Annotated in this window: 49 protein-coding genes (1 of these 49 running past the window's edge); 19 read left to right on the top strand and 30 right to left on the bottom strand. The window is 61.9% G+C overall.

Annotated features, from left to right (window positions below):
• On the bottom strand, nt 1–48 hold the 5' end (the start) of the coding sequence (locus B2J69_RS05750) for an aspartate aminotransferase family protein (protein ID WP_081137259.1). 1,173 nt of this gene lie to the left of the window's left edge; the window shows 48 of its 1,221 coding nt (coding positions 1–48); the start codon lies at nt 46–48; the stop codon falls past the left edge of the window.
• A gap of 918 nt (nt 49–966) precedes the next feature.
• Between B2J69_RS05750 and B2J69_RS05745 the strand changes: the two genes are divergently transcribed.
• Nucleotides 967–2,040: a porin gene (locus tag B2J69_RS05745; protein ID WP_081137257.1), complete on the top strand. Its 1,074-nt coding sequence runs from the start codon at nt 967–969 to the stop codon at nt 2,038–2,040.
• A gap of 78 nt (nt 2,041–2,118) precedes the next feature.
• Here B2J69_RS05745 and B2J69_RS05740 read toward each other — a convergent pair whose 3' ends face one another.
• From B2J69_RS05740 to B2J69_RS05700, 9 genes are all read right to left on the bottom strand, one after another.
• Nucleotides 2,119–3,027 carry a bestrophin family protein gene (locus B2J69_RS05740; protein ID WP_081137255.1) on the bottom strand — a complete coding sequence of 303 codons (909 nt, stop codon included), beginning with the start codon at nt 3,025–3,027 and terminating at the stop codon, nt 2,119–2,121.
• A 109-nt stretch (nt 3,028–3,136) separates the two neighbouring features.
• The gene (locus B2J69_RS05735) at nt 3,137–3,499 is read right to left on the bottom strand and encodes a hypothetical protein (protein ID WP_081137253.1); all 363 of its coding nucleotides are present in this window, start codon (nt 3,497–3,499) and stop codon (nt 3,137–3,139) included.
• A 76-nt stretch (nt 3,500–3,575) separates the two neighbouring features.
• Nucleotides 3,576–5,018: a YchO/YchP family invasin gene (locus tag B2J69_RS05730; RefSeq protein WP_081137251.1), complete on the bottom strand. Its 1,443-nt coding sequence runs from the start codon at nt 5,016–5,018 to the stop codon at nt 3,576–3,578.
• Between the two features lie 172 nt (nt 5,019–5,190).
• Entirely contained in the window at nt 5,191–5,988 is a 798-nt protein-coding gene (locus tag B2J69_RS05725; protein WP_081137249.1) for a glucose 1-dehydrogenase, read from the bottom strand.
• Between the two features lie 12 nt (nt 5,989–6,000).
• Nucleotides 6,001–7,068 carry an ABC transporter permease gene (locus tag B2J69_RS05720; RefSeq protein WP_081137247.1) on the bottom strand — a complete coding sequence of 356 codons (1,068 nt, stop codon included), beginning with the start codon at nt 7,066–7,068 and terminating at the stop codon, nt 6,001–6,003.
• A 47-nt stretch (nt 7,069–7,115) separates the two neighbouring features.
• Nucleotides 7,116–8,648, bottom strand: coding sequence for a sugar ABC transporter ATP-binding protein (locus tag B2J69_RS05715; RefSeq protein WP_081137245.1), 1,533 nt, complete (start codon nt 8,646–8,648; stop codon nt 7,116–7,118).
• Between the two features lie 9 nt (nt 8,649–8,657).
• A complete protein-coding gene (locus B2J69_RS05710; RefSeq protein ID WP_081137243.1) occupies nt 8,658–9,269 on the bottom strand; it encodes a DUF2291 family protein in 612 nt (203 codons plus the stop codon).
• Between the two features lie 45 nt (nt 9,270–9,314).
• Nucleotides 9,315–10,250 (bottom strand): D-ribose ABC transporter substrate-binding protein, encoded by a 936-nt coding sequence (locus tag B2J69_RS05705; RefSeq protein WP_081137241.1) that lies wholly within the window; start codon nt 10,248–10,250, stop codon nt 9,315–9,317.
• A 57-nt stretch (nt 10,251–10,307) separates the two neighbouring features.
• Nucleotides 10,308–11,105: a GolD/DthD family dehydrogenase gene (locus B2J69_RS05700; protein ID WP_081137239.1), complete on the bottom strand. Its 798-nt coding sequence runs from the start codon at nt 11,103–11,105 to the stop codon at nt 10,308–10,310.
• A 382-nt stretch (nt 11,106–11,487) separates the two neighbouring features.
• On the opposite strand from B2J69_RS05700, the gene B2J69_RS05695 reads away from it, so the two are divergent.
• Nucleotides 11,488–12,306 (top strand): DeoR/GlpR family DNA-binding transcription regulator, encoded by an 819-nt coding sequence (locus B2J69_RS05695; RefSeq protein WP_081137237.1) that lies wholly within the window; start codon nt 11,488–11,490, stop codon nt 12,304–12,306.
• Here B2J69_RS05695 and cobA read toward each other — a convergent pair.
• The 7 genes from cobA to B2J69_RS05660 all read right to left on the bottom strand — a co-directional run bounded on the left by cobA (nt 12,303) and on the right by B2J69_RS05660 (nt 24,197).
• Entirely contained in the window at nt 12,303–13,103 is an 801-nt protein-coding gene (gene cobA, locus B2J69_RS05690; protein WP_081137235.1) for a uroporphyrinogen-III C-methyltransferase, read from the bottom strand. The two genes, B2J69_RS05695 and cobA, sit on opposite strands and share 4 nt — an antisense overlap.
• Nucleotides 13,104–13,114: 11 nt before the next feature.
• Entirely contained in the window at nt 13,115–15,715 is a 2,601-nt protein-coding gene (locus tag B2J69_RS05685) for a nitrate reductase (RefSeq protein ID WP_081137233.1), read from the bottom strand.
• Nucleotides 15,712–19,776, bottom strand: a complete 4,065-nt coding sequence (gene nirB, locus B2J69_RS05680) for a nitrite reductase large subunit NirB (protein WP_081137231.1) — start codon at nt 19,774–19,776, stop codon at nt 15,712–15,714. The genes B2J69_RS05685 and nirB overlap by 4 nt, the downstream gene beginning before the upstream one ends.
• A 10-nt stretch (nt 19,777–19,786) precedes the next feature.
• A complete protein-coding gene (locus B2J69_RS05675; RefSeq protein WP_081137229.1) occupies nt 19,787–20,572 on the bottom strand; it encodes an ABC transporter ATP-binding protein in 786 nt (261 codons plus the stop codon).
• A 9-nt stretch (nt 20,573–20,581) separates the two neighbouring features.
• Nucleotides 20,582–21,448, bottom strand: coding sequence for a nitrate ABC transporter permease (gene ntrB / locus B2J69_RS05670; RefSeq protein ID WP_081137227.1), 867 nt, complete (start codon nt 21,446–21,448; stop codon nt 20,582–20,584).
• Nucleotides 21,449–21,459: 11 nt separating this feature from the next.
• Nucleotides 21,460–22,710 (bottom strand): CmpA/NrtA family ABC transporter substrate-binding protein, encoded by a 1,251-nt coding sequence (locus tag B2J69_RS05665; protein ID WP_081137225.1) that lies wholly within the window; start codon nt 22,708–22,710, stop codon nt 21,460–21,462.
• A 257-nt stretch (nt 22,711–22,967) separates the two neighbouring features.
• A complete protein-coding gene (locus B2J69_RS05660) occupies nt 22,968–24,197 on the bottom strand; it encodes a nitrate regulatory protein (protein WP_081137223.1) in 1,230 nt (409 codons plus the stop codon).
• A gap of 497 nt (nt 24,198–24,694) precedes the next feature.
• Here B2J69_RS05660 and B2J69_RS05655 point away from each other — a divergent pair, with 497 nt between their 5' ends.
• The 8 genes from B2J69_RS05655 (at nt 24,695) to B2J69_RS05620 (ending at nt 33,698) form a co-directional block, all read left to right on the top strand.
• Nucleotides 24,695–25,189, top strand: coding sequence for an SH3 domain-containing protein (locus B2J69_RS05655; RefSeq protein ID WP_174580891.1), 495 nt, complete (start codon nt 24,695–24,697; stop codon nt 25,187–25,189).
• 79 nt (nt 25,190–25,268) lie between these two features.
• Nucleotides 25,269–26,492: a type IVB secretion system protein IcmH/DotU gene (gene icmH, locus B2J69_RS05650; protein WP_269087936.1), complete on the top strand. Its 1,224-nt coding sequence runs from the start codon at nt 25,269–25,271 to the stop codon at nt 26,490–26,492.
• Nucleotides 26,492–28,603 carry a type VI secretion system membrane subunit TssM gene (gene tssM, locus B2J69_RS05645; RefSeq protein WP_081137219.1) on the top strand — a complete coding sequence of 704 codons (2,112 nt, stop codon included), beginning with the start codon at nt 26,492–26,494 and terminating at the stop codon, nt 28,601–28,603. The genes icmH and tssM overlap by 1 nt, the downstream gene beginning before the upstream one ends.
• A 13-nt stretch (nt 28,604–28,616) precedes the next feature.
• Nucleotides 28,617–29,315 (top strand): type VI secretion system-associated protein TagF, encoded by a 699-nt coding sequence (gene tagF / locus B2J69_RS05640; protein ID WP_081137217.1) that lies wholly within the window; start codon nt 28,617–28,619, stop codon nt 29,313–29,315.
• 36 nt (nt 29,316–29,351) lie between these two features.
• On the top strand, nt 29,352–30,479 hold the full coding sequence (gene tagH / locus B2J69_RS05635; RefSeq protein ID WP_081137215.1) for a type VI secretion system-associated FHA domain protein TagH: 1,128 nt from the start codon (nt 29,352–29,354) through the stop codon (nt 30,477–30,479).
• Nucleotides 30,476–31,252 (top strand): PP2C family protein-serine/threonine phosphatase, encoded by a 777-nt coding sequence (locus tag B2J69_RS05630; protein ID WP_081137213.1) that lies wholly within the window; start codon nt 30,476–30,478, stop codon nt 31,250–31,252. Before tagH ends, B2J69_RS05630 begins: the two co-directional genes overlap by 4 nt.
• A gap of 14 nt (nt 31,253–31,266) precedes the next feature.
• Nucleotides 31,267–32,220: a hypothetical protein gene (locus B2J69_RS05625; protein ID WP_081137211.1), complete on the top strand. Its 954-nt coding sequence runs from the start codon at nt 31,267–31,269 to the stop codon at nt 32,218–32,220.
• Between the two features lie 44 nt (nt 32,221–32,264).
• On the top strand, nt 32,265–33,698 hold the full coding sequence (locus tag B2J69_RS05620) for a serine/threonine protein kinase (protein ID WP_081137209.1): 1,434 nt from the start codon (nt 32,265–32,267) through the stop codon (nt 33,696–33,698).
• A 37-nt stretch (nt 33,699–33,735) separates the two neighbouring features.
• Here B2J69_RS05620 and B2J69_RS05615 read toward each other — a convergent pair whose 3' ends face one another.
• Together B2J69_RS05615 and chaB are read right to left on the bottom strand one after the other, a co-directional pair.
• Complete coding sequence (locus B2J69_RS05615; RefSeq protein WP_081137207.1) at nt 33,736–34,413, bottom strand: gamma-glutamylcyclotransferase; 678 nt, start codon at nt 34,411–34,413, stop codon at nt 33,736–33,738.
• Nucleotides 34,414–34,604: 191 nt separating this feature from the next.
• A complete protein-coding gene (gene chaB / locus B2J69_RS05610) occupies nt 34,605–34,835 on the bottom strand; it encodes a putative cation transport regulator ChaB (protein WP_081137205.1) in 231 nt (76 codons plus the stop codon).
• Nucleotides 34,836–35,205: 370 nt separating this feature from the next.
• Here chaB and chaA point away from each other — a divergent pair, with 370 nt between their 5' ends.
• Entirely contained in the window at nt 35,206–36,297 is a 1,092-nt protein-coding gene (gene chaA / locus B2J69_RS05605; RefSeq protein ID WP_081137203.1) for a sodium-potassium/proton antiporter ChaA, read from the top strand.
• A gap of 482 nt (nt 36,298–36,779) precedes the next feature.
• Here the strand turns inward: chaA and kdsA are convergent, their stop codons facing one another.
• Genes kdsA through hemA form a run of 6 tightly spaced genes read right to left on the bottom strand, consistent with a single transcriptional unit; the run spans nt 36,780 to nt 42,092 of the window.
• A complete protein-coding gene (gene kdsA / locus B2J69_RS05600; RefSeq protein ID WP_081137201.1) occupies nt 36,780–37,634 on the bottom strand; it encodes a 3-deoxy-8-phosphooctulonate synthase in 855 nt (284 codons plus the stop codon).
• A 26-nt stretch (nt 37,635–37,660) separates the two neighbouring features.
• The gene (gene sirB1, locus B2J69_RS05595) at nt 37,661–38,470 is read right to left on the bottom strand and encodes an invasion regulator SirB1 (protein ID WP_081137199.1); all 810 of its coding nucleotides are present in this window, start codon (nt 38,468–38,470) and stop codon (nt 37,661–37,663) included.
• The gene (locus B2J69_RS05590; protein ID WP_081137197.1) at nt 38,467–38,865 is read right to left on the bottom strand and encodes a SirB2 family protein; all 399 of its coding nucleotides are present in this window, start codon (nt 38,863–38,865) and stop codon (nt 38,467–38,469) included. Before B2J69_RS05590 ends, sirB1 begins: the two co-directional genes overlap by 4 nt.
• Before the next feature lie 12 nt (nt 38,866–38,877).
• On the bottom strand, nt 38,878–39,711 hold the full coding sequence (gene prmC, locus B2J69_RS05585; RefSeq protein WP_081137195.1) for a peptide chain release factor N(5)-glutamine methyltransferase: 834 nt from the start codon (nt 39,709–39,711) through the stop codon (nt 38,878–38,880).
• Nucleotides 39,711–40,793, bottom strand: coding sequence for a peptide chain release factor 1 (gene prfA, locus B2J69_RS05580; RefSeq protein WP_081137194.1), 1,083 nt, complete (start codon nt 40,791–40,793; stop codon nt 39,711–39,713). Before prfA ends, prmC begins: the two co-directional genes overlap by 1 nt.
• A 42-nt stretch (nt 40,794–40,835) precedes the next feature.
• A complete protein-coding gene (hemA, locus tag B2J69_RS05575; protein ID WP_081137193.1) occupies nt 40,836–42,092 on the bottom strand; it encodes a glutamyl-tRNA reductase in 1,257 nt (418 codons plus the stop codon).
• Between the two features lie 216 nt (nt 42,093–42,308).
• Here hemA and lolB point away from each other — a divergent pair, with 216 nt between their 5' ends.
• The 3 genes from lolB to prs all read left to right on the top strand — a co-directional run bounded on the left by lolB (nt 42,309) and on the right by prs (nt 44,871).
• On the top strand, nt 42,309–42,932 hold the full coding sequence (gene lolB / locus B2J69_RS05570) for a lipoprotein insertase outer membrane protein LolB (protein ID WP_081137192.1): 624 nt from the start codon (nt 42,309–42,311) through the stop codon (nt 42,930–42,932).
• A complete protein-coding gene (ispE, locus tag B2J69_RS05565; RefSeq protein ID WP_081137191.1) occupies nt 42,929–43,786 on the top strand; it encodes a 4-(cytidine 5'-diphospho)-2-C-methyl-D-erythritol kinase in 858 nt (285 codons plus the stop codon). Before lolB ends, ispE begins: the two co-directional genes overlap by 4 nt.
• Before the next feature lie 137 nt (nt 43,787–43,923).
• Complete coding sequence (prs, locus tag B2J69_RS05560) at nt 43,924–44,871, top strand: ribose-phosphate diphosphokinase (protein WP_006118899.1); 948 nt, start codon at nt 43,924–43,926, stop codon at nt 44,869–44,871.
• A 59-nt stretch (nt 44,872–44,930) separates the two neighbouring features.
• On the opposite strand, the gene ychH is transcribed toward prs, so the two are convergent.
• Complete coding sequence (gene ychH, locus B2J69_RS05555) at nt 44,931–45,200, bottom strand: stress-induced protein YchH (protein WP_081137189.1); 270 nt, start codon at nt 45,198–45,200, stop codon at nt 44,931–44,933.
• 263 nt (nt 45,201–45,463) lie between these two features.
• On the opposite strand from ychH, the gene pth reads away from it, so the two are divergent.
• A complete protein-coding gene (pth, locus tag B2J69_RS05550; RefSeq protein WP_081137188.1) occupies nt 45,464–46,051 on the top strand; it encodes an aminoacyl-tRNA hydrolase in 588 nt (195 codons plus the stop codon).
• Nucleotides 46,052–46,154: 103 nt separating this feature from the next.
• Nucleotides 46,155–47,246, top strand: coding sequence for a redox-regulated ATPase YchF (ychF, locus tag B2J69_RS05545; RefSeq protein ID WP_033747685.1), 1,092 nt, complete (start codon nt 46,155–46,157; stop codon nt 47,244–47,246).
• Nucleotides 47,247–47,345: 99 nt separating this feature from the next.
• Here the strand turns inward: ychF and B2J69_RS05540 are convergent, their stop codons facing one another.
• Both B2J69_RS05540 and B2J69_RS05535 read right to left on the bottom strand, forming a co-directional pair.
• A complete protein-coding gene (locus tag B2J69_RS05540; RefSeq protein WP_081137187.1) occupies nt 47,346–48,065 on the bottom strand; it encodes a fimbria/pilus periplasmic chaperone in 720 nt (239 codons plus the stop codon).
• Between the two features lie 453 nt (nt 48,066–48,518).
• Nucleotides 48,519–49,112: a fimbrial protein gene (locus B2J69_RS05535; protein WP_081137186.1), complete on the bottom strand. Its 594-nt coding sequence runs from the start codon at nt 49,110–49,112 to the stop codon at nt 48,519–48,521.
• Nucleotides 49,113–49,501: 389 nt separating this feature from the next.
• Between B2J69_RS05535 and B2J69_RS05530 the strand changes: the two genes are divergently transcribed.
• From B2J69_RS05530 to dcuR, 3 genes are all read left to right on the top strand, one after another.
• Nucleotides 49,502–51,280 (top strand): hypothetical protein, encoded by a 1,779-nt coding sequence (locus tag B2J69_RS05530; RefSeq protein ID WP_081137185.1) that lies wholly within the window; start codon nt 49,502–49,504, stop codon nt 51,278–51,280.
• A gap of 104 nt (nt 51,281–51,384) precedes the next feature.
• Nucleotides 51,385–52,998 carry a sensor histidine kinase gene (locus B2J69_RS05525; protein ID WP_081137184.1) on the top strand — a complete coding sequence of 538 codons (1,614 nt, stop codon included), beginning with the start codon at nt 51,385–51,387 and terminating at the stop codon, nt 52,996–52,998.
• Nucleotides 52,995–53,714 carry a two-component system response regulator DcuR gene (gene dcuR / locus B2J69_RS05520; protein WP_081137182.1) on the top strand — a complete coding sequence of 240 codons (720 nt, stop codon included), beginning with the start codon at nt 52,995–52,997 and terminating at the stop codon, nt 53,712–53,714. Before B2J69_RS05525 ends, dcuR begins: the two co-directional genes overlap by 4 nt.
• On the opposite strand, the gene B2J69_RS05515 is transcribed toward dcuR, so the two are convergent.
• Entirely contained in the window at nt 53,695–54,669 is a 975-nt protein-coding gene (locus B2J69_RS05515) for an FAD:protein FMN transferase (protein ID WP_081137180.1), read from the bottom strand. The genes dcuR and B2J69_RS05515 overlap by 20 nt on opposite strands.
• Before the next feature lie 57 nt (nt 54,670–54,726).
• Nucleotides 54,727–57,504, bottom strand: coding sequence for a flavocytochrome c (locus B2J69_RS05510; RefSeq protein WP_081137178.1), 2,778 nt, complete (start codon nt 57,502–57,504; stop codon nt 54,727–54,729).
• Nucleotides 57,505–57,671 lie beyond the last annotated feature (167 nt).

Genomic DNA, 57,671 nt, shown 5'->3' with positions numbered 1-57,671 from the left:
CGGCACCATCCATTGATCGAAATCGTGACGCGAAACCTGCAGTGACATAACTGTTTCTCCTGCCTTCCCGCCCGGCGCGCCGGTGAGTAAAGCGAATGTTTTAAATTTGTGAAATCGGGGTAAACGCAGCCCTACTCTAGATTGCAGCTAACGTGCCAGCCAAGCGAAGAAATGCATAAAAGCCTCGATGCAACGGAATATCAACAGGTTACGCAACGACGCTATTCACTTAAAATGAATAGATAGTGAATAATTTTGCTGGCGCCGCGCTTGCGCCGCACAATGCGCAGCGGATTTATGCACTCGCCGGAGTAAATGTTGCTTTTGTGATCGCTCCTGACTTTTATGGCCGCTTTCGGGCAATTTACGCACCCTGGCGGTGCGTGCTGCCCTGTTAACGCGCAGCGCAGGCAAAAAAATAAGGCGGCCCCGCGTCAGAAATAATGCGCACAACCTTTTTCATCACGCGCAAATAAAGCAACCGATAAAAGAAAAGGCTATTTTTTGAACAGAAACGGATAATAAATGATGAGCGCCAACACAATTATTGCTGACGTTATTATCAGGCCAGAAATAAACTACACCTGATCGGAAACAACTGTAAGCAGACTAATTATTAGAGCGTTATATTTATATTTTTCTTTGCACTTTTTTGGTTAAGCTTGATTTTCATCCGGGATTAGCTAGCGAATAACCTGCCGTTATGCGCAATAAGATAAAAGCCAGACCCACCCATAATAGTAGATAATTATCATAAAGTTAAAATAAAATAATCTGCCTGAACATTTCTGTCTGACCAGCTGGCGCAATCCCGTCTGATGCACAACCATTGCACCACAAAGAGGAAAACCTGCATAGAAATATTTAGTTACACTTATTGCACTAGGTCAATTTATCCTTTTGTGTCATTTTTCTTTCACCCCAGATAGCGGGGAATAATAACTTACAAAGACAGGGTAAATATAAATGATGAAGCGCGCTTTACTGGCGACGGTGGTGTCGTCCATGCTCGGAATATCTGCCGGTCAGGCAGCAGAAATTTATAATAAAGATGGCAACAAGCTCGATTTAGTCGGGAAAATTAACGTCTCGCACCTGTTTTCAGACGACAGCAACAATGACGGTGATACCTCCTCTTATGCCCGTCTGGGCTTTAAGGGCGAGACGAAAATCACCGACCAGCTCACCGGCTACGGCTTCTGGCAGTATCAGTACAGCCTGCGCAACTCTGAAGGCAGCGACGCCCAGACCGGCAACCGCACTCGCCTGGGCTACGCCGGCCTGAAGTTCGGCAAGGCGGGCTCGCTGGACTACGGCCGCAACTACGGTCTGGTCTACGATTCACTGGCCTACACCGATATGCTGCCCTTCTTCGGCGGCGACTCAGGCTACACCGACGGCTTCCTCGCGGGCCGCTCTACCGGCGTGCTGACCTGGCGCAATAAAGATTTCTTTGGGCTGCTGAAGGGTCTGAACCTGGCGGCGCAGTATGAAGGCAAAAACGATCGCGCCGCTAACACCGACGGCGTACGCCGCTCTAACGGCGACGGCTATGCGCTCTCTGCCAGCTACGATACTGATTTCGGCCTGAGCATCAGCGGCGCTTACGCCAGCCTGGATCGCACCGAGGCGCAGAACGCGGCGGCGCGCGGTGACGGCGACAAAGCGCAGAACTGGGCGACGGCGGTGAAATATGACGCCAACCAGATCTACCTGGCGGCGATGTATGGCGAAACCCTGAACGCCACGCCGATCAGCGGCGGCTTCGCCAACAAGGCGCAAAACTTTGAAGCGGTGGCGCAGTACCAGTTCCTGAACGGTATCCGTCCGTCGCTGGCCTATGTCTCATCGAAGGGCAAAGAGATTGAAAATATCGGCGACGCCGACATCTTCAAATATGTCTCTGCTGGCGTCACCTACTACTTCAACAAGAACATGTCCACCTATGTGGAGTACAAGATCAACCTGCTTGACGACAATAACCCGCTCGGCCTGAAAACCGACGATATCACCGCCGTCGGTCTGATCTACCAGTTCTGAGTCGCTTTACCCTCACAGGCGCCCGGTTTGTGTCAGTCGGGCGCGCAAAGGCCGCGCAAGCGGCCTTTTTTTATCGCGTTACGTCAGCCGGTAGCGCACGTCGGGCCGCAGCGGCGTCGGCAGCGTCTCCTCTTCTCCCGCCATTTCGCGCAGGCTGATCTCGATATTGGCGCAGATCGCATCCATCGGCAGATGGTTGTTCTGATAGCCGAACGGCATCTCCAGCTCCTCCGCCAGCGTATCAAGCGACAAAAAGGTATAGGAGATAAACATCGACACCAGCGGCGTCATGTAGTGCAGATCGGGCGCCAGCGCGAACGGCAGCAGCGTGCAAAACAGGTAGACGGTGCGGTGCAGCAGCAGCCCGTAGGCGAACGGCACCGGCATGCTCGCCAGCCGCTCGCAGCCGCCGAGCACTGCCGCCAGCTGATTCAGGCTCTCGTCAATGTTGCTCCACACCAGATCGCTGATGTTGCCCTGACGGCGCTGATCCGCCAGCCAGTGCGACAACTGCAGATGCAGCATATTGGTCGGCGAACGGCGCGACAGCACCCATTCGGCCTCTTCGCCCAGCAGACGCTGCAGATCGGCGCGCGCATCGCTGCGCCGCAGCTGATGCTTCAGGCTGTAGCAGAACGCCAGCAGCAGCGCCTGGATGCGCGGCGCATCGTTGGGAAACAGCGCCAGCACCTGACGCTGCAGCGTGCGGCAGGCAATGAGCAGCGCGCCGAAAAAGTGGCGCGCCTCGCTAAAGCGTGCAAAGCAGACGCTGTTGCGAAAGCCGAGAAACACCGCGATAGAGACGCCGAGCAGGCTAAACGGCGCCAGCGTCAGCCGGATGCCGAGCGTCTCGTACCAGTTGAGCAGCCAGAGCGCCAGCAGCGACATCAGCAAATTGAGAAACAGACGAAACGAAATATCAGGCAGCACTGAGCCGTGCCAGGCGAACAAACGAACGAACCAGTGGCGATGGGGACGAACGATCATGATAGGCAGATGAAAAGGGATTTTGCGGCGATTCTGCGACTTTCCCGCGCGCCTGACCAGCGGAAAATTGTGACAATTGTCACAATTAATCGCTGACCAGGCAGACAGGTTACGCGCTGATACTGCCGCAGCGGGCAAGCATCGCCGCCACGGCGCGCGCGGCGTCAGGCTCATCCGGCGCGTAATAGAACTGAGCGCTGGTTTCACGGCGGCTGGCTGTCGCCACCTCAATCCAGGCCACCGCCTCGTCATGCGCATCCAGCAGGTTGAATCGGTCGACGCCGCCCGGCAGAGGATCGTCGGCTTGCAGGCGCAGGCGCTGGTGGCGCGCCTCTCTGGCCAGACACGCCTCAACGCCGGCGCGATGGCCGGAAAAGTAGCCGACGGTGGTTTCAGGATGGGCCGACACATGCCCCAGATCGACGCAGCCGCTGAGCAGGCAGGCGACAAAGGCGAGAGAGAGTGCTTTCATGATATCCCCCTTTAAGGCGTTAAGCGTAAAAAGGTGACTCTAGCGCACGCTGCGTCACGCTCGCCTCAACAACGCCTCAGGGCGCCATAATATCGAAGCGATCCCCTTCCTGCCCGTTATCGACCCGCATCGGCGACTGCACCGTCAGGGTGATCCAGTTGGAGGTGACGCGCTGCTGCTTATCATCCTCCAGCGTCACCGACAGACGGTACTCGTTGCTGGCGCCTGGGGAGTCGTCCCACGCGGGCACAATCAGGCTCCAGCCCTGCGGCTGGCTGTTATCCGCCGGCGGCGTCAGGCTCAGCGCCTGGGTGTCGCCCTGCCAGCTCACCGCCTTGATCGGGTTGCTGTGGCGGATCTGCAGCTTCAGCGGCAGGCTTTCGCCCGGCGTCAGCTGCCACGGCGGCGTGGCGAGAAACACCGACAGGGTTTTACGCTGGCGGAAATCGAGCACCGGCGTGTCTGAGCGGGTAACGCGGTCGTAGCGGCTGCCGCGTAGCGAGCGCGCCTCAGCGACATTGCTCGCTTCCAGCTGCTTGCTCAGCGCCACGCCGAAGCGGTAGTTGAGCTTCAGGCCGAGCTGATCCTGGGTTTCCCCCGCGCTGCTGGTTTTATGGCTGGCCGACAGCGTTACCAGCGGCACCGGCGTATAGGAGAGGCCGAGCGCCAGCGCGGAGGGATTGTGATAGCGGTTACCGCTGTGAAACAGATCGACGTTGTCGCCGAGATACTGCTCCCAGCTCAGCGACACGCCGAGCTGGCGGTAGAACGGCAGATAGCTCTGGGTGGTGATGTCATAGCCGCGCGCCATGCGCTGCTGCTGCGTCTCGCCGCTGTTCTTCCAGCTCCCCAACGGATGATAGTAGTTGGCAGAGAGGCGCAGATTTTCGTTCCAGGCTTCGGTGCCGAGCGAGGCGCGCTGCTGACCGATATCGACGCTGCGGTCGAGAAAGGCGTTGTAGCCAAGCAGCCAGTTCGGCGTCACCCAGCGCTGGCCCAGCCCGACGTTGCCCACCAGCCCGTCGCTGGTGTCGCGCAGCCCGACCTGGCTAAAGGTAAGATGGCTGCGCTGGTCCGACAGCGCGGTAAAGAGATCGCCGCCGGTGCCGGTAAAGCTGCCCTGCATATCCACCATCAGATCGAGCTGGGCGTTGCCGTAGGGCGAGAGCAGCGACTTCCCTTCGCTCTCGACGCGGTTCGCTACCTCGTCGCGGAAGTGGTTAAAGGCCCAAACGCCCGCCTGCTGGCCGAACGTGGTGTCGCTGTCGCCGTTCTGACTCGCTTCGCCGATGCTTTTCGCGATGGTGGCGAGCCGCTTATTCCACTCATCGTCGCTGCTGGCGTTGCCCAGCGCGGGCAGCGCCGCCAGCTGCTGCTGAAAGCGCGCCGGATCGTCGAAGGGCGCCTGCGCGACAGAAGGGGTTTCGGTGAAGGCCTGCGCGGCGGGCACGCTAATAAGCGCCGCCGCAGCGACCCGTAACCCTCTACCAGGCCAGAGAAGAAAAGGATAAAAAAGCATCAGAGGCACAATCTGTTTTTCAGCGTATTAACGAGACCTTGCTCACAAAACCAATAGCGTAACTTTAACACATCGTCATTATTATGCAGGCCGAAGCGGCAATATAGTGGGAAAAGCGGGCAAAAAAAGCGGGGAAACGCTGGGTAAACAGGCTGTTTACCCAGCGGATACGTCAGGAGAAAATCAGGCCGCCGTCGACGTTGATGGTCTGGCCGGTAATATAGCGCGCGTCCTCCGAGGCGAGGAACGCCACCAGTCCGGCAACATCCTCGGGCTGACCGGCGCGCTTCAGCGGAATGTTTTCGACCCACTCCGCCATCAGCTCGCCCTTGCCATAGGTTTTCTTCTCGCTGCTGAGGATCTCGCCCCAGACGCGATCGTTATAGTCCCACATCTCGCTTTCGATAATACCGGGACAGAAGGCGTTGACGGTGATATGCCAGGGCGCCAGCTCGAGTGCCAGGCTCTGGGTGATACCGATCACCCCCATCTTGCTCGCCGCGTAGTGCGGCGTATAGATAAAGCCCTGACGGCCCTGGCCCGACGAGGTATTGATTAAACTGCCGCGATTCTGCTGCACCATATATTTCGCCGCTTCGCGACAGCAGAGCCAGACGCCGGTGGTGTTGACCGCCAGCACTTTCTCAAAGTCCGCTTTCGGCATCGCGTCGAAGCGATCGATGGTGATCACCCCCGCGTTCTGAATTGAGACGTCGATGCGGCCAAAGCGGTCAAACGCCTGCTGGTAAAGCTGGCGCACCGCCTCTTCATCGGTGACGTCCGCCTGCAGCGCCAGGATCTCGCTGCCGTAGCGCGCCGCCAGCGTCTCGGCGGTGGCAAACACCCGCTCGGCGTTGGAGACCATCACCAGGTTTGCGCCGTCGCGTGCGAAGCGCTCGGCGATGCCGGCGCCGATGCCGCGACAGGCGCCGGTAATCACTACGGTTTGTCCTTGAAAATTACGCGTCATGTTGCCCTCCGCTTATCCATGACTCACTTTAGACAGGGGTGTCGACTGCTGCTTTTTTTCATGGCGACGCAGCAGCACCACTTTGCTTTGCAACCGTTGCTGGAACTGGTCGATCACCACGGCGGTGACGATCACCAGCCCTTTGATCACCATCTGCCAGAAATCGCTGACGCCCATCATCACCATGCCGTCGGCGAGAAAGACGATGACGAAGGCGCCGATAATCGAGCCAGAGACGCGGCCGCGTCCGCCCGCCAGCGCCGTGCCGCCCAGCACCGTGGCGCCGATGGCGTCCATCTCGAACATATTGCCGGTCATTGGATGGGCAGTTTGCAGCTGCGACGCCACCACCAGCCCCACCAGCCCGGCGCAGAGGCCGGAGAAGGCGTAGACGAAAATCTTCACCTTGACGATCGGCACGCCCGCCAGCCGCGCGGCCGACTCGTTGCCGCCGGTGGCGTAGATATAGCGTCCCAGCGGGGTTTTGCGCGTCAGGTAGAGGCCGAGCAGCAGAAAGCCCACCATCAGCCAGATCGGCAAGTAGACGCCGAGCAGCGTGCCGGAGCCGAGAAAGGCGAAGCCGGTGTTGCCGAGCGCCGGCAGGCCCACCAGGTTGGCGTAGGTGCTGCCGTCGTTGAACAGCAGCGCCGCGCCGCGCGCCACGTACATCATACCGAGGGTGCAAATAAAGGGCGCAACGCCGAGCCGGGTGATCACCGCGCCGTTCACCAGCCCGATAATCACGCCAAACACTGCTACCGCGAGGATCACCTCCGGCACGTTAAGGAACAGGGTGTTGCCGCCCCACAGCGGCACGCCGCTGGTGAGCAGCGCGCCCGCCACCATGCCGCAGATGCCCGCCACCGCGCCGACCGAGAGATCGATGCCGCCGGTGAGGATCACCAGCGTCATGCCGATGGCCAGCAGCCCGGTAATGGCGACGTGCTGGGTCATAATCAGCAGGTTCGACGGGGTAAGGAAGTTCGGCACCATCACGCTGAAAAAGCCGATGACAATCAGCAGCGCGATAAAGGTGCGCGCTTTCAGCAGGTACATATAGAGCAGGTATTTTTGGTTCATCATTTCTCCAGCAGGCGATCGCCCGTCATGCCTGTGAAACCGGCGGCTTAGTCATGCGGCGTCGAGGCCGTAATCAGTTTCTCGCGCGTGGCGTCGGCGCGGGATAAATCGGCGGTAATGCGTCCGTCGGCCATCACCAGCACGCGGTCCGCCAGCGCCATTACCTCATCCAGCTCGGACGAAGAGAACATCACCGCCAGCCCCTGCTGCGCCAGCGTGCCGATCAGGTGATAAACGTCGGTTTTTGCGCCAACGTCGATGCCGCGCGTCGGCTCATCCAGCAGCACCACCTGCGGCCCGGTCATCAGCGCCTTGCCCAGCACCACCTTCTGCTGGTTGCCGCCGCTCAGCGAGGTGATCGGCAGTTCGGGATCGCTGACCTTGATCGCCAGGTGCCCGATCATTTCGTCCACGCGCCGCTTCTCCTGCGCCGGACGCAGCAGCCGCAGCGCGCGGCGAAAGCCGCGCAGGCTGAGGTCGGTCAGGGTCATATTGGCGGTGATCGACATCAGCTGCACCACCCCTTCGCCCTGGCGATCCTCCGGCACCAGCGCGATGCCGCGCTTCAGCCGCTGCTGAAAGCTGCTGCGCTCCAGCGCGCTGCCCGCCAGCCGCACCTTGCCCGACTGACAGTGCATCAACCCGATCAGCCCCTTGAACAGCTCGGTGCGCCCGGCGCCCAGCAGGCCGTAAATGCCGATCACTTCCCCTTTGCGCAGCGAGAAGCTGACGTCGTTGAGGCGGTAGCCGCCGTTCTGGTGCAGCGCGGTCAGGCCGCTCACCTCCAGCACCGTCTCCCCCTGCGGCGCCGCCTGATAGTCGAAGTGCTTTTTCTTGTCGCCAACCATCTGCTCAATAATCCAGGGCACGCTGGCGTCGCGCACCTCGCGCTCGCTGATAAAGCGGCCGTCGCGGAAGATGGTGATGTGGTCGCCGATCTCCATCAGCTCCTCCAGCCGGTGGGAGATATAGATAATGGTGACGCCGCGCCGCTTCAGCTGGTCGATCACATTGAACAGCACCCGCACCTCTGACTGGCTGAGCGCGCTGGTCGGCTCGTCCATAATCAGCACGCGCGTATCTTTCGAGAGCGCGCGCGCGATCTCCACCAGCTGCTGATGGCCGATGCCCAGTTCGCCGAGCGGCGCGTAGGGGTCGACATCCAGCTCCAGCCGCTCCAGCAGCGACTTCGCCAGCGCATACTGATACTTCTCGTTGATGGTGCCGCGCTGGAAGAACTCGTTGGCGATAAAGATGTTGTCCATCACGTTCATATTGGGGAACAGGTTCAGCTCCTGAAAGATAATGCTAATGCCCTGTTTTTCCGCCTGATGGGTCGAGGCGAGCGTCACCGGCTGGCCGTCGAGCAGGATCTCGCCGCTGGAGGGCGTCTCCACGCCGGCCAGCATCTTCATCATGGTGGATTTGCCCGCGCCGTTTTCGCCGATCAGCACGTTGACCTTGTTGCGGTAGACGCGGTAGTTGACCTGATCGAGCGCGGTGACGCCGGGATAGATGCGCGACAAGTTGCGCGTCTCGATGATCACCTCGCTGACCGCGTCCGCTTGTGGATTATGCATAGCCGCTCCTTACTGCCGCGCGATGGCGACGGGCGTCACGTTCGGGATCTGCTGCGGCACGTCCCAGCTGCTGAACACGCCCATCAGCTGAACCCTGTCGCCGACCTTCGGTTTGAACGCCGCCATCATATCGGCGGCCTGCTGATTGATGGCGCGGCCGTAGTCGCCGAACAGCACCTGATCGTTGAAGTCCTGATAGCTGGCACCCTTGTAGGCGTCGCGCAGCGCGGTGCCGGGGATAATCGGGCCGGTCTGCACCGTTACGCTGTCGCCGGCGGCGGTTTTCACCGTCATGCGGCCGTTGCGCGAGGTGGTGTTGAGCGCCGTCACCTCACCGCTGACGCTGACGCTAAAGATGCAGGGATTTTCCGCCTGACTGCGGTAGCCCAGCGTGCGGCAGGCGGCGTCGAAATCTTTCTCTGCCTGCAGCGCCTGCAGCAGCGCTGCCGCCGGTTTCGCGTCGTGCTGCACCTGCGGCACCAGCTGCTCGCGCCAGGTCTGGGCGATATTCGCCATTTTCGGGTTGGGCGGATTTTTCAGATCCGCCAGCTCCTGCTGCGACACAATGCGGCAACCGCCGAGCACCATCATCGGCAGCAGAAGCCAGAGTCGTCTGTCCATTCGATTCTCCTGACGCCCGTCGAGCACGGGCGCCGCTGCGAGTGATTACGACTTAAAGTTGAAGTCCTGCACGCCGCTGGCGTTGTCCGGCGTGATCAGGATGCCGCGGAACATCACGCGCTGCTTCGCCGGTTTAGTGCCTTTCTGAATGAAGTTGTCCAGATCGGTAACGCCCTGGGCGGCGATGGCCTGCGCCTGCAGCATCACCGTGGCTTTCAGCGTGCCGGCTTTCACCGCGTCGCGCTCGTCGTTGCTGCCGTCGATGCCCACCACGGTAACGTCGTCGCGCCCCGCCGCCTTCAGCGCGGCAATAGCGCCCAGCGCCACTGGCCCGTTGCCGCAGATCACCCCTTTCACATCGGGGTGCGCCTGCAGGATGCTGTCCATAATGCGCTTGCCGTCGATCAGGGTGCCTTTCGCGTCCTGACGCGCCACGCTCTGCATATCGGGATACTGATCCAGCACCTGATGGAAGGATTTCGAACGCGTGACGCAGTTGTTATCCGCCAGGTTGCAGGTCAGCTCGGCGTATTTGCCCTTCTCGCCCATCTTCTCAACGAACACGGTGGCGACGTCGGAGCCGGCCTGGAAGTTGTTATGGGTGATCTGCTCCAGCGCCACGTCATCCACCGGGATCTCGCGGTTGATCAGCACCACCGGGATGCCGGCCGCTTTGGCTTTTTTGATCGCCGCCACGCTGGCGGTAGAGTCGGCGTTGTCGAGAATAATGCCCTGCACCTTTTTGCCGATGGCGGCGTCGATCAGCTCGCTCTGCTTCTTGACGTCTTCGCCGTGCGACAGCACCGAGGTTTTGTAGCCCAGCGCCTGCGCCTTGAGGTTGGCGCCTTTGGCTTCCGAGGCGTAATAGGGATTATCCAGCGAGTTAACGAGGATCATGATGGTGCCTTTCTCCGCCGCGAAGCCGGCGCTAGAGAAGAGGCTGGCGGCGATCGCGGTGCACAACAGGGAGCGGATTGTCATGGTGAGGTTCTCTCTTCTATGTGTAGGGTTGTGACGCTGTACGGGTGTGGTGCTGCATTACCAGATGGTAAAACCGCCATCGATCATCAGATCGGCGCCGGTAATCATGTCGCTGCCGTTGCTGGCGAAAAACAGCACGGCGGCGGCGATTTCGTCGGTGTAGGCGAAGCGTCCTAGCGGGATCAGCTTTTTCATCTGTTCGCCCTTCTCGCCGCGCCAGGCTTTTTCGCCCATCGGCGTCAGCACCACGGTGGGCGACAGGGTGTTGACGTTGATGCGGTGCGGGGCAAACTCTTTCGCCATCACTTTGGTCATGCCGAGCAGGCCCGCCTTCGCCGAGGTGTAGGCGACGTGGTTGTCGATGGCGATAGAGGCGGCCTGCGAGGCGATGTTGATAATCTTGCCGCCGTTGCCCGCTGCCACCATGCGTTTGCCCGCCGCCTGGGCGCAGAGAAACGGCCCGGTGAGGTTGACGGCGATCTGCTTCTGCCATTCGGCGAAGTCGGTCTCCAGCACCGGCTGCAGCATCACGTAGCCGGCGCAGTTGACCAGAATGTCGATCTGCCCGTAGTGCTGCGCCACCGCGTTGAACGCCCTTTCCACCGAGGCGGGATCGGTGACGTCGCACTCGACGAACTGCACCTTATCGGCGTCGAAGCCGTCGCGCAGGCTGGCGACTTTCTCCGCCTCAAAAGGGGGATAGAGCAGCGCCAGACGCGCCCCTTTCGCCAGCAGCATCTCGTTGCTCGCCATGGCGATGCCGCCCAGTCCGCCGGTGACCACCGCCACTTTGCCGCCGAGATCCAGGCTGCTGTCGACGCCGTAGCGCAGGTTTACGTCATATTCGCTGCTCATCTGTGTTTCTCCTGAGTGGTGCCGGGCGGCCGCGCCCGATAACCGTGATTTTTTACTGGCCGCAAAGGAATCATTCATTTTCGAACAAAAATATATGCTATCGAATCGATACGGTATGTGGGTGAGATCAAATTTCATACACCTCGCAAAAATAAATTTTATCCCCTTGTTTTGCCGTGCAATCAGCGGTAATGCTAACAAGCCGCATGGATAAAGGCGCTGCGCGAACCCAGCACATTCAACAACATGCGCATATATCATTTTCGTTCGAAAATAAAAGCACCACCGAGCCGTCTCGCAATCGCCAAAAGTGCGGGGTAAACTCAGCGACAGGCGCCTGTTCGCCAGAAACGACCGTGGTTGAAAAGAGGGAGCATTTCGATTGAAAAGCAAAACTGAGCAGCTTGCCGATATGCAGCAGCGCCGCGAAAAGATCCTGGAGATGATCCGCGAAGACGGCACGGTGACGGTGAAGGCGCTGACGGAGGCGTTCGGCCTGACGGAGGCCACCATCCGCACCGACCTGAGAATGCTGCAAAAGCAGGGGTTTGTGCAGCGCTATCACGGCGGCGCCACCCTGATGACCGGCAAGCAGAATACCGGGGCGCTGCTGCTGGAGCGGCAGACCCATCTGGAGGAGAAAGAGGCGATTGGCCGGCTGGCGGCGCAGCATATCGAAAACGGCGACACGGTGATTTTCGATTCGGGCACCACCACCACCGCCATTGCCGAAGCGATTGGCCATATTCGCCGCCTGTCAGTGGTCACCACGGCGGTGAATATCGCCCTCAAGCTGGGCGGCGAGCCAGGCATCAACATCCTGCTGACCGGCGGCACCTTTAAGTTCCCAACGCTGTCCACCTCCGGCGAAAAGGCGGCGAATTTTTTTGAAAACGTGCTGGCGGAAAAGCTGTTTCTCGCCACCGCCTGCATCTCGCCGCGCCTCGGCCTCAGCTTTCCCAGCGAGACCGACATCAAAGTAAAAATGGCGATGATTAAATCCGCCAGCCAGGTCTACGTGGTGGCGGACTCCAGCAAAATCGACAAGGTGTCGATGTTCGCGCTGCCCTGCGACTGGAGCCATATCCACTATCTGATCACCGATGACGGCATCAGCGCGGCGCAGATCGCCGCCTTCGAGGCGCTTGGCGTCAACGTGCTGGTGGCGTCGCTGCCGCAGGCGCAGCGGCGCGCGGTTTAGGCCTGTGCGGCGGCCGCGGCGGGCTGCGCGGCGGCGGCGTAGCGCACCACCTCGCCGACGATCAGCAGCGACGGTGACACCGGCTGCTGCTGCGCCACCGTCTCTGCCAGCGCCGCCAGCGTGGTGATCAGCACCCGCTGATCCGCACGCGTGCCGTTCTCGATAATGGCCACCGGCGTCTCGCCCGCGCGCCCCTGGCGCTGTAGCTGTTCGGCGATCGACGCGCTCCAGCGCAGCCCCATATAGAACACCAGCGTCTCGCGCGGGTCGCTCAGCGCCTGCTCCGCCAGCCGCGGCTCGCCGAGTTTGCCGTGGCCGGTGATCAAGCGCAGCGACTGGGCGCAGTCGCGGTGCGTCAGCGGGATAGTGCTGGCGGCGGCGCAGCCAACCGCGGCGGTAATGCCCGGCACCACCTCGCAGCGCACCTGCGCCTGCTGCAGAAACGCCAGCTCCTCGCCGCCGCGCCCGAAGATAAAGGGATCGCCCCCTTTCAGGCGCACCACCTCGCGGCCGCCGCGCGCCAGATCCGCCAGCAGCTGATTGATCTCGCCCTGCTTCAGCCCGTGACGGCCCGGCTGCTTGCCGACGTCGATGCAGATCGCCGAGGCCGGCACCTCCGCCATCACCGCCTCGCTCACCAGCCGGTCATAGACCACCACCTCCGCCTGGTGTAGCAGCCGTAGCGCTTTTACCGTCAGCAGCTCGACGTCGCCCGGACCGGCGCCCACCAGCCAGACGCGCCCCTCTCCCTGACCGTTCGCCAGCAGTGTATTCAGTGTTTCGATTGCACAGGTCATTAGCTTCTCCGTTACGCCGTGGCCGGCGTGACTAACAGTTGTTTCAGTTCAGGCAGGCAGGAGCCGCAGTTGGTGCCGCACTTTAGCGTGGTGCCCAGCGCCGCCGGGGAGTCGCAGCCCTGCGCGATCGCCTGGCGGATAGCGTTTTCGCCGACGCCGAAGCAGCTGCAGATGATGCGGCCTGTGCCGCTGCTCTGCGCCGCGCGGCCCGCCAGCAGCGCAAAACGCCCGGCGGCGTCGCCAGGCGGCGCGCGGAAGGCGGCGGCGATCAGATCCTGATCGAGGGTCGGCAAACGCGGCGCGGCGTAGAACGCCAGCTGTAACGCGCCGTCGCGCCACGCCAGCAGCCGGTACTCTCCGGCGGCCCCCACGGCCTGCTGCAGCTTCATTCCCTGGGTCGCCAGCTGCGCCTGCGCCCAGTCATGCGCGGTGCCGTCGCCCGCCAGCGTCAGTCGCTGCGCGCCTGCCTGCGGCGCGCGCGCCCAGTAGCGCACGCCGTCGGGCGCGGCGATGTCGCGCTGCCACAGCCAGCCCTGCCAGTCGGCGCGCAGCGGCGCCAGGCGCACCGCCGTCTGTTTGAAGGCGGGCTGTCCCGAATGGGGACAGCCGCGCGCCGCCACCAGCGCGTCGACGCTGCTCTGCAGCGCGAACTGACGGTTCCAGTGCATCGGCGCAAAGAGCTCGTTGAGCCGCATGCCGCTGTCGAGGCGTACACGCGCCGCCATCCAGCCGTGCGCCGACTGCACGCGCGCCAGGTCGCCGCTGGCGAGGCCCCAGCGCTGCGCCGTCGCCGGATGCAGGGCGATAAAGGGCTCGTCGATATGCTGCATCAGTCGCGCCACCGCGCCGGTGCGCGTCATGGTGTGCCACTGATCGCGAATGCGCCCGCTGTTCATCAGCAGCGGCAGCGCCGCGCTGACCGGCGTCGCGGCGGGCGCGGCGCAGGGCAGCAGCCGCGCTTTGCCGTCGCTATGGTAAAAATGCCGATCGCCGAACAGCCGGGCGCAGCCGTCGGGAAAGCGCGCGTTGACCGGCCACTGCACCGGCTGCAGCCGATCCCACTGCGCGTCGCTGAGCTGCGCCAGCCCGCTGATGTCGAAGGCGCGCTGTCCATGATTTTCAAAGCCGGAGAGCGCGGCGTGTTCGCGAAATATCTGCGCCGGATGGGTCCAGCCAAAGGCGTCGCCGAAGCCGAGCCGCTGCGCCACCTGCGCCAGCAGCCACCAGTCCGGCTTCGCCTCACCGGGCGGCGGCACAAAGGCGCGCTGGCGCGACAGGCGCCGCTCGGAGTTGGTGACGGTGCCGTTTTTCTCGCCCCAGCCGAGCGCGGGCAGCAGAATATCGGCGAAGGCGGTGGTGTCGGTGTGCGCCATGACGTCGGAGACGATCACCAGTGGACAGGCGGCCAGCGCCTGCGCCACGCGGTTGCCCTCCGGCATCGATACCGCCGGATTGGTGCCGAGGATCCATACCGCTTTGACCTCGCCGCGCGCCACCGCCTCAAACAGCGCAACGGCGGTCAGGCCGGGCCGCCGCGCCACCGTCGGGCTGCGCCAGAAGCGCTGCAGCCGGTCGCACTCCGCGTCGCTAAAGCCCATATGCGCCGCCAGCTGGTTCGCCAGCCCGCCCACTTCGCGGCCGCCCATGGCGTTGGGCTGACCGGTCAGCGAAAAGGGCCCGCAGCCCGCGCGGCCCAGCTTGCCGCTCAGCAGATGCACGTTAAGGATGGCGTTGTTGGTGTCGCTGCCGGTCGCCGACTGGTTGACGCCCATGCACCAGAGCGTCAGCACGCGCTCGCAGCGGGTAAACAGCCGGTAGAAGTCCGCCAGCGCCGCCTCCTCCAGCTCGCACACCGCGGCGACGCGCGCCAGCGTCCAGGGCTGCGCCGCCTCAAGCGTCTCCGCCACCCCGTTCAGGTGCGGCAGCATGCTGCTGTCGATGCCGTCATGCTGCGCCAGCCAGTGGAGCAGGCCGCTGAACAGCGCGCCGTCGCTGCCCGGCCGCAGCGGCAGATAACGATCCGCCAGATCGGCGCTGGCGGTGCGGCGTGGATCGATCACCACCACGCGCAGCGCCGGACGCTGCTGCTTCGCCTGCACCAGCCGCTGATAGGCCACCGGATGGGTCCAGGCGGCGTTGGAGCCGACCAGCACCACCAGATCCGCCGCGGCGAAATCCTCATAGCAGCAGGGCACCGCGTCTGCGCCGAAGGCGCGCTTGTAGCCCACCACCGCCGAGGCCATGCAGAGCCGCGAGTTGGTGTCGATGTTGGCCGCGCCGATATAGCCCTTCATCAGCTTGTTGGCGACGTAGTAATCCTCGGTGAGCAGCTGCCCTGAAGCGTAGATCGCCACCGCGTCAGGGCCGTGCTGGTCGATAATGGCGCGCAGCCGCGCGGCGGCGCTCTCCAGTGCCGTTTCCAGCGGCGCGCGCGCGCCATCCACCTGCGCCCAAAGCAGCCGCCCGCTGGCGTTCAGGGTTTCGCCCAGCGCCGCGCCTTTGACGCACAGGCGGCCAAGGTTGGCCGGATGGCTGACGTCGCCCGCGACGCTGCCGTCGTCGCGCACGCTGACGCCGCAGCCGACGCCGCAGTAGGGACAGGTGGTGTTCATGACGCTTCCGCCATCAGGTTAAGGGGGCGGTTCGCCACCCAGATGCGCCCCGCTTCCAGCTTCACCGGCCAGCAGCGCAGCTGGTGCTGCGGATTGTCGAGGCTCTGGCCGTCGCGCAGCCGCACGCGCTGCTTATAGAGCGGCGAAATCACCACCGGCTCGCCCGCCACGTCGCCGAGGATGCCGCGCGACAGCACGCTGACCTCGCTGCCGGGTTCGCGATCCTCCAGCGCGTAGAGATCGTCGCCGAAGCGGAACAGCGCGATGCGCTCGCTGCCGAGGCGCGCGCCGATGCCCGCCTGCGGCGGCACTGCTTCAAGATCGCACAGCGCGCTCCAGGGCTCGGCGGGCAGCTGCCGCAGCGGGATATGCGGCTGGGCGGCGGGCTGACGCTGGTCGCGCACGCGATGGTAAGGCAGCGACTCCTCCGCCCCCTCTCCGTTGAGCGCGGCGGTAAACAGCGCGCGACGCGACGGATCCGCCAGCGTAGTTCGCCATTCGCACTGGTAGCTGGCGACCACCTGCTGCATCTCCGCCTCCAGCGTCGCTGCTATGCCAAGGCTGTCGTCAATCACCACCTGACGCAGGTAATCCAGCCCGCCCTCGAGGTTATCCAGCCAGACGCTGGTGCGCTGCAGCCGGTCGGCGGTGCGCACGTAGAACATCAGCAGGCGGTCGACGTAGCGCATCAGCGTCTCGTCGTCGAGGTCGCTGGCGAAGAGATCGGCGTGGCGCGGCTTCATGCCGCCGTTGCCGCAGACGTAGAGGTTCCAGCCTTTGTCGGTGGCGATGACGCCGATATCCTTGCTCTGCGCCTCGGCGCATTCGCGGGTGCAGCCCGACACCGCCATCTTGATCTTGTGCGGCGCGCGCAGCCCCTTGTAGCGCTGCTCCAGCGCGATGGCGAAGGCGGTGGAGTCCTGCACGCCGTAGCGGCACCAGCTGGAGCCAACGCACGATTTCACCGTGCGCAGCGATTTGCCGTAGGCGTGCCCGGTCTCAAAGCCCGCCGCCAGCAGCGCCTCCCAGATGGCGGGCAGCTGATCGAGCCGCGCGCCGAAAAGGTCGATACGCTGGCCGCCGGTGATTTTGGTGTAGAGATCGTAGCGCGCCGCCACCTCGCCGATGGCGATCAGCCCCTGCGGCGTGATCTCGCCGCCCGGCACGCGCGGCACCACGGAGTAGCTGCCATCTTTCTGGATATTGGCGAAGTAGCGATCGTTGGTATCCTGCAGCGGCAGGTGCGCCGGTTTCAGCAGATAGTTGTTCCAGCAGGAGGCGAGCAGCGACGCCGCCAGCGGCTTGCAGACCTCGCAGCCGTGGCCGCGCCCGTGCGCCGCCAGCAGCGCCTCCCAGCTTTTCAGCTCGCCGACGCGCATCAGGTGGTACAGCTCCTGACGTGAAAAGGCAAAATGTTCGCAGATATCTTTCTTCACCTCGACGCCGAGGGTCGCCAGCTGATGCTCCATCACCTGCTTCACCAGCGCCGCGCAGCCGCCGCAGCCGGTGGCCGCGCGGGTGCACTGCTTCACCGCCGCCATATCGCTACAGCCGCCCTGCACCGCCGCGCAGATGTCGCCCTTGCTGACGTTGTGGCAGGAGCAGAGCTGCGCGCTGTCAGGCAGCGCCGCCACGCCCAGCCCCGTTGACGGCGCGTCCGACAGCGCGGGCAGGATCAGGCTCTCCGGCGCGGCGGGCAGCGCCATCTGGTTAAGCATCATCTGCAGCAGCGTGCTGTAGTCGCCGCTGTCGCCCACCAGCACGCCGCCCAGCAGGGCTTTGCCCTCGGCGCACACCACGATTTTTTTGTAGACGCCTTTGGGTTCGTCGGTCCAGTAGAGGCTCTGGCTGCCCGCCGTGCGGCCGTGCGCGTCGCCGAACGAGGCGACCTCGACGCCGAGCAGCTTGAGCCGGGTGCTCATATCCGCGCCGCGAAAGGCGCTCGCCTCGTCGGCGAGGTGTCCGGCCAGCACGCGCGCCATCTGGTAGCCCGGCGCGACCAGGCCGAAGATCTGCCCGTTCCACAGCGCGCATTCGCCGATGGCGTAAACCTCGCTGTCGCTGGTCTGGCACAGGTCGTTTATCTCAATGCCGCCGCGCGGGCCGAGGGTTAGCCCCGCCTCGCGCGCCAGCTCGTCGCGCGGGCGAATGCCCGCCGAGAAGAGCACCAGATCGCTGTTCAGCGTCTCGCCGTCAGCAAAGTGCAGCGTCAGGCTGCCGTCCGCCTCGCGGTCGATGGTCTGCGTCTGCTTCGCGGTGTGCACCTGCACGCCAAGCGCCTCAATTTTGCGCCGCAGCATCTGCGCGCCGCCGCCGTCCAGCTGCACCGCCATCAGGCGCGGCGCGAACTCTACCACGTGGGTTTCCAGCCCGAGCTGGCGCAGCGCGTTGGCCGCCTCCAGCCCCAGCAGGCCGCCGCCGATCACCACGCCGCGTCGGCTGTGGCGCGCGCGCGCGGAGATGGCGTCGAGATCCTCCAGCGTGCGGTAGACGAAACAGTGGGCGTCGTCATGGCCGGGGATCGGCGGCACAAAGGCGCGCGAGCCGGTGGCGATCACCAGCTTGTCCCACGCCAGTTCGCTGCCGTGGCTGTCGCGCAGGCTGCGCCGCTGGCGATCGATGGCGACCACGCGGCAGTCGCTGCGCAGTTCGATGCCGTGGTCGGCAAAGAAGTTATCGCCCACCAGCGACAGATCGGCGGCGCTTTTGCCGTCAAAGTAAGATGACAGATGCACGCGGTCGTAGGCGGGCAGCCGCTCGTCGCCGTAGACCACGATGTGATAGCGCCGATGCAGCGCGCGCGCCACCAGCTGTTCGAGAAAGTGGTGGCTGACCATGCCGTGGCCGACCACGGCTAATACCGGTTTACTCATCATCAGGCTTCCTGCAGCCTGCGGCTGCGGTTCAGGTTGATTATCAAAAAGGGTGTGCAGCGCGGCGCGCTCGCCCGCCTGCAGCTTCGCCAGCAGCGGCGCCGCCTGCTGGCAGTCGCCGTAGAGCACGATGCCGCGCAGGCGGCCGTCGCGCAGAAACAGGCGGCGATAGTCGCCGGAGAGCGGATCGACGCTGACGCAGCTCTCCGCCTCGCGGATATCGCCCGCGCTGAACAGCGAAATGCCGCTCACCTTGAGCCGGGTGCCGCTCTCCTGATAGCGGAAATCCGCCACCGGCTGGCCGGCCAGCTGCGCCGCCAGCACCTCTGCCTGCGCCAGACAGGGCGCTACCAGGCCTGTGGTGTCGCCGCCGATTTCACAGCACTCGCCGAGGGCGTAGACGTCGGGCAGCGCGCTGCGCAGCTGGCGGTCCACTACAATGCCGCGCCGACAGGGCACGCCCGCCGCCGCCGCGACGGCGATCTCCGGCTCGACGCCGATGGCGATCACCACCTGCGCGGCGGGCAGCGTGCGGCCGTCAGTCAGCTGCACGCCGGTTTCCGTTACTGCCGCCAGCCCGCTGTTGAGCGCCACGTGCAGACCGCGCGCGCGGAGCTGCGCGAGGAGCAGCGCGCCCGCATGGGCGTCGAGCTGGCGATCCAGCAGCCAGGCCTTGTGGTGCAGCAGCGTGACGTCGCGCCTCTGAGCCTGCAGCGCGGCGGCCGCTTCGATGCCGAGAAAGCCGCCGCCCAGCACCACCACCGGCCCTGCGCCCGCCAGCAGCGCGTCGACGTCCGCTTTGCTGCGAAAGCCTCTCACCTGCGGCCGCTCAATGCCGGGAATGGCGGGCAGCCGCGGCCGCGATCCGGTGGCGAATACCAGCCGATCCCAGCCGAGCGCGCGCCGGTCGGTGTCGAGCCGACGCGCCGCCAGATCGACGCGCTGCGCCGTTTCGCCCGCCAGCAGCGTGACGCCGTTGGCCGTGTACCAGTCGCGCGGATGGATCAGCGTCTCCTCGAAAGCCTTCTCGCCCGCCAGCACCGGCGACAGCAGCACGCGGTTGTAGTTGCCGTGCGGCTCGCGCCCGATCACCGTGATGGCGTAGCGATGCGGCGCGAGATGCAGCAGGCGCTCGACCATGCGCATCCCCGCCATGCCGTTGCCCACCACCAGCAGCCGTTGCTTCATCTGCCGCTCCTCAGGCTGCGGTCTGTTTTTCATACAGAAAATGCAGCACCTGCTGGCGCAGCTGGTGGTAGCGCGGCTCGTCCGCCAGCGCCACGCGTGAGCGCGGCCTCGGGAGATCGACGTTCAGGATCTCGCCCACCTTCGCCGCCGGGCCGTTGGTCATCATCAGCACCCGATCGGAGAGCAGCACCGCCTCGTCGACGTCGTGGGTGATCAGCACGATGGTGGTGTTAAGCGCCTGCTGGATGCGCATCACGCTCTCCTGCAGATGGGCGCGCGTCAGGGCGTCGAGCGCGCCGAACGGCTCGTCGAGCAGCAGCACGCGCGGTTTCATCGCCAGCGCGCGCGCAATGCCGACGCGCTGCTTCATGCCGCCGGAGATCTCGCCGGGCCGCTTGTGCATCGCGTGGCTCATCTGCACCTGATTGAGGTTGTGCTCGATCCACTCCGCTCTTTCCGCCTTGCTCATGCTCTGCTGAAACACCTGATCCACCGCCAGCTCGACGTTCTGCCAGGCGGTGAGCCAGGGCAGCAGCGAGTGGTTCTGAAACACCACCGCGCGCGCCGGCCCTGGCCCGGCGATTTCGCGGTTGTCGCACAGCAGCACGCCGCTGCTCGGCGCGGTCAGCCCGGCGATCAGATTAAGCAGCGTTGATTTGCCGCAGCCAGAGTGGCCGATCAGGCTGAGGGTCTCTCCCTCATGGATATCGAACGAGACGTTGTCGAGGGCGATAAAGTCGCCGCCCGCGGTGGTGAAACGCTGGCTGACCTGCTGAACGCGAATAATCGGTGACATAGCGGCTCCTTATTTATCCCAGGCAAAACGGCGGGCCAGCAGCATCAGGCCCTGCTCCAGCAACAGCCCCACCACGCCGATAATCAGGATGGCGATGAGGATGTTTTCCACATTGAGGTTGTTCCACTCATTCCAGATCCAGAAGCCGATGCCGAGGCCGCCGGTGAGCATTTCGGCGGCGACGATCACCAGCCAGGCGATGCCGATCGACAGCCGCACGCCGGTCAGCACCGCCGGCAGCACGGCGGGAAACAGGATGCGGCGCATCACCGTCCACTCCGACAGCTGCAGCACGCGCGCTACGTTGAGGTAGTCCTGCGGAATGCGCTGCACCCCTTCGGCGGTGTTGATCACCATCGGCCAGATCGAGCAGATAAAAATGGTCCAGCTCGAGGCGGGTTCGGCGCGCTGAAACAGCAGCAGGCCAATAGGCAGCCAGGCGAGCGGGCTGACCGGGCGCAGCAGCGCGATAATCGGGTTGAACATGCGCGCCACAAAGGTGAAGCGCCCGAGCAAAAAACCGGCGGGAATTCCCACCAGCGCCGCCAGGCCAAAGCCGACGGCGACGCGCTGCAGCGAGGCGAGCACGTTCCAGCCGATGCCCTGATCGTTCGGACCGGCGTTATAGAAGGGATCGGCGAACAGCACCTGCGCCGCCTGCCAGGTGGCGTAGGGCGTCGGAAAGCCGCTGCTCCAGAGCGCGGCGATCTGCCACACCAGCAGCATCAGCAGCCCGCCGCACAGCGCCGGGATCAGCCGCTGAATCAGCGGACGCAGGCGCGCCGGGCGCGGCGCGGGCTTCGGCGTAATATTAAGGGTGACGACGGTCGCCGGCGCGCTGGCCGCGGGCGCGATGATCTGAGCGGTTTTTTTCATGTTTGCCTCGCTTATCGTTTCAGGGCGAAACCGGCGGCGTAGGCGGCAGGATTGCTGCCGTCCCAGACGTTGCCGTCGATCAGGGTGCTGCTGCGCAGTTCGCTTTGCGGCAGCGCGACGTTACCGATGGCGGACGCCGCCTGTTTATAGATGTCGATACGGTTGATCTGCCGCGCCACCGCCAGATAGTCCGGCTCGGCGCTGAGCATGCCCCAGCGTTTCATCTGCGTCAGAAACCACATGCCGTCGGAGAGCCAGGGAAAGCTCACCGCGCCGTCGCGGAAGAAGCGCATCGGGTGCGCGTCCTGCCAGCTTTTGCCGAGGCCGTTCTGGTACTGGCCGAGCATGCGCCCTTCCAGCGTGTCGACTTTGGTGTTGATCCAGGCGCGCTGCGCCAGCACTGCGGCGGTTTCGCGTCGGTTGTCGTCCGAGGCGTCGATCCAGCGCGCCGCCTCCAGCACCGCGGCGGTGAGCGCGCGGGCGCTGTTGGGGTTGGCCGCGACCCACTCGGCGCGGGTGGCGAGGATCTTTTCCGGATGATCCGGCCAGATCTGCTGCGAGGTGGCGGCGGTGAAGCCGATGTGGTCGCTGATGGCGCGCTGGTTCCACGGCTCGCCGACGCAAAAGCCGCTCATATTGCCGATCTTCATGTTCATCACCATCTGCGGCGGCGGCACCACGACCGTGCGCACGTCGTCGAAGGGATGGATGCCAGCGTTGGCCAGCCAGTAGTAGAGCCACATGGCGTGGGTGCTGGTGGGAAAGGTGTGAGCGAAGGTGAAAGCGCCTTTCGGCTGCGCCGCCACCGCCCGCTTCAGGCTGGCACCGTCGGTGACGACCTGCGCCTGTAGCTGGCTGGAGAGCGTGATCGCCTGGCCGTTATTGTTGAGGGTCATCAGGTTGGCCATGTTGTGCTGCGGCCCGGCGACGCCCAGCTGCAGCCCGTAGATCATGCCGTAAAGCGCATGGGCGGCATCCAGCTCGCCGGAGGTGAGCTTGTCGCGCACCGCCGCCCAGCTCGCCTCTTTGCTCGGCTGCAGCGTCAGGCCGTACTTCTTATCGAAACCCTTTACCGCCGCCATCACCACCGGCGCGCAGTCGGTCAGCGGGATAAAGCCGACGCGCAGGCTCGTCTTTTCCGGCGCGTCCGAACCCGCGGCCCAGACCGCGTTGCGCAGCCCTGGCAGCAGGTATGCGCCGCCAGCCGCGGCGCTGGCGAGTAACAACTTACGCCGTGAGGCGGAAAATGGGGTCTGACTCATCGCTCGCTTCCTGAAAAAAGAGAATAAAAAAAGGCGTCCCGCCGACATGCCTGCGCATGCGGATGGACGCCTTTATCCAAAGCACTCTTTTCACCGCCGTTGGCGAAAGAAGTGCGAATTCACTTTAAGCACAGCAAGAGGCGTGCCAGGTCGGAGAAGCCGCGCGGACGCGGCGCGGCGCGTGGCTAAGCCTGACGGATGCACTTTGCTAAGGCGCTCAGCGCACAGCGGTTGTGCATCTACCTCTCACGAGGTAGTCAGGGCGACGCGGGCGGCTGGGCCATCGCCGCCACCGCCAGCACCGCCTGGGCGATATCGATCACGCGTTTGTTCTGATTCATGGCGCTTTTGCGCAGCGCCTGCCAGGCGTCCTGCTCGCTGTAGCGATGCTGCTGCATCAGCCAGGCTTTGGCCTGATCGATGATTCGACGCTCGTCCAGCGTGGCGCGCATTGTCGCCAGCTCATCCGCCTGCCGCTGCAGGCGCTGCGCCTGCTCGCGCACCAGCGACAGCACCGAGCGGCCAAGCTGCGGCGCCAGCCCGTCGCTGTGCAGCCGGGTCTCCGCCTGCGGCAGCCAGTCGGCGCCGCCAACGTAGAGGCTAAAGCTGTTGTCCGCCGCTGGCACCGGCGGCGACGCCTCGCTGTGCGCCGTCTCAATCGCCTGACGACAGCGCGCCATCAGCGTGGCGGTCAGGTGATCCTCCAGGCTTTTCATCTGGTCGATGCGGGCGCTGAGCAGGGAAAACCAGCGCAGCGTGCCCGACTCCTCGGCCTGATCGAAGGTGCAGGCGATGCGCCGCAGTCGCTCGACCTCGCGGCTGGCGGAGGCGAGCGGACGCCAGCGCGCCAGCGCCTCGGCGTCGGCGAACTGGCTGAAGGTGGCGAAACTCTGCTCCTGCGCCGCGATCAGCGCCACCATGCGCTGCCGCTGGGCGTCGCTGAAGCGTCCGGCGGCAAAACCCGCCGAGCCGGTGGCGCGCTCCTGCCCCGCCAGCTCTTTGCCCTGCATAAAGCTGAACAGTGCGATCAGCGCGCGCGAGATATCGGGATGGCTGGCGGTGTCGGCCGCTTCGAACACCAGATTCAACAGCGTGCGGATCACCGCGTTGAACGCCTGCATCGCCTGCGCCTGATCGCGCTCGCCCGCCAGCATCTGCGCGCGCAAGGCGGGGAGCGCCGCCAGCGCCTGCAGCGCGGCGGCGATAAGGTTGCAGAAGCGGCTGTCGCCGGGATGCGCGACGGCGGGCGGCAGCGCCTGGGCGACGCGCTGCGTCGCAGCGCTGACATCCTGCTCACGCGCCAGCCGCTCACGGGCGAACAGTCGCCCCTGCGAGCAGATCCAGATATTGCTGGCGCCGCGCTCGCGCTGTAGCTGATGAATAAGCTCGCTCAGCGCCGCAATCAGCTGGCCGGTATGCAGCAGCCGTTGCAGGCTGGCGATGTCGCTGTCGCGCGATGCCTGGAGATACGCCAGCGCGTCGGTCATAGAGGTCACCTCGGGTGTCGGGTCGCGTGTTTTAGGCAAATCGAAGCAAAAGGCGTGCCGCTTTGGGGAAATAATGCGATCGGGCGCGCGCGGATATTCTGAAAATAAACCGCCGCTTACCGGTGCGCGATCCTCCTTACGTCAGGTGAGCAATTAAAAAAATTTAATAATTTCCTATTCATCGGCGCGCGTGACAGAATACGCTGCTGCACAATTCATCGGCTTACCTCGCCCATTAGTAAATTTGCTTTAACTGTACTAAATGGCGGTATTTTTCAGCTTTTTTACGCAAGCGGTTTCAGGGCGGCTAGCATGGCTGAAGCGCGAGCGCAATGGTTTGAAATCTCAAAAGTCTTAGGTAGACTGAGCAGAGTACTATCCTGATGTAATTTGTCTGTTTTTTAGCTGATGCTGTAGAGGCATGATGCTGCACGCAGGTCGTCACAAGGATGACGATGGCGGCGTATTATGCAGTTACTCTGATGAAATCGAGGAACATGGTGAAAAAGAGTCTTGCGTTAATGCTGCTGGCGACCTTGACCCTGGCGGGCTGTAAAGCGCCGCCGCCGTCCGTCACCGATGACACGCTGGTTACCAGCGAAGTCAACGGCGTGAAGTTAGTTCATCGTCATGCGGTCGCTGCGCCTGCCGAATTTACCCCGGTCAACGAAACCTGGCGCGCGCTCTATGCGGCGTCGGTGATGACCACGCCCGACTATGGCGGCAAGGTGGTGCGCTACCTGGAGAACGGGAAACCCTTTGAGGTGCTGGGAAGCGTCGAAAATCACTGGCTGGCGATCGCCGACCAGGCTGAGGGTCCGCTGATTGGCTACGTGCCGCTGAAGGCGGGCGTGGAGAGCGGCCGCTACGAGGCGACCCTGCGCAGCGATCGCCCTCGCCCGCGCGGTAAGAATAAGCAGGTTTGCGTCGACGTCGGCGGCGCCAGCAAGGCGTGTCGCACCAACGATACCGCGACCTGGATCTTAGACTGATAATGAAATTCGGCGCATATTGCCCTTTTTTACTCCCTGAGTTCGCCCCTCAGGGATATGCGCCTGTCTGGAAGAACCCCTGTTAATGACACAAGAATCGCAGGCCGCAGAGGCTAACGCCTCCGGCAACGATAACCTTCTTTTGCAGGCTGCGGCGCCGCTGCTGAACGCCGTGGTGCAGCTTCGTCAGGCGGTCACGCATGACGATCCCGCTGGCCTGCGTCAGTCGCTGATTGATGAAATCCGCCAGTTCGAGCAGCGCTGTAAGCAGGCCGGACTGCCGTTCGAGATGATCATCGGCGCGCGCTACTGCCTGTGTAGCGCGCTGGACGAAGCTGCCGCGCAGACGCCCTGGGGCACGCGCGGCGTCTGGTCGGGCAACGGCATGCTGGTCACCTTCCACAACGAAAGCTGGGGCGGCGAGAAGTTTTTTCAGCTGCTGTCGCGCATTTCGCAAAGCCCGGCGCAGCACCTCTGGCTGCTGGAGGTGGTGCACTACTGCTTGCTGCTCGGCTACGAAGGCCGCTATCGCGGCAGCGACAGCGGACGGACGCAGTGCGACGCCATTCGCAAGCGCCTGGCGAAGCTGATTGACGAGCAGCGTCAGCCGGAAAGCGCGCGCGTCGCGCCGCTGGTGGAGGTGCATCCGCTGGTCAGCACCCTCTCCCGCCCGATGATCCCGCTCTGGGCCTGCGCCACCGTCGCCGCGCTGATCGCCTGCCTGCTCTACAGCGCCCTGAACTGGCGGCTGGGCAACGACGCCGAGCCGCTGCTGCGCGCCATCTATCAGACGCCGCTGCCGCAGATTACCGTCGGTCGTCGCCCCTCGTCGCCGCAGGCGCTGCTCGATCTGCGCCAGCGTCTGAACGACGTGATTGCCGCCGGTCAGCTCGAAGTCAGCGACGGCGCCTTCGGCAGCAAGGTGATTATTCCTGCCGACAAGCTGTTCGCCGAACAAGGCACCGCCATTAACCCGGTGGGCCGCGCGCTGCTGGCGCGCGTCGCCACGGCGATGAAGAACGTTAAGGGCACGGTGCTGGTGTCGGTGTTTACCGACAACCGACCGGTCGACAACAGCCGCTTCGCCTCCAGTTATGAATTCTCTTTCGCCCGCGCCCGCGCGGTCACGCAGCTGTTGCAAACCCAGCTCGCCGATGGCCACGCCATCCGCTCTGAAGGGCGCGGCGACAGCGATCCGCTGCTGCCCAACGACAGCAACGAAAACCGGACGCGCAACCGTCGCGTCGAGATCACGCTGTTCGCCGCGCCGGAAACGCTCAGTAATCATCAGGGAGCCCAGTAATGCGCGCGTCCTTACGCTCTGTTTTAACTCACCGCCTGCTGTGGAGCTTTATCGGCGTCACGGCGTTGAGCTGCCTGGTCTGGATCCTCGGCCCGTTCTGGAGCTGGGGGGAAACCCGCCCGCTGGAGCCGGCGCTGCCGCGCCAGCTGGCGGTCGGCCTGCTGTTTTTTATCTGGATCCTGTTTCAGTTTATTCCGTCGCTCTACCGCGCCTGGTTCAACAGCAAGCTGCTGAATAATCTGCAGCAGGCCGGCGCGGAGGAGCTTTCCGACCGTCAGGCGACCGAAGAGCTGCTGACCCAGCGCTTCAGCGAAGCGGTGATGCAGCTGAAGCGTCTGCCGTTCAGCCGCAAAAGCGGCGGCTGGCTGGCGCGCTTTCACGCCAATTATCTCTATCAGCTGCCGTGGTATCTGGTGATCGGCGCGCCCGGCGCGGGCAAGACCACCGCGCTGCTCAACGCCGGGCTCGATTTTCCGCTGACCGACAGCGTCGGCAAAACCGCCATTCGCGGCGTCGGCGGCACGCGCCACTGCGACTGGTGGTTCACCGACCAGGCGGTGCTGATCGACACCGCCGGGCGCTACACCCTGCAGGAGAGCCAGCGCGCGCGCGACGCCGGCGAGTGGCACAGCTTTATTAATTTGCTGAAGCGCTACCGCACGCGCCAGCCGATCAACGGTGTGATTATGACCCTTAGCGTGGCCGACCTGCTGAGCGAATCCGCCGAGACGCGCTTCGCACAGGCGAGCGCCATGCGCAACCGCCTGAGCGAACTACACCAGCAGACCGGCATTCACTTTCCGGTCTATGTGATGGTGACCAAGACCGATCTGCTGAAAGGGTTTATGGGTTATTTCGGCGCGCTGGAGAAGCGTCAGCGCGACGCCATCTGGGGCTTTACCTTTCCCTGGGAGCCGGGCAAGCCGCATAAAGATGAGTGGCATCGCAGCTTTAACCAGCAGTTTCACCGTCTCGAGCAGCAGCTGCAGCAGCAGCTCAGCCACAAAATGGCGCAGGAGCGCGATCTTAACCAGCGCGCCGACTGCTTCCTGTTTCCGCAGGAGTTCGCCTCGCTGCGGCCGCTGCTGAATGAGTATCTCGACGTGGTGTTCTCCGCCCAGCAGGAGCCGGTCGCCTGGAGCGCGCGCGGCCTCTTCTTTACCAGCGGCACCCAGGAGGGTCTGCCCTTCGACCGCATCATGGGTGAGCTGAGCCGCAAGCTGCAGCTGCCGCACGCCGGCGGCCAGACCATCGCCGCCTGGGACAGCGTTAACCGCAACAGCCCGATTCCGGGCAACAAAGGCCAGAGCTTCTTTATTCGCGACCTGCTCAGCGACCTGGTGTTCCGCGAAAGCGGCCTGGCGGGCAGCAACCGCCACTGGGAGTACCGCAACCAGCTGTTTCACTGGATCGGCTACGGCGTGCTGGCGGGCGGGCTGGCGATCGCCTCGGGACTCTGGCTGCTGAGTTTTTTCCAGAATCAGCGCTACCTGCATCAGGTGGCCGATCGCGTGCCGGCCATCGTCCGGCAGAGCCAGCAGGTGATCCATCAGCCCGCTGACAATATTTTTGACCTGCTTCCCTTTTTGAATAATCTGGTGAAGCTGCCGCTCTCTGACCATTTTTCGCTGGATAATCCGCCAGTTACCATGCGCGCCGGCCTTTATCGCGGCACCCAGGTCAGCGATGCCGCCTGGGCGCTTTATCAAAATGCGCTAAAGTCTTTGCTATTACCGCGCGTTGCGCAGCAGATCACCAACCTGCTGCGTGACGACAAGGGCGACGATAACGACTACAGCCGCAACGCGCTGCGCGCCTATCAGATGCTCTATCAGCCGCGCAACTACGACGGCGAATTTCTCCGCGCCTGGCTGATGCAAAATTTACAGCGCTCGCTGCCGGAAAACGTCAGCGCGCGCGATCTGCAACAGCTCGACTGGCATCTCAGCCAGCTGCTGGATCAGCAGATTCAGTCTTCGCCCTATGCGCGCGACAATGCGCTGATGATGCGCAAGCTTGCGGAAAATCTGAAAAATGCGGGCCGTGAAGGCAGCGCGCTGGCCGTGACGCCCGCGGTCGACGCGCAGCGATTGACCGCGCATACCGAGTAATGATGAGGTGAGTATGGCTGCGATCGTCGCGCCCGGCTGGTACGGGAAGCTGCCCTCAACCGGCGATTTTTTACGCCACCGGTTGAGCGAAAAACATATCGCGCCCTGGACCCACTGGTTTCAGCAAGGTCTGATGCACTGGCACAGTCAGGAACAGGCGGCGACCAGCTGGTTTCTGCAGGCGCCGGTGTGGAATTTTGTGTTGCCGGTTACGCCGGGCGTGCAGCAGGTGCAGATGGGCTGTCTGATGCCCTCGTGCGATCGCGTCGGCCGCGCCTGGCCGCTGCTGGCGCTGCGCACCTTCCCGCTCAGCCAGTGGCATCCGGCGCAGCTGGCGATCTCCGGCGACTGGTTTCAGGATTTAGGCGCCGCGCTCTACCAGGCGGTGCAGGTGCAGAGCAGCGCCGCGCAGCTGGAGCAGCAGATCCAGGCGCTGCCGCCGCTGATGGTGCCGGAGAATCAGCGCTCCGACATTATGGAGGTGATCGGCTTCGGCGATCTGCCCTGCACCCTGAGCTGGCGTGAGGTAGCGGACCGTTTCGATCCCCAGCAGCACATCAGCTACTGGTGGACCAACCGCTGCGACGGCTTCGCCCATGCGACCCATAAGCACAGCGGCAACCTGACGGCGCAACTGTTTTCATTACTTTTTAACCCGGCGGCAGGCACTCAGCCGGGACGTAACGGCCTCTATCCGCCAATGTTCGAATAGCGGCGTTGCGTTTGCCCATCAGACACGGGATGACCCATGCAATTTACCATTGTGCAGTGCAATACGGATGTTCCGGTAGCCACCGTGGCGTTTCAGCCGCCCGGCGGCACCATCGGCCGTAGCCAGGATAACGATCTGGTATTGCCGGATGAATCGCGCGCCATTTCGCGTCTGCAGGCGCTGGTGCACCTTTCCGCCGACGGCGACTGCCGCCTGACCAACCAGGGCAGCGTGACCTCGGTGGTGCACAACGGCGTCGCGCTGGGTCGGGGCGCGCAGGTGCAGCTGCGCCACGGCGACGCGCTGCAAATCGGCGACTATCAGCTGGCGGTGCAGGATCCTGCGCGCGCCGCGGCGGCCAAAGACGATCCGCTGGCGCTGTTCGTCGACGAGACGCAGCAGGAAGCGGATCCGCTCGGCCTGTTCGCGGTGGAGCCGGCGGAGAACGTTGCCGCGGCCATGCCGACGGCGGCGCGCCACAGCGACGCGCGGCTGGCTATCGATCCGCAGCAAAGCGAGTCGCGCCGCCTGACGGAGGCCGCGCTGCCGGATCAGGAGAAGCTGATTGCCGCGCTGCTGGAGGGCATGGGTCTGAATAACGGCCATGCGACCCCGGTCGATGAAGAGCAGATGCGCGTTACCGGCCGGATGCTGAGCCTCTTTTCCCAGGGCACGGTGGCGCTGCTGTCGTCGCGTCAGATCCTCAAGCGCGGCGTGAAAGCGGATATGACGATGATCCTCAACGAGGCGAACAACCCGTTTAAAATCCTGCCCTCCGGCAAAACCGTGCTGATGCAGATGTACCAGAGCCAGATGCCAGGCTTTATGCCGCCGGAACAGGCGGTGCGCGACGCGTTAGTCGATTTACAGGCGCACCAGCTCGGCATGATCGCCGGCATCCGCGCCATTATTGCCGCCATGCTGCAGTCGTTTAATCCGCAGCGTCTGGAAGAGCAGGCGCGCAGCGAAGGCGTGCTGCCGAAACTCCCCTTTTCGACGGCGCGAAAAGCCGCGCTCTGGGACTACTTTATGCGTAACTATCAGCGCACCGCCGGCGAAATTGAAGACGATTTCCACACCCTGTTCGGCGAAGCCTTCCTGCACGCCTACGACGTGGAGGTTAACCAGTATAAAGATTCGCAGACCCGGACGGATGAAGCATGAAGATTGTATTTGCCAGTCGCTGCCAGCAGGGACTGCGCGATGAGAACCAGGACCGCACCGGCGCGGAGATCAACGAGGATAAAGCCTGTTTTGTGGTGTGCGACGGCGTGGCGGGCCTGCCCGGCGGCGATCGCGCCGCGCAGCTGGTGCGCGACACCCTGCTGGCCGAACTGCACGAGCAGCCCCGCCTGACGCCGGAGAACACCCACGCGGCGATTGAGCGCTGCCGCGAGGCGCTGCGCGAAGAGCAGGCGCGCAACGCGCACGCGTCGCGCATGAGCACCACGCTGGCCGCGCTGTTTATCGATCGCCAGCAGCAGCGCGCCTGGTGGGCGCACGCCGGCGACAGCCGGGTTTACCATTTTCGCCACGGCACCCTGTTCGACGTCACGCGCGATCACAGCCTGGCGCAGCAGTTAAAAGATGCGGGCTATGAAAATACCGGCATTAACAGTAATTTACTCTATAATGCGCTCGGCGCGGACCCGGCACGTCCGGTGACCTTCTCCGCCGAACTGGCGCTGGAAGATGGCGACGCCTTTCTGGTCTGCACCGACGGGTTCTGGCTTAACCTGACGACGAAAGAGATGGAGCAGGCGCTGCGTATGGTCAACGCCTGCGAAGAGTGGCTGGCGCTGATGGAAAAAGCGGTCAGCCGCAGCGTGAAGAAAGATAATCTCAGCGCGCTCTCGGTCTGGATCGGCGAACCTCAGGACGCCACACTGCTCTATTCCGCGGCGGATTCGGCGCGCTTTTTGCCGCCTCGCTACTGATACCAAGGATCCTTATGAAATTGTGGTTGTCCGGCATTGCGACGTTGCTGATCGCCTTTAGCGCGCAGGCCGAAAATTATCGCGTGGTCTATTCGCCCAGCCTGGCGCTGGAAGTTTTTATCGACGACGTTAAAAGCAAAGCGCCCGACGACTGGTGTAAAGAGACGCTGCCGCTGCGCATCGTCTCCGGCAAAAGCACCGATTCCGCCGTGCTGACCACCTTTTTGCCGCGCGTCGGCACCCTGCTGGCCAACCAGTGCGGCACGCTGGACGTGCTGCCCTGGCAGATGACCAATAAAGAGGGCAGCGTGCTGGCCAGCGGCAGCGCCAGCAAACTGCAAAACTGGCGGCCAATCGTGATGGCCGACGCCACCGCCAGCGCCAGCGCGACCAACGCCGCGCCGCTCGATCTGTCGCGCCCGGCGAACAGCGCGCCGCTGCAGCACTTCGACCTGCCGGGCGGCTGCCGCTTCCGCACGGCGTGGGACGCCGACGGCCAGTCGCTGTTTATTCCCGACGGCGCGAAAAGTCAGTGCCCGCACGACGGCTGGCTGGAGGGCAAAAGCGAGATCACCGTGGCGGACAAGGGCAAAACAGGCGCTCTGCCGGTCACCTTCTATCAGGGCTATCCGATCGCCAGTCTGGCGATCGCCGGCAACTCGCTGGAAATCGTGGCCGTGAATAAAGAGCGCATGATCGTGACGCGCGCCGATGCGGCGGATAGCTGGCTGGTGCTGCCTTTCGACCCCGCCAGCCACGTCTGGCGCTTTAACGGCACGCTGCTGGTGAAAATGGACAAGAATATGGCGCAGCAGGATCCTGACGCCGTGAAATCGCGGGTGGAAACGTTGCGCGGTCTTTGGGGGCCGCAGTTTATGCCACAGCAAAAAGTGAATGTGTTACTGATCGACACCCTGCACGCCGATTTGGTTGACCCGGCGATAGGTGCGTGGCGTAACATCAATTAATTACCGCGCAGCCTGCTCGCCAGGCGGTGTTCAGAGAGTTCACTATGTCGGCAAATGATAATCAAAAAGCGGTGCCTAACGCCCTTCCGGCGGGATACCGTTTTAACGAGTTTGAAATCAAGGAAGTAATTGGCGGCGGCGGCTTTGGCATCGTTTACCGCGCCTGGGATCATCAGCTCGAGCGCACCATCGCTATCAAAGAGTATATGCCGGTGTCGCTGGCGGTGCGTGCGGAAGACCTGTCGCTGGAGCTGCGCGGCGAACGCTATCAAAGGCTGTTTACCGCCGGCCTGACCAGCTTTATTCAGGAGGCGCGCCTGCTGGCGCGTTTCAACCATCCCGGCCTGCTGCACGTGCTGCGCTTCTGGGAACAGAACGGCACCGCCTATATGGGCACGCTCTACTACAGCGGCATGACGCTGAAAGAGTGGCAGCTGACCAGCCCCGAATCGGTGAACGAAGCCTGGATCCGTCGGCTGCTGCCGCCGCTGTTTGGCGCCATCAACACCATTCATCAGGCGGGCTATCTGCATCGCGATATTTCGCTGGATAATATTCAGATTCAGGAAAACCAGCTGCCGGTGCTGCTGGACTTTGGCTCGGCGCGCAAAGAGATCGGCAACCTGTCGGATGAAACCGAGATTATGCTGAAGCCGGGCTTCGCGCCGATTGAGCAGTACAGCGAAGAGGGTGAAAACGAACAGGGTCCCTGGACCGATATCTATGCGCTCGGCGCGGTGCTGCACAGCCTGATCACCAGCAACCCGCCGCCGGTGAGTGTGGTGCGCTGCATCGAGGACAACTATCAGCCGCTGGTGGAGCGTCAACCGCCGGGCTATTCGCTGCCGCTGCTGCACGCGGTGGACTGTGCGCTGGCGATGAAACCCGCCGATCGGCCGCAGTCGATTGACGCCTTTGCGGCGCTGATCGACCTGCCGGTAAGCGATGTGGAAGCGGTGGTGACTCGCCTGCAGGCGCCGCCTGAGCCGCCGCCCGCGCCCGTGGTGGAAGAAGAGGAGATCGTCGCGCCCGCACCGGTGGTGATGGCGGTCAATCATGGCTCGGCCAGCGTAGAGCCGGTGACGCCGCGTAACGTGCGTCGCCTCTCGCCGGGCCTGGTGGCGCTGGCAGCGGTGGCGCTGCTGGCCGTGGTGACGGTGACCTGGCTGACCAACCGACACGCGGCGACGCCACAGAGCGACGCGTCCGAAAGCGCCGCGCCCCCCCCAACGGCGGCCGCATCGCCGCCGGTCACCACGCCGGCTGCGCTGGCAACCGTCTACCTCAAGCTGGATCGCGGCGCCAACGTGGTGCTGAACGGTCAGCCTGTCGAGGTGAAAACCGGCAACAACGGGTTTGCCGCGCTTAACCTGGCGGCGGGCCAGTATCGTATCGAGGTGCATTCGGGCACCAGCATGCATGCGCAGTCACTGGTGATTGACAAGCCGGGCACCTGGCTGCTGAATCCGGGCAACTAGCGCGCTGTCGCGGCGTGCATCCACACGCCGCGAGCCGCTATCTCTGCGCGCAGCGCACGCCCGCCTGCAGCGCGCGCACCTGATGCGCCAGGCGACTCAGGTTTTCCTCTTCCATGCCGCGCTTCGCCAGTTCCTGCTCCAGCGAAAAGAGATACTGCGCGTTGCTGCCCAGCGGGCCGCTGGCCGCCGCGATCAAGGGCGCGATCGCCTCAGGACAAGAGTCCGACTCATAGAGCGGATGACGCGGATCCATAATAAAGGCCAGCGCGGTGACGCTGCGTCCATCCTCCAGCGTTAGCGCGCACCAGGTGGGCAGATAGCAGCCGGTGATCATCTCACGCTTCCACAGCAACTCCAGCTCTTCATGCAGGCGCGTCTCCGGCAGGCGAAACGCCAGCCCGCTGGTCGAGCCGCCCTCTTTTAGCGCCAGCATGCGGCCCGGATGGGATGAGGTGCCGCGTCCGGCGATCAGGCGCAGGCAGAAGGCGCGATGCCACCCTTCCAGCGTGCCGGAGGCGACCTCGTCCGCCTCGAAGACGGGGTTCCACATCAGCGATCCATAGCCGAAAATCCAGACCGGGCTCTGGTCGGGACGACAGGCCAGCGTCGCCGCCAGCGACGCCGCGCGCTGCTCACAGCTCCAGAGCAGGGACTCCTCAATATCGCCGAATGACGTTTTGCAGTCTGCTTTTAATAAAAATTCTCGGGTTAACAATGCGACCTCCTGACGTCATTAACGTCCTGTCCGACGGGCTCCTTTATAGAATCGGCTTGCGAGCACCATACTTGAGCCGCAGCATTCACTGACAGTATGCATTTTCCGCAGCGCTTTCAAGGCTGCGACAGGAGGGGAAATTAAAAAAATCCAGGAAAAAGGCCAGGCTGGCTGGCCTCCTCTGCGGCGGGTTATTTTTTAGGATGCCATTTGTCGTCGTCACCCTTTTCATACTCTTTTTTCACCGCCGCCCAGGCGACCTTGTGCGCCACCTCTTCCTGCGACTCGTCGCCGCGGCGCTCATCTTTATCTTTGTACTGATCCCAGGCGCTGTTAAAGGCCTTTTGGTAGATATCCTGCGCGTGCGGCGGCAGCACATGTTTCACATTGTCCGGCAGCGCGTCGCGGTTTTTATAGGGCATGCTATTTTCTCCATTGTGGGCCTGGCTTAAGCCTGGCGCAAGGAGACAGAATTTCCACCTGCCTTTTCCTCGCCTCTGAAGACAAAACAGAGATAAAGGCCGCCAAAAATGATCTTAACCACCCTTTTTTATCGCTTCTGACCACGTTAAAAAAAGATAAATGTAAAAATTAACAGGCTGAATAGCTGGCTTTAATTTCGCTTTATCGCCTTTTTCAAGATAGTCGAACTTTTTTGGGCTAAAAGTAAAAAGCGGTAAATTTTCCACGCCGGCAGCGGCGAAAAGTTACACTCTTTAACGCAATAAAAGTTCTACTCTTTTGTGAAGCCCCGTTTGGGTTTCGCCGATATTTTTCCCAAGAGGATGGTGAATGACCACACATGAAAAAACCCGTCACAAAGAGTTCTCGCTGATACTGCCTCTCGCCGCGCTGGGCGTGCTGTTTTTCTTTGGCGGCGAGACCAGCCTGCCGCTGGTGATCGGCATCAACCTGCTGGCGCTGGTGGCGATCCTCAGCAGCGCCTTTAGCGTGGTGCGTCATGCCGACGTGCTGGCGCATCGTCTGGGCGAACCCTACGGCTCGCTGATCCTTAGCCTGTCGGTGGTGATTCTGGAGGTCAGTTTGATCTCTGCGCTGATGGCGACCGGCGACGCGGCCCCCGCGCTGATGCGCGACACCCTCTACTCTATTATCATGATCGTCACCGGCGGCCTGGTAGGCTTCTCTCTGCTGCTGGGCGGGCGCAAGTTCGCCACCCAGTATGTGAATCTGGCCGGGGTTAAGCAGTATCTGATCGCCATCTTTCCGCTGGCGATCCTGGTGCTGGTGTTCCCCAACGCGCTGCCGGGCGGCAACTTCACCACCACCCAGGCGCTGCTGATTGCCGCCATTTCCGCGGCGATGTATGGCGTTTTCCTGCTGATCCAGACCCGCACGCACCAGAGCCTGTTTGTTTACGAGCACGAGGATGACAGCGACGACGGCGATCCGCATCACGGCAAGCCGTCGGCGCACAGCAGCGTCTGGCACACCGTCTGGCTGATCGTGCATCTGATCGCGGTGATCAGCGTTACCAAGATGAACGCCAACACGCTGGAGCATCTGCTGTCGGAGTTTAATGCGCCCGCGCAGTTCACCGGCTTCCTGGTGGCGCTGCTGATCCTGTCGCCGGAAGGCCTGGGTGCGCTAAAGGCGGTGCTGATGAATCAGGTGCAGCGCGCCATGAACCTGTTTTTCGGCTCGGTGCTGGCGACCATCTCGCTGACCGTGCCGGCGGTGACCATTATCGCCACTCTAACCGGCCAGCAGCTGGTGTTTGGCCTGGAGCCGCCGCAGATGGTAATGATGTCGGCGGCGCTGATCCTGTGTCATATCTCGTTTTCCACCGGGCGCACCAATGTGCTGAACGGCGCGGCGCACCTGGCGATTTTTGCTGGCTATCTGATGACTATCATGCTGTAAACGGCAGGCGAAAAAAGAGCGACCAGACATGAGGTGATAACGCAGTCTGGTGCCGCCCCGGAGCGGCACCAGACTGCTGGCCAGCTTCCGTGCGCGCGGCCGGAAAGAGCCTGACGGAGCAGACCACAGCGCTTTTACTGCGGCAAAGGGCACCCTGTCTGAGGCCGCCGCGCCTCCTCTGCTGCAAAGGGCTATTCGCAGCGCTGAGGCGGAGACGTTGTGCCAGGAGCCGGTCGCAGGGATACGACAGGCTGTTCGGGGAGGCCAGGATGGCCGTACCCGAACGGTCCGTCCGGCACGACGTTGCAGCCGAAGGCTCCGCGAAGCGGCGCGAGGACGGCCCGGCAGCAGAGGAGGCGCGGTGGCCCGCACCGGCACACGCATAAAAAAAGCCGCCGTTTTGAAAAAACGGCGGCTTTACCTGAACTGACAAGCATTACGACCAGGGTCGCTCTGTTTTATTTCTTAGCGCGAAGCGCGACTTACTTGCTGGTATCCAGCTCCGGGAAGCTCTTCACCAGATCGTCAATCGCCTTCATTTGCGCGAGGAACGGCTCCAGCTTGTCCAGCGGCAGCGCGGACGGGCCGTCGCATTTCGCGTGATCCGGGTCCGGATGCGCTTCGATAAACAGGCCGGCAATGCCGACCGCCATCCCGGCGCGCGCCAGCTCGCCCACCTGGGCGCGACGGCCGCCAGAGGCAGCGCCGAACGGGTCGCGCGTCTGCAGCGCGTGGGTCACGTCGAAAATCACCGGGCTGTTGTTGGTGACCTTCTTCATCACGTTAAAGCCGAGCATATCGACAACCAGGTTGTCATAGCCGAAGTTGCTGCCGCGATCGCACAGGATCACCTTATCGTTGCCGCCTTCCGCGAACTTATCCACGATATTGCCCATCTGGCCGGGGCTGACAAACTGCGGCTTCTTCACGTTGATCACCGCGCCGGTCTTCGCCATCGCTTCTACCAGGTCAGTCTGACGCGCCAGGAACGCCGGCAGCTGGATCACATCCACCACGTCGGCCACCGGCTGCGCCTGCGCCGCCTCGTGCACGTCGGTGATGATCTTCACGCCGAACGCCTGCTTCAGCTCCTGAAAAATCTTCATGCCCTCTTCGAGGCCAGGACCGCGATAAGATTTAATGGAAGAGCGGTTCGCCTTATCAAAAGAGGCTTTGAACACGTACGGGATGCCGAGCTTATCGGTCACCTTGACGTAGTGTTCGCAAATACGCATGGCGAGATCGCGCGATTCCAGCACGTTCATACCGCCAAACAGCACAAACGGCAGATCGTTAGCGACCTTGATATCACCAATAGTGACGACTTTCTGAGTCATGCCCTTTCCTTAACTGTGTGGTGCGCTTAGTGCAGCGTCACCTGTTTCTGTTCAATTGCGTGAATTTGCACTTTGATCATCTCGCTGACCGGATCCTCAGGACACTGCTCAACGAAGTAGGTTAAATCGTTCAACGCGATATGCTCGCACTCCAGCTGCGCGTAGATCAACCCGCGATCGCGGATCTCATACGGGTCGTCAGGATCGATCTGCAGCAGCACCTGGCTCACGCCGAGCGCCAGCTCCATCTGCTTCTCCTCCATCAGCGCCGCCTTCATGGTGTCGAGCATCTTGCGCATCACGCTGATGGTCTTCGCCTCTTCCAGATCGTCGTCATAGAGCTTCGCCGTCGGGCTGATATTGCCTTTCAGCCACACTTCCAGCGTGTGGGTGTCCAGCGTCTCGCCGTTGAAAGGATTGATCAGCCACATATCGCCGTCGATCCAGTCGGCGCGTAGAATCAGCTGGGTGGGAAAAATCACCGGCATCAGCGGGATGTCGAGCGCCTGTGCGATATGCAGCAGGATCACCCCAAGCGACACCGCCGTGCCCTGGCGCGACTTCAGCACTTTATCCAGCCACAGCGCGTCAGAAAGGTTATAAACGCCGCTGGCGCCGCCGAAGCCCCACTGGCGATAAAAGAGTTCCAGCAGCTTCTCCAGCTGCATATCGGCGTCCTGCTCGCCGCTGACGTAGCGGCGGGCTTCCGCCACCAGCGCCGCCAGCTGCTCCTGCACGGACGACGCCGGGAAATCGGCGCGGATGGCGCGGGTGGCGCCAATCACCGCTTCACACAGCGGCGTCTGGCTAAAATCTAATTGTTCTGCGGAGGTCATACTATCCCCAATAACGGCATTTTGGTCACCGCCAGCTTAATCACTGTCACCAGCGCGACCAGCGCGACCAGGAAAGCGATCCAGCGCGTGCGGCTGGTGCGCGGGCGACGACTCAATGCCACGGAACCTAAGGCGATGTAGATAATAACGCCTAAAAGCTTCTCCGTCAGCCAGCTTCCTTGCGGTGAAAACGGGTAAAAGTGCGTAATTACCACCAGCAGCACGCCGGTAAGCAGTAAAAAGGTGTCGTTAACGTGCGGCGTAATGCGCACCCAGCGCCGCTGCAGCAGCGCCGAGCCGCTGCGCAGCCAGTAAAAGCGCAGGACAAAAAGCGCGATGCTGATAAACACCGTCAGCAGATGCAGTTGTTTAATAAGCGGGTAGTAAGCGGCCATGGTGCGTCCTTTTTAAGATGAAATCTGACCGAGCGTGACGCGCGGATTACCGCCGTAGTCCTGCACGGTCGCGACCTGAAGAAAATCGTGCTGCTGCATTAGCGCGCGCACGGCCGCGTCCTGCTGCCAGCCATGCTCCAGCAGCAGCCAGCCGCCGGGCGCAAGCCACTGCGGCGCCTGAGCTACCAGCAGGCGCAGATCCGCCAGACCCGCGTCGTCCGCCACCAGCGCGCTGCGCGGCTCGAAGCGCACGTCGCCCCGCGACAGATGCGCATCGGCTGCGTCGATATAGGGAGGATTGCTGACGATCAGGTCAAAGCGCCCGGCGGGCAGCGCGTCGAACCAGTGGCTGAGCGCAAAGGCGGCGTTGGGGATCGCCAGCCGTTCGGCGTTGCTTTGCGCCAGCGCCACCGCGGCCTCGATGCGATCCACGCCCAGCACCGCGCAGTCGGGCCGTTCGCTCGCCAGCGCCAGCGCAATGGCGCCGGTGCCGGTGCCGAGGTCGAGAATGCGCGCCGGCGCGGCGGGCAGACGCGCCAGCGCCTGCTCCACCAGCACTTCGGTATCGGGACGCGGGATTAGCGTGGCGTCGGAGACGCGCAGCGGCAGCGACCAGAACTCGCGCTCGCCGATCAGATGCGCCACCGGCTCGCCGCGCACGCGGCGCGCCAGCAGCGCGTCAAGGCGCGTCAGCTGCTCGGGCAGCAGCGCGGTTTCATCGAACGCCACCAGCCAGCTGCGCGATTTGCCGGTGACGAACCCCAGCAGGATCTGCGCGTCGCGCTTCGGGCTTTCTCCGCCCTGTAGCGCGGCGACAGCCTGTTTCAGCCAGTCACGAAAGGTCATTACTCCTGACCAGCCAGCGCGGCCAGCTGATCGGCCTGATACTCCTGCACGATCGGCTCAATCAGGTTGTCCAGCTTGCCTTCCATCGTCTCGTCCAGGCGGTAAATGGTGAGGTTGATGCGGTGGTCGGTGACGCGGCCCTGCGGGAAGTTGTAGGTGCGGATACGGTCGGAACGGTCGCCGCTGCCCAGCAGATTGCGGCGCGTGCTCGCCTCCGCCTCGTGGCGCTTCGCCATCTCTGCGGCGCGAATGCGCGCGCCCAGCACCGCCAGCGCTTTGGCTTTGTTTTTGTGCTGCGAGCGCTCATCCTGGCACTCCACCACGATGCCGGTTGGCAGGTGGGTGATGCGGATAGCGGAGTCGGTGGTGTTAACGTGCTGACCGCCCGCGCCGGACGAGCGGAAGGTGTCGATTTTCAGGTCGGACGGGTTGATCTCCGGCAGCTCCGCTTCCGGCACCTCCGGCATCACCGCCACGGTGCAGGCGGAGGTATGGATGCGTCCCTGGGACTCGGTTTCCGGCACGCGCTGCACGCGGTGGCCGCCCGACTCGAACTTCAGTCGGCCGTAGGCGCCCTCGCCGGTAACGCGGGCGATCACCTCTTTATAGCCGCCGTGCTCGCCCTCGTTGGCGCTGACAATCTCCACGCGCCAGCGGCGGGCCTCGGCGTAGCGGCTGTACATGCGGAACAGATCGCCGGCGAAGATCGCCGCCTCGTCGCCGCCGGTGCCGGCGCGCACTTCAACAAAGCAGGCGCGTTCGTCGTCGGGATCTTTCGGCAGCAGCAGCACCTGCAGCTGCTGCTCCAGCCGCTCGCTCTCGGCGCGCGCCTGCTGCAGCTCTTCCTGCGCCATATCGCGCATTTCCGCATCCTCCAGCATCAGCTGGGCGGTATCGATATCGTCCTGGGTCCTCTGCCACGCGCGGAAACATTGGGTCACGTCGGTTAACTGCGCATATTCGCGTGACAGCGCGCGGAAGCGGTCCTGATCGGCGATCACGCTGGCATCGCCCAGCATCGCTTCCACTTCTTCGTGGCGCTCCTGCAGCGCTTCCAGTTTGGCAACAATAGAGGTTTTCATTGGTGATGGATTTCTCGTTACAGAGGGCAACAGCCCCGCAGTCTACTCGAGACCGAGGCTGTCGCGAAGCAATTGCAGGCGTTCAGTGTCGCCGTCTCGGGCGGCCTGCTGCAGAGATTTGGTTGGTGCGTGAATTAAACGGTTGGTCAGCTTGTGCGCCAGCTCCTGCAGCACTTTCTGCGGATCGGCGCCCTGCTGCAGCGCGGCCAGCGCGCGTGATTCGAGATCGGCGCGCACGCCTTCCGCCTGAGAGCGGTATTCGCGGATGGTCTCAACCGCGCTCTGGGCGCGCAGCCAGGACATAAACTCGCCGCTCTCCTGCACCACGATGCTTTCCGCCTGCACGGCGGCGGCTTTGCGCTGCGCCATGTTCTGCTCGATGATCGCCTGCAGATCGTCAACGCTGTAGAGATAGGCGTTAGGCAGCTTGCCCACTTCCGGCTCGACGTCGCGCGGCACGGCGATATCCACCAGCAGCACCGGCTTGTTGCGGCGCGCTTTCAGCGCACGCTCCATCATCCCTTTGCCGATAATCGGCAGCGGGCTGGCGGTGGAGGAGATCACGATATCGGCGTCGGCGAGGCGCGCGTCGATGTCGCCAAGGCCAATCACCTCTGCGCCAACCTCTTCCGCCAGCCGCTCGGCGCGCTCGCGCGTGCGATTGGCGATAATCAGCTTCTGCACTTTATGCTCGCGCAGGTGGCGCGCCACCAGCTCGATGGTTTCGCCCGCGCCAACCAGCAGCACGTTGACGGTAGAGAGCGATTCGAAGATCTGCCGCGCCAGGGTGCAGGCGGCGAAGGCGACCGACACCGCGCTGGCGCCGATTTCCGTTTCAGTGCGCACCCGTTTGGCGACCGAGAAGGTTTTCTGGAACATACGCTCCAGCTCGCTGCTCAGCGCATGGCCGCGCTGCGAGTCGGCGAAGGCTTTTTTCACCTGGCCGAGGATTTGCGGTTCGCCCAGCACCAGCGAGTCGAGACCGCTCGCCACGCGCATCAGATGGCTCACCGCCGCGTTGTCCTGATGCCAGTAAAGACTTTGACGCACGTCCTCTTCATTAAGATGGTGATAGTCACACAGCCAGCGCACCAGGCGCTCCTGCAGATCCGCCTGCTGTTCTACGCTAAGGTAGAGTTCAGTGCGGTTGCAGGTAGAGAGAACGACGCCGCTCTGCACCATCGGCTGGGAAAGCAGGCTGTCGAGCGCCTGCTCCAGCACGTCCGGCCCGAACGCAACGCGTTCACGCAGGGCGACAGGTGCAGTTTTATGGTTGATTCCGAGAGCGAGCAGCGTCATGGCGATAAAAGTTGGGATGTCCCAATAATGTCAGGGTTTTGTGATGCGCATTCTACAAGATGCGGCAGATCATGAAAAGCCATACAAAGGCTATGACTGTAATAAGATTAAACTGATCGTGCGCAATTTTCCTGTTATCAGCATTGACGGTTTATAAGCGGATCGCTAGCGTTATCCGTTACGAATTAAAAACGTGTCCGAGGAGATGACCACGTGATGACCTTTTCACCCCGCACGATGTTGCGCCTTTTGCCGCTGGCAAGCGTCCTGTTAGCCGCCTGTGCCGTTAAACAACCTCAGGGTCCGGGTCCGAGCACCACCGCGCCGCAGTGGCAGCAGCACCAGCAGGCTGTGGCGCACGTCACGCACTACCAGACACGCGGCGCCTTCGCCTACCTGTCCGACAAGCAGAAGGTCTATGCGCGCTTTAACTGGCAGCAGACCGCGCCGGATCGCTATCGCCTGCTGCTGACCAACCCGCTGGGCAGCACCGAACTGCAGCTCGACGCTCAGGGCCAGACCGTGCAGCTGGTGGACAATAAAGGCAAACGCTACGTCAGCAACGACGCGGAGAAGATGATCGCCCAGCTGACCGGCATGGATATCCCGCTCGCCAACCTGCGCCAGTGGATGATGGGCCTGCCTGGCGACGCCAGCGACTATCAGCTCAACAGCAACTATCAGCTGAAAAGCCTGAACTACCGCAGCAACGGCCAGACATGGCAGGTGACGATTCAGGACTACGACAGCAAAACCACCCCGCCGCTGCCGGCGAACCTTGAGCTGCGCGAAGGCGATCAGCGCATCAAGCTGCGTATGGATAGCTGGACGCTGCAATGATCACCTCGTGGCCCGCACCGGCAAAGCTGAATCTGTTTCTCTATATCACCGGCCGTCGCGCTGACGGCTACCATAATCTGCAAACCCTGTTTCAGTTTCTCGACTACGGCGACCAGCTGCAGATTACGCCGGACAGCAGCGGCCGTGTCACCCTGACTACACCGGTCGAAGGGGTCGCCCATGACGACAACCTGATGGTGCGCGCCGCGCTGCTGCTGCGCCAGGCCGCGCTGGCGCAGCGCCGGCTACCCGCCGACGCCGGCGCGCAGATCGCCATTGAAAAAAGGCTGCCGATGGGCGGCGGGCTGGGCGGCGGCTCTTCCGACGCGGCCACGGTGCTGGTGGCGCTCAATCATCTGTGGGGCGCGGGTTTCTCGCTCGAGACGCTGGCGGAGCTGGGCATCAGGCTTGGCGCGGACGTGCCGGTGTTCGTCAGAGGGTTCGCCGCTTTTGCGCAGGGGGTCGGCGAGCAGCTACAGCCTGCCGATCCGGCAGAAAAATGGTATCTGGTGGCGCATCCCGGCGTCAGCGTGCCGACGCCGCTGGTGTTTAACGATCCGCAGCTGACGCGCGACACGCCGGTGCGTTCGCTGGCGGCGCTTTTATCGACACCCTTTCACAATGATTGTGAGGCAGTGGTAAGAAAACGTTTTCGCGAGGTTGATGAGCTTGTTTCCTGGCTGCTAGAATACGCGCCGTCGCGCCTGACTGGCACTGGCGCTTGCGTGTTTGCCGAATTTGACACCGAGTCAGCCGCTCGTCAGGTGCTGGAACTCGCCCCGAAATGGGTATGCGGATTTGTCGCGCGAGGCGTTAACGTCTCGCCTCTGCATCGCACCCTTTCCGGGCTGTAAGCGCATGTGTGACAGTGTCACCCTGTTCCAGACGCTGCACACGGCGCATTAACACACCCGTATGAACATGCATCAGGGTATGCGCCGGTTACCCTAATGCCGTTCATTCTCTGGACGCCAAGCCTGAGGTTCTTCTCGTGCCTGATATGAAGCTATTTGCTGGTAACGCCACCCCGGAACTAGCACAACGTATTGCCAACCGCCTTTACACCAGCCTCGGAGACGCCGCAGTGGGCCGTTTCAGCGATGGCGAAGTGAGTGTACAAATCAATGAAAATGTACGCGGTGGTGATATTTTCATCATCCAGTCCACCTGTGCTCCCACCAACGATAATCTGATGGAACTGGTTGTGATGGTCGACGCGCTGCGTCGAGCTTCTGCTGGTCGTATTACCGCGGTTATTCCCTACTTCGGCTATGCCCGTCAGGACCGCCGCGTGCGCTCCGCGCGCGTACCGATTACCGCTAAAGTGGTCGCGGATTTCCTTTCCAGCGTTGGCGTCGATCGCGTTCTGACGGTCGATCTTCACGCCGAGCAAATCCAGGGCTTCTTTGACGTCCCGGTTGACAACGTTTTCGGCAGCCCGATCCTGCTGGAAGATATGCTGCAAATTGGTCTGGAAAACCCGATCGTGGTTTCCCCGGACATCGGCGGCGTTGTGCGTGCCCGCGCCATCGCCAAACTGCTCAACGATACCGATATGGCTATCATCGATAAACGTCGTCCGCGCGCGAACGTTTCTCAGGTGATGCACATCATCGGTGACGTGGCGGGCCGCGACTGCGTGCTGGTCGACGATATGATCGACACCGGCGGCACGCTGTGCAAAGCGGCGGAAGCGCTAAAAGAGCGCGGCGCGAAACGCGTCTTCGCCTACGCCACCCACCCGATTTTCTCCGGCAACGCGGTGGAGAATCTGCGTAAATCGGTGATCGATCAGGTTATCGTCTGCGACACCATCCCCCTTTCCGAAGAGATGAAGTCGCTGCCGAACGTTCGTACCCTGACGCTTTCCGGCATGCTGGCTGAAGCGATCCGTCGTATCAGCAACGAAGAATCGATCTCGGCGATGTTCGAGCACTGATTTTCGCCTAATAAAAAACCGGGCCATGCGCCCGGTTTTTTTATGCCTGAATGGCCCTGTTAGTGGTGCGGCGTGCGGCGGCAGCGTTTGTCATAGTGGCGATGCCAGAAGTAGCGGTCTTCGATCTTCTCGCGGCCGCTGACGCGCGCCCCGGTCAGCCACAGCAGCGCGCCGATAAAGATGCCCAGAATCGCGCCCTGCGCCAGCAGCGCCGGCATCTGCATGTCTGGCAGCTGGTTGAGCACCGAGAAGATGATGCTGGAGACCATCACGATCAGCCCCACAACCATCATGGCGTTTCCTGCTTTGCGACAATGTTGATGTTTCATAACTCACCTCTGTCCATATGAACAAGCAATACCAACCGCACGTAATGTTAACTTGTCATAAGTTTAGGCAATGAAGCCCGGTTGAATTGCGTCCAGGATCACAAACACCAATAAAGGCTGACGTAAATTTACGCTTAGACGCTTGATTTAAAGAAATAAATAGTTAATCACGCGACGTAACCACCCCTTTGCTGCGGCGTTTGTTCTCTTCTCTGCCGCGCAGTACACTAACGCCTTTTCATCACCTGAGCAGGATAATCATCGTGAGCAGCATTAAACTGATTGTGGGCCTGGCCAATCCGGGCGCGGAGTACGCCGCGACGCGGCATAACGCGGGCGCCTGGTATGTTGATTTGCTGGCGGAGCGTCACAATCAGTCTCTAAAGGAAGAGGCGAAGTTTTTCGGCTATACCGCGCGCATCAGCCTGGCGGGTGAAGATGTGCGCCTGCTGGTGCCCACCACCTTTATGAACCTCAGCGGCAAAGCCGTGGCGGCGATGGCGACCTTTTTCCGCATCGCGCCGGAGGAGATTCTGGTGGCGCACGATGAGCTGGATCTGCCGCCTGGCGTGGCGAAGTTCAAACAGGGCGGCGGACACGGCGGCCATAACGGGCTGAAGGACATCATCAGCAGGCTGGGCAACAACAATAACTTTCACCGCCTGCGCATCGGCATCGGCCATCCGGGCGATCGCAACAAGGTGACGGGATTTGTGCTGGGCAGGCCGCCCGCCAGCGAGCAAAAGCTGATCGAGGACGCCATTGACGAAGCGGCGCGCTGCACCGAAGTGTGGCTGAAAGAGGATCGCCTGAAGGCGATGAACCGGCTGCACGCGTTCAAGGCGAGCTAAACGCCCTGCCCGCGCGATTTCTGTGTATAATGCGCCAACTTTTTTTCGTTTCCGGCAACGCCTGCAGCAGGCGTTGCACCTCAAGTCAGAAGGGTAACCAACCATGGGATTCAAATGCGGTATCGTGGGCCTGCCGAACGTCGGTAAATCCACCCTGTTCAACGCGCTGACCAAAGCGGGCATCGAAGCGGCTAACTTCCCGTTCTGCACCATCGAGCCCAACACCGGCGTGGTGCCGATGCCGGATCCGCGCCTTGACCAGCTGGCGGAGATCGTCAAACCGCAGCGTCTGGTGCCGACCACCATGGAGTTCGTTGACATCGCGGGCCTGGTGAAAGGCGCGTCGAAAGGCGAAGGCCTGGGCAACCAGTTCCTGACCAATATCCGCGAAACCGAAGCGATCGGCCATGTGGTGCGCTGCTTCGAGAACGAAAACATCATTCACGTCGCGGGCAAAGTCGATCCGGCGGAAGATATCGACGTGATCAACACCGAGCTGGCCCTTTCCGATCTGGAAACCTGCGAGCGCGCCATTCAGCGCGTGCAGAAAAAAGCCAAAGGCGGCGACAAAGACGCGAAGGTTGAGCTGGCCGCGCTGGAGAAGTGCCTGCCGCATCTGGAAAACGCCGGTATGCTGCGCGCCCTGAAGCTGGACGCCGACGAGAAAGCGGCGATCCGCTATCTCAGCTTCCTGACCCTGAAGCCAACCATGTACATCGCCAACGTCAACGAAGATGGCTTTGAGAATAACCCGTACCTGGATCAGGTGCGCGCCATCGCAGAAGCGGAAGGATCGGTGGTAGTGCCGGTTTGCGCGGCGGTAGAGTCAGATATCGCCGAGCTGGATGACGAAGATCGCGCCGAGTTTATGGCCGAACTGGGTCTGGAAGAGCCTGGCCTCAACCGCGTGATCCGCGCCGGTTATGCGCTGCTGAACCTGCAGACCTACTTCACTGCGGGCGTGAAAGAAGTGCGCGCCTGGACCATCCCGGTCGGCGCCACCGCGCCGCAGGCGGCGGGTAAGATCCACACCGATTTCGAGAAAGGCTTTATTCGTGCGCAGACCATCGCCTTTGACGACTTTGTTGCTTATAAAGGCGAACAGGGCGCGAAAGAAGCGGGAAAAATGCGTTCAGAAGGGAAAGAGTACATCGTGAAAGATGGCGATGTAATGAACTTTTTGTTTAACGTCTGACCTGCGGCTGCCCTGCCGCCTGAACGACAAATCCACGCTGCGGCGTGGATTTTTTTTATCTGGAAAGTTGCCCTGTTAGCGCTTTGCCGGGCGCTGGCTCTACCGCTTCCCTGACAGATCTGACAGCAGCGCCGCCTGTTTTTGCGGCGTAATGGCGCCAGCATCGTTAATGGTGTGGAAGCTGACGCTGCTGCTGGCTGCGGACGGCAGCGCAACGGTGGCGGAGGCGTGCGGATTGACCATCACATCCTCCAGTGGCTCCCCGCCACTGTTTATCTGCGTCAGGGTAATGTGATACGGCGTAGGATTATCGATGCGCACAGCATTGCCGCTGCGGTGGAAACTAAGCTGCGCCGGCGCGTCGTCAACCGCAGGCGTTAAGCCAGCCGGACGTAAAAAGAGTTTTATGCGCGTCACTGCGGCCAGCAGCAAGAGATCTCTTCCTTCTGTCTCTTTTTTGCTGAGGGCAGGAATCGCTCTGCTGCGAAAATAGTAAAGCGTCTCCTCGTTCTGCTTCGCCGGCCTGCCGACATACGTCAGGCGCAGCGTATTGGCCTTGCCCGGTTCGCTGAGGTAGAGCGGCGGCGTAACCCTGAAATCCTGCGTTTTATGCCCATCCGCCCCTTCGACCCAGGACTGAACCCAAAAAGGCTGCTTATCGGAGGTGTTGCGTACCGCCAGGCCGATCTGTTTTTGCGTGTCGGAATAGATGGCGCGCGTGCTGCCGAGCCTAATGCCACCCGCACAGGCCAGCGGCGGCGTCAGGCAATACAGAACCGCCGCGGCTAAGAGGGTTTGACGCAATAAATAACCAGACATATTTTCTCCACGCGAGTAACCGCCTTTAGGCCCCTGCACAGCCAATATCAGCAGGCAGGCGTATATAACGATTATTCGTACATTAACGATATTTTCGCTGAACCAGCGATGGCGCCAGGCGCCGCGCTCTGCCGCCCTGACTGTAATTAACGGCGCTAATGTAGCGTCATAAAAAAGCCACATCAATCAACAGAAGATAAATTAACGCTTTTTATTGACCTATATTTATAACTCGAACTCCTTCCATCTTAGAGCGATCAGGCAATAATAAAAATCATTAACATGAATAACCGCCATCCGTGTTATTTACACCTTAAAGGCTACATTACCACCACAATGCGTCACGTTATTTATCGATCGCCGTGAATGCTATCGCATGCCGCAGCCAGGCGAATAGCCAGCAAAAAAAACGGCAGCTTAACGCTGCCGTCAGAATGAGCATGAATAACGGATTTATTTGTAGTCAATTTCAAGATCAACGGTGGTAACGAAAGCGCCGGCCTTCACTTTATTCCGGGTAGTTTCCATCGCCGCATGGAAAATCAGGATATTTTTCTGTGAGGGCTGGAGCGGCAGCGTTTCTGAACGGCTTCCTCGTGGAGAGAAAGAGGCAGAGCCGTTACTCTGGAGCAGACGCAGCCCGACACCGCTCGAACCGCCGCTGCCCGATTGAGCCTGATTAGCCCAGAGCGAGGCCACATCAGCATCGGCCATGCCTGACGCGGTCACCACGACCGATGCGGCATTCACGCCGCATTCGCTTAGGGTAACAGGGATATCAAGGACGCTGCTGCGCTTGCCTTTCTTGCCGCTCAGCTCGCGTACTGAGGTGTCCGGCAGGATAAAAATTAACTTATCGCTATCCAGCGTACAGGTATTATCTCGAATCATTCCGCTAATAATTAATTGAACCTGATCCACATCTGCTGCGCTCGCCGGTGGTATGACGCCAAATGAGTAGGCCGCAAGCATACATAAAAGCAAACTGTTTACCTGTGCAATCTTATCACATCTATTTACCGCCAAAAATTTTACAGCAGTTATCATTATATCCCCCAGTCTGCAACGACCGCTTTCAGGATGAAAGCCCAACCTAAATTAAGAGGCCAACTTGAAAAGCTGGCTGCGCATCACATTTATTTCCCGACACAGCGCCCAGCTGAGGCTGATGGTAACGCTGCTGCGCTCAATAGAATATAAACGACAACCGCACAGATAAAATAACAGAAACGCCGCATGACAATTATCACAGCAGAAAAATTCCATCGACCTTTTTAAATAAAAAAAGGGGCGTTTATCACTCAATCATCAACAGAAGCGTTAAAACAGCCTTACTTTTTTTATTATTGATCTGGATTGATTTTTTTCTCGCGTAATTACCGCACCCTTTAACTGGCGCAACGAACTGCGTCATTTAAATATTAAGGAAAATAATCATGGAAAACCAATATAGGCTCGCCGCCGCTGGCACCGTCGCCACGCTGCAAACCCTCGCCGATCTTCGCGCTTATGAACCCACCACGTCGGGTGAAAGCGTGCTGGTTATCGAGTACAACGCCGGCACGCTGTATGGCGGCGGCATTTTCATCAGCGACATCACCGACACCGCGACGCCCAATGACGACGGCGTCAACGTCAGAACCACCGGCGGCAAGCTCTGGACGCGGCAGATCGGCGACTACAACCAGGTGAACGTCACCCACTTCGGCGCGGTGCCGGACGGCGTCACCGACTGCGTTGAGGCGGTGATCAGAATGTGGTACTGGGTGCAGCAGGTCACCGCCAGCGGGCTGGCGGATCATCTCAACCTCGGCATCCGCTTTCCGGCGGGCCGCTTTATGCTCTCTAAATTCGATATCTCCAACGTTAGCGGCGAAGTCTCCCACTTCCGCCTGTGCGGCGAGCCGGTAAAATTCGGCTACTTCGCCACCACCACGCTGGTGTCCGATAAAAAGAACAATGAGTATATGTTCAAGGTAAAAGCGCGTCGGGTGGAGATCACCGGCATCGCGGTGGATGGCGAAAGCAGCTATGAAACCGGCGCGGTCAATACCAAGGGCTTTTTCCGCAATATTGTTGAAGGCGGCCAGTATCTGCGCGTCTCCTGCGTCACCTTCAGCAATCTCGGCGGCCGCGGGCTGGATCTGCTCGATACGCTCGACTGCAAAATCGACCAGTGGTACGCCTCGAAGTGTCATGCCACGGTGATTTACGGCGCCTGGTCCGGCCGAGAGGCGGGCAGCTGGGACCATCTGACCGCCATCGAGCTGAGCAACTTTAACATCCAGAGCGGCTACGATAAGCCGATGATCGACCTGCAGCGCGCCACCCAGTGCATTCTGCATAACGGCTGGATCGAGCACACCGAGAACCCCGGCGACCTCTCTAATGGCGAATGGGTCATCAACACCCTGAGCCTCGAAGGCAACGGCAAACCGCTCGCCTGCCACTACGCGCGCCTCACCATTATCGCGCTTAACGTACAGGGCGCTAACGGCCTCGACACCAGCGAGGCGGGCGAGCGCTGGCTGAGCGTTTACGAGGACGGCACCACCCATATCGAAAACTACGGCGTCAATATTCACGGCTCGCTGAGCTATGACTATCTCTCTAACCTGAAGTCGATGGATAACCGCGCCGAGAGCGCCGCCTGGTTCCTGCTGGGCGAGATTGAGGCGGGCGACTATACCACGCAGGTGCAGATCCAGCTGGTGGCCAGCGCGACCTATAACACCTGGACGGAAACCCAGACCGATTACACCGGCAAAACGCCTGAGGGCGGCGCGCTGCTCTCGCTGCAAAACATCAACGGCACCGTCGGCGGCAGCTGGTCAGCGACCGGCGCTTCACCGATCGTCGCCGCCTACGTCGAGCCAGGCAGCAACAATATGGCGAAGATCTACCTTAAGATCGCCGCCTGGACCGGCTATGTGAAAGCCTATATCACCACCAACGCCCATAACCGCTTTGAAGCAGGCGTCCATTTCCGCTTTATCCCGGCCTACAGCAAAGCGGATGCCGCCACCGTCACCGATCTGGAGAGTAAATCAGACAGCTGGTGCTTTATGCAGCACTGGATGGGTAACGATCAGGTCGGCTTCGGCTATAACAACAATCACGATCTGCTGTTTCATGCGCCTGTTAGTGATAACAAAATGAGAGTGCTTGTTAATGGCACTCCCTACACCCTCGCGCTGACGCCGGTCACCGAGTAATGCCCCTTCGGCCTGCGCGCTGGCGCGGGCCTTTTTGCTAAAAGCCTTTGCAAAGCCGTCGAGAAAGGGATAATAGCCCACCGCTTTCCGACAAAGGCCCGACGATGCGCGACACCCCGCAAGGCAATCTGACCCGCAAAAAACATATGAAGCTGAGCACCCTGGTGACGCTGATGATCGGCGCGGTGGTGAGCTTCGTGCTGCTGAGCGTGCATTTGCTCTACTTCGTGCAGATCGGCAATGCCACCCAGCATCAGCTGGAAGACAAGGCAATGGCGGTCGCCCGCACTCTGGCGGATGTGCCGGCCATTCAGCAGGCGCTCAGCGGCCCGCCCGACGCCGGCATTATTCAGCCCATCGCGCGCGCGGCGCAGCAGCACAATAATCTGCTGTTCGTGGTGGTGACCAATATGCAGGGCATTCGCTACTCGCACCTTAATCCGGCGCTGATCGGCCACCATTTTATCGGCGACGACATCAATCCGGCGCTGCAGGGCAAAGAGAACGTTTCAGTGAATCGCGGCTCGCTGGCGGAGGCGCTGCGCGTCTTTACCCCGGTTTATAACGCGCAGCAGCGGCAGATCGGCGTGGTGTCGATCGGCATCTCGCTGGAGGCGGTGAGCGACCAGATCAACCAGAGCCGCTGGAGTATTCTCTGGACCATTCTGATCGGCGTGCTGGCGGGCGCGCTCGGCACGCTGGCGCTGGTAAAAACCCTGAAGCGCATCCTCTTCGGGCTGGAACCCTGGGAGATCTCCTCGCTGTTCGAGCAGCGTCAGGCGATCCTGCACTCGGTCAAAGAGGGCGTGATCGCGGTGGACGCCCATGCGGAAGTGTCGCTGATCAACGAGGCGGCGCAGAAGCTGCTGACGGAGAAAACCAGCGGCAGCATGGATGAGGCCAGCGTGATCCACGCCCAGCTGCAGGAGACGCTGCGCAGCGGCCGCGCGCGGCGCGACGAAGAGCTGAACATCAACGGCCACCTGCTGCTGAGCAACACCGTGCCGGTCTACAGCCAGCAGCGGCTGATCGGCGCGGTCTGCACCTTCCGCGATAAAACCGAAATCGCGCAGCTGCTGCAGCGGCTGAGCGGCATGGTAAACTACGTCGACGCGCTGCGTGAGCGCTCGCATGAATTTATGAACAAGCTGCACGTCATTCTTGGCCTGCTGCACATGAAAAACTATGCGCAGGTTGAAGCCTATATTCTCAAGACAGCGAACAACTATCAGACCGAGATCGGTTCGCTGCTGGATAAGATCAAGTCGCCGGTTATCGCCGGCTTCCTGCTGAGCAAGATCAATCGCGCCTCGGACAGCGGCCATCGCCTGACATTGAGCGACGCCAGCTTTTTGCCCGATATCGGCAACGAACAGCAGATCGCCGTGCTGATCACCGTGCTCGGCAACCTGATCGAGAACGCGCTCGACGCGCTGGGCAGCGAAAACAACGGCGATATCCACGTGATGCTGCACTACCAGAACGGCTGGCTGGCGTGCGAAGTGAGCGACGACGGCCCCGGCATCCCGACCGAGCAGCTGGATGCTATCTTTGACAAAGGCTTCTCAACCAAAGGCGAGGATCGCGGCGTCGGGCTTTATCTGCTGAAGCAGCAGACGGAAAGCCTCGGCGGCAGCGTCAGCGTGGAGTCAGAACCTGGCGTGTTCACCCAATTTTTCGTACAACTTCCCTGGGATGGAGGCAACAAAACCGCATGATCAATGTGTTAGTGGTCGATGATGACGCTATGGTCGCCGAGCTGAATCGCGTTTACGTCGGGCAGGTGCCGGGCTTTCACTGCGTCGGCACGGCGTCGACGCTGCAGCAGGCGAAAGAGATGATTTTACACAGCGAGCCGGCGGTGGAGCTGGTGCTGCTCGATATCTATCTGCAGCATGAAAACGGACTGGATCTGCTGCCGGAGCTGCGCGAGGCGAAGCAGCCCGTTGAGGTGATCATTATTTCATCCGCCGCCGACGCCGCCACCATCAAAACCTCGCTGCACTACGGCGTGGTGGATTACCTGATCAAGCCGTTCCAGTTTCCACGCTTTGAAGAGGCGCTGACCAACTGGCGGCAGAAAAAATCGCTGATGGATAACCATCTCTACTACCAACAGGCGGAGGTCGACCAGCTGATCCACGGCAACCCGCCCACCAGCAGCGACAGCAAACGGCTGCCGAAGGGGCTGACGCCGCAGACGCTGCGCACGCTCTGCCAGTGGATCGACGCTCATCCCGGCAGCGAGTTCTCCACCGACGAACTGGCGGCGGAGGTAAATATCTCGCGCGTCTCCTGCCGTAAATATCTTATCTGGCTGGCGCAGATTAATATCCTGTTCACCAGCATCCACTACGGCGCCACCGGCCGCCCGGTTTACCGCTATCGCTTGCAGCCGGAGTACCATTCGCTGCTTAAGCAGTACTGCCAGTAACCCGCCGATAGCGGCTATCGTGCAGGTGAAAGGCGAACTGGCGCGTCGAGGAGCAGATCACCTCGCGATCGCGGGTGACGAATATCGCCTCGATGTGCGGCGTGTCGCGCAGCGCCGCAAGGCTTTTCTCGACGCCCAGCCCGTAGAGTAGCGTGGTGTAGATATCGCCGTCTATCGAGCGGTCTGAAATCACCGTGACGCTTAGCAGCTCGTTATCCAGCGGATAACCGCTGCTGGCGTCAAGGATATGGTGATAGAGGCGTCCGTCCAGCTCGAAATAGCGCTCGTAAATGCCCGATGTGACCACCGATTTACCCGCCACCTCAATCACGCCGATCAGTTCGTCAGCCTGGCCGAACGGAGTTTTCAGCCCCACCGACCAGCCGGCGGCGTGCGGCGGCGCGCCCAGCGTCTGCACGTTGCCGCCGAGGTTGATCAGCGCCCTTTCCACGCCCTGCTGGCGCAAAAAGCTGCGCACCACGTCGGCGATATAGCCTTTGGCGATAGCGCCCAGATCGATCTCCATGCCGGGCTGGCGCAGAAACACGCTGCGGCTTGCGGGATCCAGCGCCACCTGGCGCGGATCGGTTAACGCCATCAGCCTCTCCAGCTCCCGCTGCGGCGGCACGCTGCGGCCCTGAAAGCCAATCTTCCAGCGCTTGACCAGCGGACCGATGGTGAAGTTGAACAGGCTTTGCGGCAACAGGCTCACCTGATGGGCGCACTGAATGAGATCGAACACCTCGCGGCTGACGCTGACCGCCGCCTGGCCGGCGGCGTGGTTGATCGCCATCACCTCGGACTCGGCGCGGTTTACCGTCAGGATGTTCTCGTAGTGGCGGATGAGGCGAAACACCTGCGCGGCGAGCGCGGCGTTATCGTCGAAGAGTTTGAGCAGAATGGGCGAACCCATCAGCACTGCGGAATAGGCGTAAACGCCACTGTCGGCTGACATAATCGCCTCGGCTGTCAGGGTAAGCGGCGGCGCCCATTGCGAGCGCCGCCTGATTCCTTAGCTGCGCGCCAGCGCCGCCGCGTTGCGTCCGGCAAGAATACCGAAGATGATGATATCCGCCACGGCGTTGCCGCCGATGCGGTTGGCGCCGTGAATGCCGCCGACCACTTCACCCGCCGCCCAGGCGCCGCGGATCGGCTGTTTGTTGCCGTCCAGCACCGCGGTGTCGGTGTTGATGGTGACGCCGCCCATGGTGTGGTGCACGCCAGGCGCGACGCGGATGGCGTAAAACGGCCCCTGATTGAGCGGATGGCGCAGCGCGGTGGTGCGGCCGAAATCCTCATCCTTCTGATCCACCACAAACTGGTTATAGCGCGCCAGCGTCTCCTCCAGCGTGGTGTGTTCCATATTGAGTTTCACCGCCAGCTCGCCCACGGTCGGCGCGCTGATAACAAAGCCCTTGGCGATATACTCGTCCGCCGCTTTGTTGTTGGCGCGCACCTGTTCGTCGAACACCACCCAGGCACTTTTCTCCGGCAGCGCGATAATTTGCGCGGAGACCTTGTCGCGCGTCTCCATCTCGTTAAAGAAGCGTTTGCCCGCCTGCGACACCAGAATAGCGCCGCCGCCGCGAATCGATTCGGAGATCAGATAGGAGGTGGTCTGCTCGACGGTGGGATGGATCTGAATTTCGCCCATATCTACGGTGTCCGCGCCCAGCTTCTGCAGCATGGCGATGCCGCTGCCGGTGGCGCCTTTGTGGTTGGTGGTGACGAAGCCGTCCAGTTCCGGGCGATATTTCACCACCATCTCGCGGTTGGCGCTAAAGCCGCCGGTGGCGACGATCACGCTTTTCGCGTAGAGGATGCGGCTGTCGTAATACTCATCCACCACCTTCACGCCGGTTACCGCGCCGTTCTCGGTGAGGATTTCCGCCACCGAGGTATCGAGCAGCACTTCGATGTTGCGCTTGTTGATGTTTTTCACCAGGCCGCTGATCAGGTAGCCGCCCACCGCCGAGCGATCCGCCGGACGGTGCGTGCGGTCGATGCTCATGCCGCCGGTGATGGTGATATCGTTCAGCTCGATGCCGTGGTCAGCCAGCCAGTCGATCGCCTCCGGCGCCAGCTCGACGAATTCGCGCAGCAGCACCGGGTTGTTTTTATGCTGGCCGCCCTTCAGCGTCTCCTGATAGAACAGCTCTTTGCTGTCCTTGATGCCTTTCATCGCCTGGAAGCGGGTTTCCGCCGCGTTCATCCCTACTGACGCCTTAATGGTGTTGCCGCCGATGGTCGGCATTTTCTCGATGATCACCACGCGCGCGCCTTCGTCGTGCGCCTGAATCGCCGCCGCCAGCCCCGCGCCGCCGCTGCCGATCACCACCACATCGTAGTTTTGCGGCGCCGACGGGTTGCCGCCCTCTTCAATCACATACTCTTTGCTGGAAGTAGAGAGCGCGCGCGACACCGCTTTTTTCAGCGCCTCGCTCTGGGTGGTGGCGCCGGTAATGGCGTCGACGTGCGGGCTGTTGGCCACCAGGATGCGGTTGCGCAGGCTTTCAAAGGTTTCGGTGAAGTCGACGTCCAGCGTATCGTCCGGCACCATTGAGATATCGGTAATACGGTCGGTATCGAGGGTCACGTTGATTTTCAGCTTCAGCGCTTCCGCCTCAACTTTCTCCTGATAGACGCCCGCCTTGTATTTGCGGCCCGGCGCGCTGACTTCGCGGATCATCGCGTCCACCAGCGAGAAGCGCCACAGCGGCTCCGGGATCATCAGCGCTTCACGCTGGGTGCTGTCGATATAGAGGTCGAGATGCTCGTTGTTCAGCACGCGATCCGCCCAGTCCGGGTAGGCGATGCAGGCTTTGCCGATCGCCACCAGGTCGTAGCCGTGTTCCAGCGCCATCTCCGCGTCGGCTTTATTTACCGCGCCGCCGACGCCGATCACCGGCACCTTCGCCAGACGCTCAGAGCGCTGGGCGATATATTTGTCGATTAGCGGCGTGGGATCGCGCGTGTCGACGATAGAGGGACGCAGCAGCTGCCCCATGGAAAAGTGCACGTAGTCGAGGCCGCGCTCCGCCAGTTTCTCCAGCAGATAGAGCGTGTCGGCAAAGCGGATGCCGGGCACTTCAATCTCTTCCGGCGAGAAGCGATAGCCGATAATAAAGGTGTTGTGCGCGATGCGCTCCGCCATTTTATGGGCGATATCCAGCACCGCCAGCGGGAAGCGAGCGCGGTTTTCGCGGCTGCCGCCCCACTTGTCGTCGCGCTGGTTAGAGTTGGGGGAAAAGAACTGCTGGATCAGATAGGTGTTAGCGCCGTGCAGCTCGACGCCGTCGAAGCCCGCCTTGATGGCGCGGTTCACCGCGTCGCCGAATTTGGTGATCATCACCTCGACTTCATCGGCGGTCAGCGCCTGCGGCGTGGTGGCGCCTTCGCGCGGCGCGGCGATGGCGCTGGGGCCGACAGGGGTTTTCCCGCCAATCAGCCCCGGCTCCACCATGCGGCCGCCATGATAAATCTGAAGGATCGCCGTCGAGCCCTGCGATTTAATCGCGTCGGCGATGCGGGCAAGTCCAGGGATCTTGTTGTCGCTGTCAATGCCGATGGCGCCGGGAAAGGCTGGGCCTTTGGTGTCGATAAAACAGGACTCAACGATAACTGTACCGAGGGTGCCTGCGCGCGCGCGATAGTACTCCACCAGTTCGCTGGTCACGGTGCCGTCATAAAAGCCCGTACAGGTGGTCATCGGCGCCATTACCAGACGATTTTTTAATACCGCGCCGTTCGGCAATGTCAGTGGATTTAAAAGCGGGGTGCGAGTATTCATCTAGATTAACTCCGGAAATTAAAAGCTGAGAAATTTCTGCGGACAGGGCATCCTGGTGATTATTCAAAGGTCCGACTTCATGCCACTAATATACCAGTAACTTTAACTACAAAAGAAATGAATATAGTTATAAAACTTTTGAACCAGCGGAGTTATTTATTTTGCAA

It is taken from the genome of Pantoea latae (assembly GCF_002077695.1).
Classification (GTDB): Bacteria; Pseudomonadota; Gammaproteobacteria; order Enterobacterales; family Enterobacteriaceae; genus Pantoea; species Pantoea latae.
This window is presented reverse-complemented; position numbering and strand designations above follow the sequence as displayed.

Coding starts and splice junctions, on each gene's coding strand:
- nirB (WP_081137231.1), bottom strand. CDS start 19,776: ATGAAGCAACGGCTGCTGGTGGTGGGCAACGGCATGGCGGGGATGCGC.
- B2J69_RS05535 (WP_081137186.1), bottom strand. CDS start 49,112: ATGATAACTGCTGTAAAATTTTTGGCGGTAAATAGATGTGATAAGATT.
- kdsA (WP_081137201.1), bottom strand. CDS start 37,634: ATGACTCAGAAAGTCGTCACTATTGGTGATATCAAGGTCGCTAACGAT.
- B2J69_RS05710 (WP_081137243.1), bottom strand. CDS start 9,269: ATGGACAGACGACTCTGGCTTCTGCTGCCGATGATGGTGCTCGGCGGT.
- lolB (WP_081137192.1), top strand. CDS start 42,309: ATGACCTTTTCACCCCGCACGATGTTGCGCCTTTTGCCGCTGGCAAGC.
- B2J69_RS05745 (WP_081137257.1), top strand. CDS start 967: ATGATGAAGCGCGCTTTACTGGCGACGGTGGTGTCGTCCATGCTCGGA.
- dcuR (WP_081137182.1), top strand. CDS start 52,995: ATGATCAATGTGTTAGTGGTCGATGATGACGCTATGGTCGCCGAGCTG.
- ychF (WP_033747685.1), top strand. CDS start 46,155: ATGGGATTCAAATGCGGTATCGTGGGCCTGCCGAACGTCGGTAAATCC.
- B2J69_RS05660 (WP_081137223.1), bottom strand. CDS start 24,197: ATGACCGACGCGCTGGCGTATCTCCAGGCATCGCGCGACAGCGACATC.
- B2J69_RS05725 (WP_081137249.1), bottom strand. CDS start 5,988: ATGACGCGTAATTTTCAAGGACAAACCGTAGTGATTACCGGCGCCTGT.
- hemA (WP_081137193.1), bottom strand. CDS start 42,092: ATGACGCTGCTCGCTCTCGGAATCAACCATAAAACTGCACCTGTCGCC.
- B2J69_RS05590 (WP_081137197.1), bottom strand. CDS start 38,865: ATGGCCGCTTACTACCCGCTTATTAAACAACTGCATCTGCTGACGGTG.
- B2J69_RS05700 (WP_081137239.1), bottom strand. CDS start 11,105: ATGAGCAGCGAATATGACGTAAACCTGCGCTACGGCGTCGACAGCAGC.
- ispE (WP_081137191.1), top strand. CDS start 42,929: ATGATCACCTCGTGGCCCGCACCGGCAAAGCTGAATCTGTTTCTCTAT.
- ychH (WP_081137189.1), bottom strand. CDS start 45,200: ATGAAACATCAACATTGTCGCAAAGCAGGAAACGCCATGATGGTTGTG.
- B2J69_RS05625 (WP_081137211.1), top strand. CDS start 31,267: ATGAAATTGTGGTTGTCCGGCATTGCGACGTTGCTGATCGCCTTTAGC.
- B2J69_RS05720 (WP_081137247.1), bottom strand. CDS start 7,068: ATGAACCAAAAATACCTGCTCTATATGTACCTGCTGAAAGCGCGCACC.
- B2J69_RS05620 (WP_081137209.1), top strand. CDS start 32,265: ATGTCGGCAAATGATAATCAAAAAGCGGTGCCTAACGCCCTTCCGGCG.
- B2J69_RS05675 (WP_081137229.1), bottom strand. CDS start 20,572: ATGTCACCGATTATTCGCGTTCAGCAGGTCAGCCAGCGTTTCACCACC.
- ntrB (WP_081137227.1), bottom strand. CDS start 21,448: ATGAAAAAAACCGCTCAGATCATCGCGCCCGCGGCCAGCGCGCCGGCG.
- sirB1 (WP_081137199.1), bottom strand. CDS start 38,470: ATGACCTCCGCAGAACAATTAGATTTTAGCCAGACGCCGCTGTGTGAA.
- B2J69_RS05735 (WP_081137253.1), bottom strand. CDS start 3,499: ATGAAAGCACTCTCTCTCGCCTTTGTCGCCTGCCTGCTCAGCGGCTGC.
- B2J69_RS05665 (WP_081137225.1), bottom strand. CDS start 22,710: ATGAGTCAGACCCCATTTTCCGCCTCACGGCGTAAGTTGTTACTCGCC.
- B2J69_RS05685 (WP_081137233.1), bottom strand. CDS start 15,715: ATGAACACCACCTGTCCCTACTGCGGCGTCGGCTGCGGCGTCAGCGTG.
- B2J69_RS05730 (WP_081137251.1), bottom strand. CDS start 5,018: ATGCTTTTTTATCCTTTTCTTCTCTGGCCTGGTAGAGGGTTACGGGTC.
- B2J69_RS05740 (WP_081137255.1), bottom strand. CDS start 3,027: ATGATCGTTCGTCCCCATCGCCACTGGTTCGTTCGTTTGTTCGCCTGG.
- B2J69_RS05705 (WP_081137241.1), bottom strand. CDS start 10,250: ATGACAATCCGCTCCCTGTTGTGCACCGCGATCGCCGCCAGCCTCTTC.
- tssM (WP_081137219.1), top strand. CDS start 26,492: ATGCGCGCGTCCTTACGCTCTGTTTTAACTCACCGCCTGCTGTGGAGC.
- B2J69_RS05715 (WP_081137245.1), bottom strand. CDS start 8,648: ATGCATAATCCACAAGCGGACGCGGTCAGCGAGGTGATCATCGAGACG.
- tagF (WP_081137217.1), top strand. CDS start 28,617: ATGGCTGCGATCGTCGCGCCCGGCTGGTACGGGAAGCTGCCCTCAACC.
- B2J69_RS05525 (WP_081137184.1), top strand. CDS start 51,385: ATGCGCGACACCCCGCAAGGCAATCTGACCCGCAAAAAACATATGAAG.
- prfA (WP_081137194.1), bottom strand. CDS start 40,793: ATGAAAACCTCTATTGTTGCCAAACTGGAAGCGCTGCAGGAGCGCCAC.
- B2J69_RS05530 (WP_081137185.1), top strand. CDS start 49,502: ATGGAAAACCAATATAGGCTCGCCGCCGCTGGCACCGTCGCCACGCTG.
- B2J69_RS05630 (WP_081137213.1), top strand. CDS start 30,476: ATGAAGATTGTATTTGCCAGTCGCTGCCAGCAGGGACTGCGCGATGAG.
- cobA (WP_081137235.1), bottom strand. CDS start 13,103: ATGACCTGTGCAATCGAAACACTGAATACACTGCTGGCGAACGGTCAG.
- B2J69_RS05540 (WP_081137187.1), bottom strand. CDS start 48,065: ATGTCTGGTTATTTATTGCGTCAAACCCTCTTAGCCGCGGCGGTTCTG.
- B2J69_RS05655 (WP_174580891.1), top strand. CDS start 24,695: ATGGTGAAAAAGAGTCTTGCGTTAATGCTGCTGGCGACCTTGACCCTG.
- chaA (WP_081137203.1), top strand. CDS start 35,206: ATGACCACACATGAAAAAACCCGTCACAAAGAGTTCTCGCTGATACTG.
- chaB (WP_081137205.1), bottom strand. CDS start 34,835: ATGCCCTATAAAAACCGCGACGCGCTGCCGGACAATGTGAAACATGTG.
- prmC (WP_081137195.1), bottom strand. CDS start 39,711: ATGACCTTTCGTGACTGGCTGAAACAGGCTGTCGCCGCGCTACAGGGC.
- B2J69_RS05510 (WP_081137178.1), bottom strand. CDS start 57,504: ATGAATACTCGCACCCCGCTTTTAAATCCACTGACATTGCCGAACGGC.
- tagH (WP_081137215.1), top strand. CDS start 29,352: ATGCAATTTACCATTGTGCAGTGCAATACGGATGTTCCGGTAGCCACC.
- B2J69_RS05515 (WP_081137180.1), bottom strand. CDS start 54,669: ATGTCAGCCGACAGTGGCGTTTACGCCTATTCCGCAGTGCTGATGGGT.